At 68.5% G+C, this 57671-nt stretch carries 46 protein-coding genes, 1 tRNA gene and 1 rRNA gene (1 of these 48 running past the window's edge); 35 read left to right on the top strand and 13 right to left on the bottom strand.

Features of this window, described 5'->3' with window-relative positions; translation table 11 throughout:
* From ACFVHY_RS22905 to ACFVHY_RS22890, 4 genes are all read right to left on the bottom strand, one after another.
* A protein-coding gene (locus tag ACFVHY_RS22905; protein ID WP_390275643.1) for a multifunctional oxoglutarate decarboxylase/oxoglutarate dehydrogenase thiamine pyrophosphate-binding subunit/dihydrolipoyllysine-residue succinyltransferase subunit crosses the window boundary here: on the bottom strand, positions 1–3737 show its 5' portion. Its footprint begins 106 nt before the window's first position; 3737 of the gene's 3843 nt are visible here — the first part of the coding sequence; the start codon lies at positions 3735–3737; its stop codon lies off the left edge, out of view.
* Positions 3738–3920: 183 nt separating this feature from the next.
* The gene (locus ACFVHY_RS22900; protein ID WP_390275639.1) at positions 3921–7856 is read right to left on the bottom strand and encodes an ABC transporter transmembrane domain-containing protein; all 3936 of its coding nucleotides are present in this window, start codon (positions 7854–7856) and stop codon (positions 3921–3923) included.
* On the bottom strand, positions 7853–8611 hold the full coding sequence (locus tag ACFVHY_RS22895; RefSeq protein ID WP_058252736.1) for a hypothetical protein: 759 nt from the start codon (positions 8609–8611) through the stop codon (positions 7853–7855). The genes ACFVHY_RS22900 and ACFVHY_RS22895 overlap by 4 nt, the downstream gene beginning before the upstream one ends.
* Positions 8608–9678: a glutathione S-transferase family protein gene (locus ACFVHY_RS22890; protein ID WP_390275638.1), complete on the bottom strand. Its 1071-nt coding sequence runs from the start codon at positions 9676–9678 to the stop codon at positions 8608–8610. The genes ACFVHY_RS22895 and ACFVHY_RS22890 overlap by 4 nt, the downstream gene beginning before the upstream one ends.
* Before the next feature lie 103 nt (positions 9679–9781).
* Here ACFVHY_RS22890 and ACFVHY_RS22885 point away from each other — a divergent pair, with 103 nt between their 5' ends.
* From ACFVHY_RS22885 to ACFVHY_RS22870, 4 genes are all read left to right on the top strand, one after another.
* Positions 9782–11338 (top strand): MFS transporter, encoded by a 1557-nt coding sequence (locus tag ACFVHY_RS22885; RefSeq protein WP_137810070.1) that lies wholly within the window; start codon positions 9782–9784, stop codon positions 11336–11338.
* A gap of 50 nt (positions 11339–11388) precedes the next feature.
* Positions 11389–12579 carry an exonuclease SbcCD subunit D gene (locus ACFVHY_RS22880; RefSeq protein WP_226512999.1) on the top strand — a complete coding sequence of 397 codons (1191 nt, stop codon included), beginning with the start codon at positions 11389–11391 and terminating at the stop codon, positions 12577–12579.
* A complete protein-coding gene (locus tag ACFVHY_RS22875) occupies positions 12576–15566 on the top strand; it encodes an AAA family ATPase (protein WP_390275637.1) in 2991 nt (996 codons plus the stop codon). The genes ACFVHY_RS22880 and ACFVHY_RS22875 overlap by 4 nt, the downstream gene beginning before the upstream one ends.
* 55 nt (positions 15567–15621) lie before the next feature.
* Positions 15622–15697, top strand: a tRNA-Arg gene (locus ACFVHY_RS22870).
* 205 nt (positions 15698–15902) lie between these two features.
* Here ACFVHY_RS22870 and ACFVHY_RS22865 read toward each other — a convergent pair.
* Both ACFVHY_RS22865 and ACFVHY_RS22860 read right to left on the bottom strand, forming a co-directional pair.
* A complete protein-coding gene (locus ACFVHY_RS22865; RefSeq protein WP_390275636.1) occupies positions 15903–16448 on the bottom strand; it encodes a hypothetical protein in 546 nt (181 codons plus the stop codon).
* Positions 16449–16698: 250 nt separating this feature from the next.
* Complete coding sequence (locus tag ACFVHY_RS22860; protein WP_390275634.1) at positions 16699–17067, bottom strand: VOC family protein; 369 nt, start codon at positions 17065–17067, stop codon at positions 16699–16701.
* 157 nt (positions 17068–17224) lie between these two features.
* On the opposite strand from ACFVHY_RS22860, the gene ACFVHY_RS22855 reads away from it, so the two are divergent.
* A complete protein-coding gene (locus tag ACFVHY_RS22855; protein ID WP_390275641.1) occupies positions 17225–18097 on the top strand; it encodes an alpha/beta hydrolase in 873 nt (290 codons plus the stop codon).
* Between the two features lie 14 nt (positions 18098–18111).
* On the opposite strand, the gene ACFVHY_RS22850 is transcribed toward ACFVHY_RS22855, so the two are convergent.
* The 3 genes from ACFVHY_RS22850 to ACFVHY_RS22840 form a co-directional block, all read right to left on the bottom strand.
* Complete coding sequence (locus ACFVHY_RS22850; RefSeq protein ID WP_390275633.1) at positions 18112–18540, bottom strand: methyltransferase domain-containing protein; 429 nt, start codon at positions 18538–18540, stop codon at positions 18112–18114.
* Positions 18541–18617: 77 nt separating this feature from the next.
* Positions 18618–19511: a DUF305 domain-containing protein gene (locus ACFVHY_RS22845; RefSeq protein ID WP_390275631.1), complete on the bottom strand. Its 894-nt coding sequence runs from the start codon at positions 19509–19511 to the stop codon at positions 18618–18620.
* Positions 19512–19586: 75 nt separating this feature from the next.
* The gene (locus tag ACFVHY_RS22840) at positions 19587–20411 is read right to left on the bottom strand and encodes a DUF3105 domain-containing protein (protein ID WP_259936356.1); all 825 of its coding nucleotides are present in this window, start codon (positions 20409–20411) and stop codon (positions 19587–19589) included.
* 150 nt (positions 20412–20561) lie between these two features.
* Between ACFVHY_RS22840 and argS the strand changes: the two genes are divergently transcribed.
* The 6 genes from argS (at position 20562) to rho (ending at position 29424) form a co-directional block, all read left to right on the top strand.
* A complete protein-coding gene (gene argS, locus ACFVHY_RS22835; protein ID WP_390275630.1) occupies positions 20562–22214 on the top strand; it encodes an arginine--tRNA ligase in 1653 nt (550 codons plus the stop codon).
* Positions 22211–23632: a diaminopimelate decarboxylase gene (gene lysA / locus ACFVHY_RS22830; RefSeq protein ID WP_390275629.1), complete on the top strand. Its 1422-nt coding sequence runs from the start codon at positions 22211–22213 to the stop codon at positions 23630–23632. The genes argS and lysA overlap by 4 nt, the downstream gene beginning before the upstream one ends.
* Positions 23629–24969, top strand: a complete 1341-nt coding sequence (locus tag ACFVHY_RS22825; RefSeq protein ID WP_226513003.1) for a homoserine dehydrogenase — start codon at positions 23629–23631, stop codon at positions 24967–24969. The genes lysA and ACFVHY_RS22825 overlap by 4 nt, the downstream gene beginning before the upstream one ends.
* Positions 24962–26047, top strand: a complete 1086-nt coding sequence (thrC, locus tag ACFVHY_RS22820) for a threonine synthase (protein ID WP_390275627.1) — start codon at positions 24962–24964, stop codon at positions 26045–26047. The genes ACFVHY_RS22825 and thrC overlap by 8 nt, the downstream gene beginning before the upstream one ends.
* Entirely contained in the window at positions 26028–26999 is a 972-nt protein-coding gene (thrB, locus tag ACFVHY_RS22815; protein ID WP_390275626.1) for a homoserine kinase, read from the top strand. Before thrC ends, thrB begins: the two co-directional genes overlap by 20 nt.
* A gap of 337 nt (positions 27000–27336) precedes the next feature.
* Positions 27337–29424, top strand: a complete 2088-nt coding sequence (rho, locus tag ACFVHY_RS22810; RefSeq protein WP_390275625.1) for a transcription termination factor Rho — start codon at positions 27337–27339, stop codon at positions 29422–29424.
* Between the two features lie 77 nt (positions 29425–29501).
* Here the strand turns inward: rho and ACFVHY_RS22805 are convergent, their stop codons facing one another.
* Positions 29502–30434, bottom strand: coding sequence for a heme transporter (locus tag ACFVHY_RS22805; RefSeq protein ID WP_390275623.1), 933 nt, complete (start codon positions 30432–30434; stop codon positions 29502–29504).
* Between the two features lies 1 nt (position 30435).
* A complete protein-coding gene (locus ACFVHY_RS22800) occupies positions 30436–31644 on the bottom strand; it encodes a sulfite reductase subunit alpha (RefSeq protein ID WP_390275622.1) in 1209 nt (402 codons plus the stop codon).
* Between the two features lie 301 nt (positions 31645–31945).
* Between ACFVHY_RS22800 and rpmE the strand changes: the two genes are divergently transcribed.
* From rpmE to ACFVHY_RS22720, 16 genes are all read left to right on the top strand, one after another.
* Complete coding sequence (rpmE, locus tag ACFVHY_RS22795; protein ID WP_010842972.1) at positions 31946–32158, top strand: 50S ribosomal protein L31; 213 nt, start codon at positions 31946–31948, stop codon at positions 32156–32158.
* A gap of 121 nt (positions 32159–32279) precedes the next feature.
* A complete protein-coding gene (gene prfA / locus ACFVHY_RS22790) occupies positions 32280–33356 on the top strand; it encodes a peptide chain release factor 1 (protein WP_390275620.1) in 1077 nt (358 codons plus the stop codon).
* Between the two features lie 5 nt (positions 33357–33361).
* On the top strand, positions 33362–34270 hold the full coding sequence (locus ACFVHY_RS22785) for a N5-glutamine methyltransferase family protein (RefSeq protein ID WP_390275619.1): 909 nt from the start codon (positions 33362–33364) through the stop codon (positions 34268–34270).
* Positions 34271–34274: 4 nt separating this feature from the next.
* Entirely contained in the window at positions 34275–34934 is a 660-nt protein-coding gene (locus tag ACFVHY_RS22780) for an L-threonylcarbamoyladenylate synthase (protein ID WP_058252755.1), read from the top strand.
* Positions 34931–36190 (top strand): serine hydroxymethyltransferase, encoded by a 1260-nt coding sequence (glyA, locus tag ACFVHY_RS22775; protein ID WP_390275616.1) that lies wholly within the window; start codon positions 34931–34933, stop codon positions 36188–36190. Before ACFVHY_RS22780 ends, glyA begins: the two co-directional genes overlap by 4 nt.
* A 51-nt stretch (positions 36191–36241) precedes the next feature.
* A complete protein-coding gene (locus tag ACFVHY_RS22770) occupies positions 36242–37441 on the top strand; it encodes a glycosyltransferase family 4 protein (protein ID WP_226513009.1) in 1200 nt (399 codons plus the stop codon).
* 284 nt (positions 37442–37725) lie between these two features.
* On the top strand, positions 37726–38139 hold the full coding sequence (locus tag ACFVHY_RS22765) for a hypothetical protein (protein ID WP_004021250.1): 414 nt from the start codon (positions 37726–37728) through the stop codon (positions 38137–38139).
* Positions 38136–38885 (top strand): F0F1 ATP synthase subunit A, encoded by a 750-nt coding sequence (atpB, locus tag ACFVHY_RS22760; RefSeq protein WP_338857340.1) that lies wholly within the window; start codon positions 38136–38138, stop codon positions 38883–38885. Before ACFVHY_RS22765 ends, atpB begins: the two co-directional genes overlap by 4 nt.
* Before the next feature lie 134 nt (positions 38886–39019).
* Complete coding sequence (locus ACFVHY_RS22755) at positions 39020–39271, top strand: F0F1 ATP synthase subunit C (protein WP_004021252.1); 252 nt, start codon at positions 39020–39022, stop codon at positions 39269–39271.
* A 47-nt stretch (positions 39272–39318) separates the two neighbouring features.
* The gene (locus ACFVHY_RS22750) at positions 39319–39807 is read left to right on the top strand and encodes a F0F1 ATP synthase subunit B (protein ID WP_390275614.1); all 489 of its coding nucleotides are present in this window, start codon (positions 39319–39321) and stop codon (positions 39805–39807) included.
* Between the two features lie 2 nt (positions 39808–39809).
* The gene (locus tag ACFVHY_RS22745) at positions 39810–41234 is read left to right on the top strand and encodes a F0F1 ATP synthase subunit B/delta (RefSeq protein ID WP_390275612.1); all 1425 of its coding nucleotides are present in this window, start codon (positions 39810–39812) and stop codon (positions 41232–41234) included.
* Between the two features lie 84 nt (positions 41235–41318).
* The gene (atpA, locus tag ACFVHY_RS22740; RefSeq protein WP_390275610.1) at positions 41319–42947 is read left to right on the top strand and encodes a F0F1 ATP synthase subunit alpha; all 1629 of its coding nucleotides are present in this window, start codon (positions 41319–41321) and stop codon (positions 42945–42947) included.
* A gap of 45 nt (positions 42948–42992) precedes the next feature.
* Entirely contained in the window at positions 42993–43916 is a 924-nt protein-coding gene (locus ACFVHY_RS22735) for a F0F1 ATP synthase subunit gamma (protein ID WP_390275608.1), read from the top strand.
* A gap of 69 nt (positions 43917–43985) precedes the next feature.
* On the top strand, positions 43986–45434 hold the full coding sequence (atpD, locus tag ACFVHY_RS22730) for a F0F1 ATP synthase subunit beta (protein WP_010842985.1): 1449 nt from the start codon (positions 43986–43988) through the stop codon (positions 45432–45434).
* A gap of 9 nt (positions 45435–45443) precedes the next feature.
* On the top strand, positions 45444–45824 hold the full coding sequence (locus ACFVHY_RS22725) for a F0F1 ATP synthase subunit epsilon (protein WP_055474987.1): 381 nt from the start codon (positions 45444–45446) through the stop codon (positions 45822–45824).
* Between the two features lie 214 nt (positions 45825–46038).
* Positions 46039–46479, top strand: coding sequence for a DUF2550 domain-containing protein (locus ACFVHY_RS22720; RefSeq protein ID WP_058252759.1), 441 nt, complete (start codon positions 46039–46041; stop codon positions 46477–46479).
* Here ACFVHY_RS22720 and ACFVHY_RS22715 read toward each other — a convergent pair.
* Positions 46476–47141 carry a cob(I)yrinic acid a,c-diamide adenosyltransferase gene (locus ACFVHY_RS22715; protein WP_390275606.1) on the bottom strand — a complete coding sequence of 222 codons (666 nt, stop codon included), beginning with the start codon at positions 47139–47141 and terminating at the stop codon, positions 46476–46478. The genes ACFVHY_RS22720 and ACFVHY_RS22715 overlap by 4 nt on opposite strands.
* Positions 47142–47239: 98 nt before the next feature.
* Between ACFVHY_RS22715 and murA the strand changes: the two genes are divergently transcribed.
* The 7 genes from murA to ACFVHY_RS22680 all read left to right on the top strand — a co-directional run bounded on the left by murA (position 47240) and on the right by ACFVHY_RS22680 (position 55940).
* Positions 47240–48496, top strand: coding sequence for a UDP-N-acetylglucosamine 1-carboxyvinyltransferase (gene murA / locus ACFVHY_RS22710; protein ID WP_390275605.1), 1257 nt, complete (start codon positions 47240–47242; stop codon positions 48494–48496).
* Between the two features lie 139 nt (positions 48497–48635).
* The gene (gene mdo, locus ACFVHY_RS22705; RefSeq protein WP_004021262.1) at positions 48636–49907 is read left to right on the top strand and encodes an NDMA-dependent methanol dehydrogenase; all 1272 of its coding nucleotides are present in this window, start codon (positions 48636–48638) and stop codon (positions 49905–49907) included.
* A gap of 75 nt (positions 49908–49982) precedes the next feature.
* Positions 49983–51092: an AAA family ATPase gene (locus ACFVHY_RS22700; RefSeq protein ID WP_390275604.1), complete on the top strand. Its 1110-nt coding sequence runs from the start codon at positions 49983–49985 to the stop codon at positions 51090–51092.
* 5 nt (positions 51093–51097) lie between these two features.
* Positions 51098–52654: a VWA domain-containing protein gene (locus ACFVHY_RS22695; RefSeq protein ID WP_390275603.1), complete on the top strand. Its 1557-nt coding sequence runs from the start codon at positions 51098–51100 to the stop codon at positions 52652–52654.
* A gap of 78 nt (positions 52655–52732) precedes the next feature.
* The gene (locus ACFVHY_RS22690; RefSeq protein WP_390275602.1) at positions 52733–53908 is read left to right on the top strand and encodes an iron-containing alcohol dehydrogenase; all 1176 of its coding nucleotides are present in this window, start codon (positions 52733–52735) and stop codon (positions 53906–53908) included.
* Entirely contained in the window at positions 53908–55287 is a 1380-nt protein-coding gene (locus ACFVHY_RS22685) for a histidine kinase (protein ID WP_390275601.1), read from the top strand. Before ACFVHY_RS22690 ends, ACFVHY_RS22685 begins: the two co-directional genes overlap by 1 nt.
* Positions 55284–55940: a response regulator gene (locus tag ACFVHY_RS22680; RefSeq protein ID WP_390275600.1), complete on the top strand. Its 657-nt coding sequence runs from the start codon at positions 55284–55286 to the stop codon at positions 55938–55940. The genes ACFVHY_RS22685 and ACFVHY_RS22680 overlap by 4 nt, the downstream gene beginning before the upstream one ends.
* A gap of 36 nt (positions 55941–55976) precedes the next feature.
* Here the strand turns inward: ACFVHY_RS22680 and mftM are convergent, their stop codons facing one another.
* Complete coding sequence (mftM, locus tag ACFVHY_RS22675) at positions 55977–56840, bottom strand: mycofactocin oligosaccharide methyltransferase MftM (RefSeq protein ID WP_390275598.1); 864 nt, start codon at positions 56838–56840, stop codon at positions 55977–55979.
* Between the two features lie 742 nt (positions 56841–57582).
* On the opposite strand from mftM, the gene ACFVHY_RS22670 reads away from it, so the two are divergent.
* Positions 57583–57671 (top strand): 16S ribosomal RNA (locus ACFVHY_RS22670); the annotation flags it as partial.

The raw sequence follows: 57671 nt of genomic DNA, 5'->3' as shown, positions 1-57671 counted from the left end.
CGGCCGAGCAGCTCCGGCAGCACCTCGGGCAGCCAGAGGCCGAGGAACGGCCACGGACCCTGGTTCGCGGGCTCCTCCTGGACCCACCGGAACTCGGTGGCGTTCTCGTACTTCTCGAGCGTGTCGCGGAGACGACGGTGCGGCACCGGGTAAAGCTGCTCGATCCGGACGACCGCGATGTCGTCGCGCTTCTCCTTGTCGCGACGCGCGGCGAGTTCGTAGTACAGCTTGCCGCTCACCAGCAACACCCGCTTGACCTTGCTGCGGTCCGCGCCGTCCTTGAGGAAGTGCGGGTCGTCGATCACCGAACGGAACTTGTCCTCGGTGAAGTCCTCCACCGGGCTCACCGCGGCCTTGTTGCGCAGCATCGACTTCGGGGTGAAGACGATGAGCGGACGGCTGATGCCGTCGAGCACGTGGCGGCGCAGCAGGTGGAAGTAGCTCGCCGGCGTCGACGGCAGCGCCACCGTCATCGAACCCTCGGCGCACAACTGCAGGAACCGCTCGATGCGGCCCGAGGTGTGGTCGGGTCCCTGTCCCTCGTGACCGTGCGGCAGCAGCAGCACGACGTCGGAGAGCTGACCCCACTTGGCCTCGCCCGAGGAGATGAACTCGTCGATGATCGACTGCGCGCCGTTGACGAAGTCACCGAACTGCGCTTCCCAGACCACGAGGGCGTCCGGGTTGCCGACGGAGTAGCCGTACTCGAAGCCGACGACCGCGAACTCCGAGAGCGGGGAGTCGAAGACCATGAACCGGCCGCCGTTGCTCTCCTCGTCTGCGGGCTGCAGGTGGTTGAGGGGGGTGTACTCCGAGCCGGTGCTGCGGTCGATGAGCACCGAGTGGCGCTGGGTGAAGGTGCCACGACGCGAGTCCTGGCCGGACAGACGCACGGTGCGCCCCTCCATGACCAGCGACCCGAACGCCAGCAGTTCGGCGAACGCCCAGTCGATGTTGCCCTTGCGGGCGGCCTCGGCGCGGCGCTCCAGGACCGGCTTCACACGCGGGTGCGGGGTGAAACCGTCGGGCACGTTGACGAACGCGTCGCCGATGAGCTCGAGCGTCTTGCTGTCGACCGCGGTCACCAGCTTCGTCGGCAGCGTCTGGTCGGCCTCGACGGAGGGCGACGGCTCGACACTGAACTTCTCGAGTTCCTTGACCTCGTTGAAGACGCGCTCGAGCTGTCCCTGGTAGTCGCGCAGAGCGTCCTCGGCCTCCTTGGTCGAGATGTCACCGCGGCCGATGAGGGCCTCGGTGTAGCTCTTGCGGACGCCGCGCTTGGTGTCGATCACCTCGTACATCGCCGGTTGCGTCATCGAGGGGTCGTCGCCCTCGTTGTGTCCGCGACGGCGGAAGCACACGAGGTCGATGACGACGTCCTTGTGGAACGCCTGGCGGTAGTCGACGGCGAGCTTCGCGGCCCAGACGCAGGCCTCGGGGTCGTCGCTGTTGACGTGGAAGATCGGTGCGCCGATCATCTTCGCCACGTCGGTGCAGTACTCGGTCGAGCGCGAGTGTTCCGGTGCGGTGGTGAAGCCGACCTGGTTGTTCACCACGATGTGCACGGTGCCGCCGGTGCGGTAACCGGGAAGCATCGCCATGTTGAGCGTCTCGGCGACCACACCCTGACCGGCGAACGCCGCGTCGCCGTGCAGCATGAGCGGGAGGATCGGGAAGCGATCGTCCTCGTCCATGAGGTCCTGCTTGGCGCGCACCAGGCCCTCCAGCACCGGGTCGACTGCCTCGAGGTGGCTGGGGTTGGCGGTCAGCGACACGTTGATCTCGTTGTCGCCGAACATCTGGTAGTACTTGCCCTCGGCGCCGAGGTGGTACTTCACGTCGCCCGATCCGTGCGCCTGCGACGGGTTCAGGTTGCCCTCGAACTCGGTGAAGATCTTCGAGTACGGCTTGCCGACGATGTTGGCGAGCACGTTCAGACGGCCGCGGTGCGGCATGCCGATGACCACCTCGGAGAGGCTGTGCTCGGCGCTCTGGTCGATCACCGCGTCCATCATCGGGATGACCGACTCGGCGCCCTCGAGCGAGAAGCGCTTCTGCCCCACGTACTTGGTCTGCAGGAACGTCTCGAACGCCTCGGCGGCGTTCAGCTTGCTCAGGATGTACTTCTGCTCACCGACCGGCGGCTTGACGTGCTTGATCTCGACGCGCTCCTGCAGCCACTTCTGCTGCTCGGGCTCGAGGATGTGGGTGTACTCGACACCGACGTGCCGGCAGTACGCGTCGCGCAGGATCGACAACACGTCCCGCAGCTTCATCTTCTCCTGGCCGTGGAAGCCGCCGACCTTGAAGCTGCGGTCGAGATCCCACAGGGTCAGCCCGTAGTTCTGGATGTCCAGATCCGGATGGCTGCTGCGCGCATCGCTGTCCATCATGAGGGGATCGATGTCGGCCATCAGGTGGCCGCGGCTGCGGTAGGCCGCGATCAGCTCGAGGACGCGGGTGCTCTTGTCGACGAGGCCGGCGGGCAGGTCGCGACGCCAGCGGATCGGCTCGTAGGGCACGTGGAACGCGGTGAAGATCTCGTCGTAGAAGGCGTCGTCGATCAGCAGCTCGTGGATGGTGCGGAGGAAATCGCCCGACTCCGCGCCCTGGATGATCCGGTGATCGTAGGTCGACGTCAGCGTCATGAGCTTGCCGACGCCGAGTTCGGCGATCTGCTCGTCGCTCGCGCCCTGGAACTCCGCCGGGTACTCCATCGCGCCGGCGCCGATGATGGCGCCCTGGCCCTTCATCAGGCGCGGCACCGAGTGCACGGTGCCGATCGTGCCCGGGTTGGTGAGCGAGATGGTGACGCCGGAGAAGTCGGCCGCGCCGAGCTTGCCGTCGCGGGCGCGACGGACGATGTCCTGGTACGCCGTGTAGAACTCGGCGAAGCCCATCGTCTCGCATTCCTTGATCGCGGCGACGACCAAGGTGCGGTTGCCATCCTTGCCGACCAGGTCGATGGCCAGGCCGAGGTTGGTGTGCGCGGGTGTGACGACGTTCGGCTTGCCGTCGATCTCGGCGAAGTGCCGGTTCATGTTCGGGAACGCCTTGATGGCCTGCACGATCGCGTAACCCAGGATGTGGGTGAAGCTGATCTTGCCGCCTCGGGTCCGCGCGAGGTGGTTGTTGACGACGATCCGGTTGTCGATCATCGCCTTGGCGGGCACCGCACGGACGCTGGTGGCCGTCGGGATCTCCAACGACAGCGCCATGTTCTTCGCGATGGCCGCGGCGGGACCGCGCAGGACCTTGTTGCCGTCGGCGCTCTCGGACTTCTGTGCGTCCGACTTCGCGGACCCGGACTTCTGGGCCTCGGGCGCGGCGGCCTTGCCCGCCTCGGGCTTGGGCTGCGAGCGGGCCGACCCGTCACGGCTGGCGACGCTGTGCCCCGACGCCGCCTTCGTGGCGGTCGACTCCTTGGCGGGGGTGGGTTTGCGCGGTGCCGTGCGCGCCGGGGTCTGATCCAGGGTGACCTGCTTGCGCGGCGTGGTCTCGGTGGCCGGCGCGGAGGTGTTGCGTGCCGACCCGTTGGTCGACGCACTCGGGGTCGAGGAGGAGGACGAGGTGGCCGCTGTGGTGGCCGAAGTCTTTGCGGCAGTGGGCTTTGCGGAATTCGAGGGCGGAGCGGCGGCCGGGGCGGAGCCACCGTTGTCGCCGGGTTCGTAGTTCTTCAGTAGTTCGTGCCAACTCGGGTCGACCGAGTTCGGGTCTTCTTTGTATTGCTGGTACATTTCCTCGACCAGCCACGTGTTCTGTCCGAAGTCTGAAATCGAACTGCTGCTCACAGCGGTATCTCGCCTCAATTCCCTGAAGGTGCCGGGTTCTCTGCCACGCGTCGTCTCTTGTGGAGACTATCGGTGAACCACCTGACGATGCTACGCGTCGTCGACTCGCTCACACCTACCGACCTGTTACTACGGAGTCAGTTCCGAGGTGGCCCGCGTGACCGTCGTGGCGGCCCTCCGTGCGCTGGTCGGAGCGGGTGAGTCGGGGCGGGGCACCGCCGGCTCGTCGGGATCGACACCGGCATCCCAGAAGCCGCGGTACCTCTGTCCCAACGCGAGCAGCTCCTCGTGTGTTCCGAGTTCGACGATCCGTCCGCCGTCGACCACCGCGATGGTGTCGGCGCGGGCGGCCGTGGCCAGTCGGTGGGCGACGATCACCGACGTGCGGTGCCGGGTCACCGCCCGACCGGCGGCGAGGACCTGCGCCTCGGTGGCCTGGTCGAGGGTCGCGGTCGCCTCGTCGAGCAGCAGCAGATCGGGCTCGACGAGTTCGGCCCGGGCCAGCGCGATGAGCTGGCGCTGGCCCGAGCTCAGCCCCTGGCCGCGTTCCCCGATGGGATGGTTCATCCGACCGGGCAGGGCGGTGATCATGCGCAGTGCGCCGACCGCGGCGGCGGCGTCGACGATCGCGGCCCGATCGGCGTCGGGCCGGCCGTAGGCGATGTTCTCGGCGACGGTGCCGGTGAACAGGTGCGGCTCCTGCGGGACGAGGCCGAGCCGCCGCCGGTATCCAGCGAGTTCGTAGTCGCCGATGTCGGTACCGTCGACCAGGACGCGTCCGGTGGTCGGATCGTAGAAGCGCGCCAGCAGCTTGACGATCGTCGACTTGCCGGCGCCCGTCCGGCCGACGAGGGCAAGCGACGACCCGGCCGGGATGTGCAGGTCGACGGCAGACAACGCATCCGTCGTCGAACCCTGGTAGCGGAATCCGACCCGGTCGAAGTCGACGACGCCGTCGAACCCGCCGTGTGGCGGGGACTCGGCTGTCGCCGAGGTGCGCAGCGAACTCGGCGTGCGCAGCAGGTCGCCGATCCGGCGGAGCCCCACGGCCGCCTGCTGGTAGCCGTCGAAGACCTGCGAGAGCTGTTGCACCGGACCGAACAGCATCGTCAGGTAGAGGACGAAGGCGACGAGTGTGCCCGCCGAGAGCGAACCCGACGCCACCTGCCCGGCGCCGACGCCGAGCGCGATCGCGGTCGCGATGTCGGACATGAGCTGGATGAGCGGGAAGTACGAGGCGATCGCCCGCTGCGAGACCATCCGGGCCTCGACCCATTCTCCGGAGCGACGCGCGAACCGGGCCTGGGCGTCGTCGGTGCGCAGGTAGGTCTGCGTGGTCTTGATGCCGGCGATGTTCTCCTGGAAGTCCGCATTGACGACGCTGATCAGCTCGCGCGAGCGCGTGTAGGCGCGGCTCGCGACGCGGCGGAAGACGATCGTCGCGGCGATCAGGAGGGGGAAGACGGGCAGCACCAGGAGTCCGAGCAGCGGGCCGGTGATCAGGAGCGCGACACCGACGCCGACGAGCGTCAGCACCGCCACGATCGCCGAGGTCAGTCCGGTTTGCAGGAACGTCGACAAGGCATCGATGTCGGTCGTCATCCGGGTCATGATCCGGCCCGACAGCTCGCGCTCGTAGTAGTCGAGTCCGAGGCGCTGGATGTGGGCATAACTGCGGATCCGCAGTCCGAACAGCACCCGTTCGCCGGCCCTGGTCGAGGTGATCGCCATCGACGACGCGGCGACCCAGCCGACTCCGACCAGTACGACGCCGCCGACCGCGGCCCACATCAGGGTCGACCCCTCGGTGTGTCCGGTCGAGTCGATGACCGCCCGGGCGATGCTCGGGAAGGCCAGGCCGACGAGCGTGTCGACGGCGATCGCGAGCAGTGCGGCGGCGAGCAGCCACCGGACCGGTGCGAGGAGTCCGCGCAGGGTGAAGACCGGGTTCTCGCGTCGGGCGGCGGCGACGTCGACCTCTGGCCGCTCGACCGCAGGGGGGAGCGCGTCCACCGAGGCCTGGAGCTGGGGGGTGGCCGGCATCGAACCGAGCGCGCTGGCCACGCCGCCGCCGCGACCGGTCCGTGAGCCCGCCCCCATCGCCGGAGAGGTCCGGGCCGCGACGTCGATCGAGTCGGAAGCGACGCTGGGCCACAGGCTCTCGATCTCGGTCGGGCCCGGTCCGCGCAGCGGTGGCGCGGTGTCGGCGACCGCGGCCGCGCCGGGGATGTCGTCGTGGACGCCGTCGGTTGCCGGTTGCGTGGTGCTCGACATCAGCTCTCGGAAGCGCGGTGAGGTCGCCTCGAGTTCGGCGAGTGTCCCCAGCGCGGTGATCCGGCCGTCGTCGAGCACCGCGATGCGATCGGCGAGGACGAGCGTCGAACGTCGATGGGCGAGGACCAGCATCGTGGCGCGGCGATCGCGGAGCCCGCCCAGGATGCGCGCCTCGGTGGTGGCGTCCACCGCGGACGTGGCGTCGTCGAGCACGAGGATGCGGGGGTCGGCGAACAGGGCGCGTGCCAGGGCGATGCGCTGACGCTGCCCGCCCGACAGGGTGAGCCCGCGTTCGCCGATGACGGTGTCGTATCCGTCGGGGAGCGCCTCGACGAATTCGGCGGCGTCGGCCGCGGCGGCTGCCGCCCGAACCCGGTCGGCGGTGTCGGCCCCGGCGGCTGCCGGGCCCATCGCGATGTTCGCGGTGATCGTGTCGGAGAACAGGAACGGCTCGTCGAACACGACGGCGACGGCACGGTGGAGCGCCTCGGGCGCGAGGTCGTCGATCCGGTGCCGGGTCCGGGACGGCTCGTCGCCGGTGCTCTCGCCGAGCAGCGAGATCGACCCGGAGTCGGGTCGTTCGAACCGGCTGACCAGGTCGGCGATGGTCGACTTGCCGGAACCGGGCGGACCCACGATCGCCACACATTCACCCGGCTCGATCCGCAGGTCGATACCGGACAACACGGCGGGCGGATCGTCGGCGTCGTGGGTGTGATGGGCGAACCCCACACCATCCAGTTCGACGCCCAGGGGGCCGTCGGGCAGCGTGCCGGTCGCGGTGTCGCCCGAATCGTGGGGATGGTCGATGACGTCGTAGACGCGTTCGACGGCCGCTCGCGCCAACTGGGCGTTGACGATCAGGTTCGTCAGCAGTCGGGCGATGCCGGTCATGGTGGCGACGTACGTGCTGAACGCGACGAAGGTGCCGGCCGTGATCGCGCCTGTCATCGTGAGGTAGCCGCCCACGACGATCACCCCGACCATGCCCAGTTGCGGGATGGCGGCCAGGGTGGGGGCGAACCGCGCATTGATCCGCGCGGCGCGGAGTCGGCGAGCGAACACCGTCCGGCAACGGGTGACGAGGTCGTCGACCGCGCGTTCCTCCTGGCCGAAACCCTTCACGACCCGCACGCCGGTGACGGTCTCCTCCACGTGCTGGGCGACGTCGGCGGCGGCCTGCTGCGCCGACCACGTCGCCGCGAACAGCCGGCGCCGGGTACGCCACACTTCGAGGGCGATGAGCGGGGCGATCAGCAACGCCACCCCGGTCAGGAGCGGCGACAGGTACGCCATGATGGCCAGGGCGACTACCATCTGCACCGCGGCGCCCAACGACAGTGGCGCCATGGCCAGCAGACTCTGGACGACCTGGATGTCGGAGATCGACCGGGACACGATCTGTCCGGTGCGGATCTGGTGCTGGCTGCGGCCGTCGAGGTGCAGCAGGGTGTCGAGGAGTCGGAGTCGCAGCGTGTTCTGCACGTTCACCGCGAGCCGTCCCGCGAACACTCGCCGGCCGAGATGGCAGGCGTAACGGACGACAGCGAAGACGACCAGCGCGATGATCACGGTGCGTAGCGAGAGGCCGTCGTCGACGACGCCGGTGGCGTGGTCGATCGCGGCCTTGGTCAGCAGCGGCATCAGCACGTCCACCCCGACGGCGACCAGGGTGAAGATCATCGTGACGACGACGACGCGTCGGTATCGCCACGACTCACCGAGGAGCCGGCGGATCCAGCCGGGCGTGGCTGCCGACGACTGCGGGGACGGTGCGGCCGCCGCGGTCACCACGAACCGGGCGGGAGCGGATCCGGGGTGGGTGCCTCACTGAAGTCGACGTCGATGACCCACGTCCGGGGTGCCGGCCCGAACGCCTCGCGCGCGTTGTGGACGACCTTGCGGCCGAGGGCGCGACTCCCCACACCACCGATGACCGCACCGATACCGGCCGGCATGAGCTTGCCGAAGATCAGCGGCGCCCGGCGGATCGCGTACTTCTTGACGAGTTTGTTCACCAGCGTCTTGTTCAGTTTGGTGATCGCACCGGATGGCAGGGCGGCTCCACCGAGCCGGCGCAGCGCACCGCCTCCGGTGCCGACCACGCGACCGAGGGCCAGCACACCCTCTTCGCCCAGCGCGACGGTCATGACCAGGGCCTTGCGACGCTCGGACTCGTGCACCGGGATGCCGTGCACCTCGGCGATCGACAGCGCGAGCAGGGCCGACGCCTCGAGGAAGAACGCCGTGTCCCCGGTCATCGCCCCGAACGCGGTCATCGTGCCGACACCGGGCACCGCGGCCGCCGCTCCGACGGCGCCGCCGGAACCGGTGACCGCGTTCAGATAACGCTTCTCGAGCCGCTCGATGATCTGCGCGGGTGAGTCGTCGGGGTACTTCCGCCGCAATGAATCGACGTACTTCTTCACCGCGGGTGCCTGCAGTCGCTGTGCCCGGTCCAGGATGCCGCCGGTCACCTCGACGGCCTTGCCGGGGGGCGTGCGGCCGTGGTCTGCCGAAAGTCCCTGTGACGCTTTGTCTTTCATTCCGCCGCCGCTCGTTCCGTCGGTACCCAGTGCGCTGCGGGCACGACCTCGGCCGGTGGTGGGGGACCGGGGGGTGTGCCGTCACCGAACGGGCGACCGCCCAGGTCGTCGCGATGGTGCGCGGTGAGCCAGCCGCGGAGGTCCGGGCCCTTCGGCACGATCTGCGTGGGATTCACGTCGGTGTGGACGATGTAGTAGTGCTGTTTGATCTGGGTGAAGTCGGTGGTGTCGCCGAAGCCGGGCGTCTGGAACAGGTCCCGGGCGTAGGCCCACAGCACCGGCATCTCGCTCAACTTGCTCCGGTTGCACTTGAAGTGGCCGTGATACACCGCGTCGAATCGCGCCAGGGTGGTGAAGAGCCGGACGTCGGCCTCGGTGATGGTGTCGCCGACCAGGTAGCGCTGCGTCGACAACCGCTCGGACAACTCGTCGAGTTTGGTGAACAACCGGTCGTACGCCGCGTCGTAGGCTTCCTGGCTGCCGGCGAATCCGCAGCGGTAGACGCCGTTGTTGACCTCCGTGTAGATGCCGTGGCTGACCTCGTCGATCTCGTCGCGCAGATGCTTCGGGTAGAGCTCCGGCGCGCCGTCCCGGTGGAAGGCGGTCCATTCCAGCGAGAAGTCGATGGTGATCTGCGGGAAGTCGTTGGTGACGACCTCGCCGGTCGGCACGTCGACCATCGCCGGGACGGTGATTCCTTTGGGATAGCCGGGGATCCGCTTCTCGTAGGCGTCCTTGAGTCGCGGGATCTGCAGGACCGGGTCCACTCCGCCGGGGTCGAGGTCGAAGGTCCACGAGTTCTTGTCGTGCGTGGGACCGCACAGCCCGAGCGAGATGGCGTCCTCGAGGCCGAGTAGCCGCCGCACGATGAGGGTCCGGTTGGCCCACGGGCAGGCCCTGGCTGCGACGAGCCGATACCGGCCGGCCTCCACCGGATAGCCGTCCCGGCCGTCGGCGGTGATGCGGGTCTCGATGTACTTCGTGTCCCGGACGAACTCCTCGCCGGTCATCACGTACGAACCCTGTTCGCCCTCGGACGCGGTGCTCTGCTCGGACTCTGTGCTCATGGGCTCCACAGTAATGATCCGGAGCGACATCCCGCCCCGAGCTGCCGCGAATCCCGTGATCGCGCGGGCCATTCATGAATCGGACAGGGCTAGCATCGGGGAAATGCAGTCGAGCGACGCCGCCCGCGGCCAGAACGCGGGCACCGACGAGATGGTCACCGCCCGCCCGTGGGCCGCGATGCTGGCGCTCTGCGTGGGCTTCTTCATGATCCTCGTCGACATGACGATCGTGGCCGTGGCCCAGCCGCGTATCCAGGCCGACCTCGACACGAACGTCAACGGCGTCGTCTGGGTCACCAGTGCGTACCTGCTCACCTACGCGGTGCCGCTGCTGATCACCGGTCGCCTGGGCGACAAGTTCGGCCCCAAGACGATGTACCAGCTCGGTCTGGCGGTCTTCACCGCGGCCAGTCTCTGGTGCGGCCTGTCGTCGTCGATCGGTGAGCTGATCGCGGCACGCGGTCTGCAGGGTGTCGGCGCCGCCCTCATCACCCCGCAGACGATGGCGCTGATCACCCGCATCTTCCCGGCCGAGAAGCGCGGCGCCGCAATGGGGGTGTGGGGCACGGTCGCCGGCGTGGCGACCCTCGTCGGTCCGTTGCTCGGCGGCGTGCTGACCGACGCGTTCGGCTGGGAGTGGATCTTCTTCATCAACCTGCCCGTCGGCCTCGCCGGTCTCGTCCTCGCGGCCGTTCTCGTCCCGCGGGTCAGCACCAACGACCACCAGTTCGACTGGATCGGGGTCGGCTTGTCCGCGGTCGGTCTGTCCGCATTGGTATTCGGCATCCAGGAGGGGGAGACCTTCGACTGGGACACCTGGATCTGGCTGCTCATCGTCGGCGGAGTCGTGGTCCTGGGGGTCTTCGTCTACTGGCAGTCCCGCATCCGCACCGAGCCCCTGGTCCCGTTGTCGCTGTTCCGCGACCGCAACTTCTCGCTGTCGACCATCGGCATCGCGTCGATGGGCTTCGCCGTGTCGGCGATGATGATCCCCTTGACGTTCTTCCTCCAGCTCGTCGGCGGGATGTCGCCGACGGAGTCGGCGGTCGTCCTGGTGCCGATGGCGGTGCTGACCGGTGTCCTGGCTCCGATCGTGGGCCGGGTGGTCGATCGCGTCCACCCACGCACGATCGTGTCCTCGGCACTGCTGCTGAACGCGATCGCCATCGCGTGGCTGGGCTTCGTCGCCCGCCCGGAGACCCCGGTCTGGCTGATCGTCGTCCCGTTGTGCCTGATGGGTGTGGCCTCGGCCGGTATCTGGGCGCCGCTGGCCGCGACCGCCACCCGCAATCTGCCGTGGCATCAGGCCGGGGCCGGTGCCGGTGTCTACAACACACTGCGGGTCATCGGTTCGGTCCTCGGCTCCGCCATGATCGGAGCGCTCCTGCAGACCCGGCTGGCGGCCGAGCTGCCCGGCGTCGACGCCGAGAACGCCCAGGACGGTGCGGCCGGGCAACTGCCGGAGTTCCTGCGCGAGGGGTTCGCGACCGCCATGGGGCAGTCGCTCTACCTGCCCGCGGCCGCGCTGCTGATCGGCGTCGTGGCGACCTTCTTCTTCGTCCGGCCCGCGCATCAGACGGTCCCACCGCAGGTCGTCGACCCGCACGCGGTGGGCGCCGACGCCGGTCGGTCCGACTCGGTGCCGGGGTCGACGGCGTAGGCGAGCGCGCGTCCCACGATCTGTCGGCACCCGACCGTAAGGTTGCGCCCATGCGGATCGTGCACACCTCCGACTGGCACCTGGGCCGGACGTTCCACGGGGTCGAGCTGCTCGCCGACCAGCGTCGCGCACTGTCGCATCTGGCCGCACTGGTCGCCGCGGAGTCGGCCGACGCCGTCATCGTCGCCGGTGACGTGTACGACCGGTCCGTCCCGTCCGCCGACGCGGTCCGCGTGTACGACGAGGGCCTGGCCGAGATCGCGGCTGCGGGAGCGCAGATCGTCGTCACCTCGGGCAATCACGACTCGCCCACCCGCCTCGGCGCGGGGTCGGGATTCGCGGCCGCCGGTGGCCTGCATCTGCGGACCTCGATCGCCGACATCGACCGCCCGGTCATCCTGTCGGACGCCCACGGAGACGTCGCGTTCTACGGCATCCCCTATCTAGAACCCGACACCGCGCGACGCCACCTCGGCGTCGAGTCGATCGGCGGGCACACCGCTGTCCTCGACGCCGCCATGACTCGCGTCCGCACCGATCTGGCTGCGCGCCGGGTTCGGTCCGTGGTCGTCGCCCACGCCTTCGTCAGCGGGGCCGCGGCCTCCGGTTCGGAGCGCTCGATCAGTGTCGGCGGGGTGGAAACGGTTCCCGCCGAGACGTTCTCGGGCGCCGACTACGTCGCCCTCGGGCATCTGCACTCGCCGCAACGTGTCACCGACACGGTCCGCTACAGCGGTTCGCTCCTGCCGTACTCCTTCGGTGAGCGAACCCACCGGAAGGCGGCGCTGGTGGTGGATCTCGACGCCGACGGCGTCGCCGAGGTCCGCGCACACGAGCTGCCCGTCGTCCGCGAACTGAGCTCTCTCACCGGCGTTCTCGGCGACCTGCTGACCGACGAACGGTACGCCGCGGCGCAGGACCACTACGTCGAGGTGACGCTGACCGACCCGGTCCGCCCGACCGACGCGATGCGTCGGCTACGTGAGCGGTTTCCGTTCGCGGTCCATGTGCAGTGGGAGCGGCCGCATTCCGGCTCCGGCGTCGACTACCGTTCCCGCGTGCGCGGCCGGACCGACGCCGAAATCGTCGCGTCGTTCATCGAAGACGTACGCGACGAGCCGACGAAGGGGGAGCGGGTGCTCCTCGAACGCGCACTGCGCGCCGTGGTCGGTGAACCCGAGTCGGATGCGGCCGAACTGACCCTGTTCGACATCGAGGCGATCGTCGCGGAGTCCGCATGAGGCTGCACCGTCTGCGCGTCCGGGCCTTCGGTCCGTTCGCCGACGAGATCACGGTCGACTTCGACGACCTCGGCGGTGACGGACTGTTTCTGCTGCACGGTCAGACCGGTGCCGGCAAGACCACGGTCCTCGACGCGGTGGCCTTCGCGCTGTTCGGCCGGGTGCCGGGCGTGCGCGACACCAACCGGCGCCTGCACTCGGATCACGCTGCGGCCGAGGACATCCCGGAGGTCGAGCTCGAGGCGACCATCGCGTCCCGCCGACTCCGGATCACGCGGTCGCCCGAACACGAACGACCCAAGAAGCGCGGCGACGGCACCCGCAAGGTGAACGCCCGGGCGACCCTCGTGTGGATCGACGGATCCGGACCCGACCTGACCCGCATACCCGAGATCGGCGACGCCGTGGTCCGGCTGCTGGGGATGAGTGCCGATCAGTTCTTCCAGGTGGTGCTGCTGCCACAGGGCGACTTCGCCCGATTCCTGCGCGCGCACTCCGATGAGCGGGAAGCATTGCTGGAGCGGTTGTTCGACACCGAGCGGTTCGGTGACCTCGAGGAGTGGTTGCGTGACCGGGCGCGGGAGAGCGCGGCGAAGCTGACCGAACAGACCGCCGTGCTCGACCGGGTCGCCGGTCAGATCGTCGCAGTGGGCGGGGTCGAACCGACCGCCGAACCCGACTTCGACTGGGCGCAGGAATGTCTCGAGCGTGCGCGCACCGCCGCGGAGCGCACGCGCCTCGAGTCAGGTGCGGCGCACGCAGCGGCCGACCAGACGCAGGCCGCGTACGAGAGCGGGAGCCGGCTCGCCGAGCTGCGTCGCCGGGGGCGTGCGGCCACCGAGCGACTCGCACGGCTCGCGGACGGCGAAGCCGCTCTGAGCGCGGCGGCACAGGCTCGTCGGCAGGCCCTGCAGGCGGCGCCCATCGTGCCGCTCGCCGACGACGCCGACCGTGTCACCCGCGAACTCACGGTCGCCGAGCAGGCCGTCACGCGTGCGCACGCAGAGCTGTGCGCGCTGCCGGAGGGTGAGTCGCTGTGCGCCGGCGGGTCAGACGAGGATCTCGACGCACGCCTGGATGCGGCGATCGATCGCTGGACCGAGGAGTCGGGGCGGTGGGAGCCCCTCGCCGAACGCGTCGCGCAGCGGCCGGCTCTGGTCGCCGAGATCCAGACCCTGGACTCGGCGATCGTCGAGGCGGACCGCCGCACTGCCCAGACCCGGACCCTGCTCGACGCCGCGCCGGAACGTCGCGCCGAGGCCCTCGCCGCACTGGCGGAAGCGGGGGAGTTGCGGATGCAGGCCCCGAAACTCCGGGCCGAGCGCGACGCACTCCGCCGCGTACGCGAGGCACACACCGACCGGGACGAGGTGCTGGTCCGGCTCTCGACCGCCGAGAAGGAGTTGCTCGACGCCCGCGACGCCCATGCCGCTGCGCGGGAGCGCGTGCTCGACGCCCGCGAGCGTCGCCTTGCCGGGATGGCAGTGGAACTGGCGGGCGGGCTCGTCGAGGGTGAACCCTGCGTCGTGTGTGGTTCGGTGACGCACCCTCGACCGGCCACCGACGACGGCGGCTCCCCGGCGTCCGAGGTCGCGGTCGACGAAGACGCGGCAGCGGCCGCCGAGGAGCGGGCGAGCGCGATCAAGGCCATCGCGCAATCCGCGGTGGCGGCGCTCGTGGAACGTCGTACGCACCTCGATGCCGTCATCGGTGGTGCTCGGGCCGACGCCGTCGACGCCGACCTCGCCCGGGTGGGCGCCGAACTGGCTGCCGCGGAACGTGCCGCGTCGCGACTGCCCGCGCTGCAGACGGCGGTCGATCGGATCGACGCCGAGGTCGACGCGTGGCGCACCACCCTCGCCGACGACGAGTCGGCCCAGTCCGCCCGTCGCGAGCGGGTGACCGCGTTGCGGCAGAACCTCACCGAGCTCGATGAGGCCGTCCGGGAGGCAACCGGCGGCCGTGGCGGGGTCGCCGAGCGGCGCCGTGAACTCGCCGAGCTGGTCCGCCGCACCCGTCGTCAGCGGAACGCCCGGCAAGAAGCCGCGCGAGCGCGGGACCGGGTCGCCGAGGCGACCGATCGATTGTCCGCGGCGTGTGCCGACGCCGGGTTCGACGACGTCGCCGCGGTCCGAGCGGCATTCGCCCCGGACAAGCAGATCGCGGCGTGGGACACGCTGCTGCAGGAGGCCGCCAGTCTGCGGGCCGCCGCGGAGGAGACCCTCGCCGACGAGGACGTGCGCGCCGCGATGTCGACTCCGGAGCCGGATGTCGAACAGCTCACCGCAGACCGTGACGCCGCCCGCCGCCGCCTCGACACCGCCGCGAAGGAACACGCCGTGGCCGGCCGGCAGGCGGCCGACCTCCAGGAGTACGTCACCCACTTCTGGGAGGCCCTCGACGCCCTGGCGCCTCTGCAGGAACGTCACGCCGAACTCCAGGGACTCGCCGAATTGGTCAGCGGGCGCGGACAGAACGCACGCCGGATGTCGCTGCGGTCCTACGTGCTGGCCGCACGTCTCGACGAGGTCCTCGTCGCCGCGTCGGGTCGTCTCCGCGAGATGTCCTCGGGGCGTTACGAATTCGTGCACACCGACGCCGCGGGTGTGCGCGGCCGGCGTGGCGGCCTCGGTATCGAGGTCCGCGACGAGTACACCGGGGCGCTCCGCCCGACGACGACGCTGTCCGGCGGCGAGACCTTCTTCGCATCGCTGGCCCTCGCACTGGGACTCGCCGACGTGGTGTCCGCGGAGTCGGGCGGGCGCGTGCTCGACACCATCTTCATCGACGAGGGATTCGGCACCCTCGATCCCGAGGCGCTCGACCTCGTCATGGGGGTCCTGGACGACCTGCGGGCCGGCGGGCGTGTCGTCGGCGTGGTGAGTCACGTCGACGAACTCCGGGCCCGAATCCCGGCCCAGCTGCACGTCCTCCGCGGCGAGCACGGGTCGTCGGTTCGGGTGCAGAGCCCGCTCGGCGTGTCCTGAGCTGCCGATTGGGTTGTCGGCGGATCGGTGCGCTAGGCTGAGTCCCGCCCGATGAGCCCCCGTAGCTCAGGGGATAGAGCGTCTGCCTCCGGAGCAGAAGGCCATAGGTTCGAATCCTATCGGGGGCACCATTGCCGCAGAAGCGCCACTCGAGATCAGAAGTGCCGGATACAACCGGCGCAGGTGTCCTCGAGTGGCGCTTGTTGTTGGTAGTGCAAGAATCGTGCCTGTCGACCCGTCGGTGAGGCCTGCTGGGGTTGGTCCGATGCACTGGCGCAGCGGAGTTGTAAGCCCGCGGAGTCTGCACATCACGATCAGCACGTGAGTTCATATGAACTAGCGATAGTCGTCGACTCGCGGGTGAAACCGTGGGCGTGCAAGTTGAAACAGCACGCAGAACGGGACATAAAGTGGACAAAATCCGACGACAATTATCTCGCGGTCGCTTTGAGCCAGACCGGCTAACAGTCCGACGGTTGCCATGAGCCCAGCTGACGCGACGAATCCCCACGGCCCGAGAACATCAGTAACCCCTCCAGCCGCAAATGTTGCGACGTATGTTCCCCAGCTCAATGAGGGCGCTAGGACCCCGTCGTGCCAATGAATTGCGGTGGCAACTCCGAATGTGGCGCCCACCAATACTGCCAGTGAAAAGCCGAGGAGGTACCAGCCCCAGGCATCTCCGGTGAGTTCCGCGTGAGTGGCGGACGTCCAGCTCTCAGCAATGCCGATTCGCCCGACTCCGGTCCCGATCATTTCCAAAATCGACGAAGATATATCACGGTCGATACTGATGAACATCATCACGACTACTGCGGCGGCGACGCCGTTGACGCCGACCTTTAGCGGGATGTAGCCGAGCAACTTCGACACCGATTCCATGCGTTTGAAGGTATCGGGGAGGTCTGACAGCGGCGGCGCACTCGTTTGGCGGCATACCTGCTGCTTGACGGCAGCGGGCTGTCGGCACGCAGGTACCCTGCGGCCGGACCGGGGAGCAGTGTGCAGCGTAGCCTCACCAACTGATTCTGCCTGGTTTGCGAGGGTCAAAGCGGCGCACGGAAGCCGAGGTGCTGTTCAGCAATAGGTATCGAATAGCGACACCTATTGCTGAACAGAGCGGACGAGCAACTCACACGTACGGCTCGGTGAGCATCTCGAGTAGTTGTCCCGACGGGTCCTTGAAGTACACCCGCCGGCCTTCTTCGGTCGAGATCTTGTTCGGGTGACGCATCTGCGGATCGGCCCAGTGGTCGACGCCTCGACGACGAAGTGCGTCGTAACCGCGGTCGAACTCGATGTCGTCCATCAGGAACGCCATGTGGATGGGCTCGGCGACCGGCGCCGGTGCGAACTGCAGCAGCGTGTCGTCGTCGAGGAGGATGTTGACGAACGGGCCCCAGCCGGGGGCGGGCCGAGCCCCGAGTACGTCGAGGTAGAAGTCGGCGGATTCCTGCGGATCGTGCGCACCGACGATGATGTGATTGAAACTGACTGGCATGACGAAACTTTCGTCCCGGCGCCTCCATGCCTGACGCGGTCCGCCACCGGCACGCGACGCTGGGCAGAAGCATGCCACAGTCGTGAGCGAATCGCGACAATCCCGCGCGTGGGTGACATCGGGCGAATAGTCTCCACCTGTGTTGAACCGCTGGAGAATCCGGAACGACTTCGCGCCCGACCTGCGCCGGGTGGCGCTGATCGCGCCCGCACAACTCGTGTCCCGGCGCACGCTCCCCGTCGTCCGTCGGCTCTACCGGGTACGCAACGGACGGGCGCCGGTCACCACCGCGACGACACCCAGCGGCGTCGAGGTGCGGGTGTTCCGTCCGGCGCACTCCTCGGGTCGCCTGCCCGCGCTGTTGTGGATCCATGGGGGCGGTTACATCACGGGCAGTGCCGCCCAGGACGATCGCTGGGCGCGGGCGATGGCCGAACGTGTCGGCATCGAGGTGGTCTCCGTGGACTACCGCCTGGCCCCGGAACATCCGTACCCGGCGGCCATCGAGGACTGTTTCGACGCGCTGCGGTGGATGACCGACCAGCCGGACATCGACACGACCCGCGTCGCGATCGGCGGCAACAGCGCCGGCGGGGGACTCGCTGCGGCACTTGCCTTTCGCGCACGCGATGAAGAGGTGGAGTTGCGATTGCAACTGTTGACCTACCCGATGCTCGACGACCGCACGCGCGAGCCCGATCCGCACCACCGCCTCTGGAACGCCTCGGCCAACGCCTTCGGGTGGTCCAGTTATCTCGGTGGTGCGGACACCCAGGAGGCCGTCCCGGCGCGGCGTACCGACCTCGCGGGATTGCCGGCCGCGTGGATCGGGGTCGGCACCCTGGACCTGTTCGCCACCGAAGACCGCGACTACGCCGAGCGGCTGCGCGCGGCAGGGGTCGACTGCCAGGTGCACGTGGTGCCCGGCGCTTTTCACGGATTCGACATCGTCGCGCCCCGAACGTCGATCGCGCAGGATTTCTTCGGCCGTCAGTGTGAGGCCGTCAGACGCGCTCTCGCGCACGACTGAGCCGAACGGTGACCTCAACCCACCAGAAACTCGATGCGCCGCAACGGATCACCGCCGTCGACGAACAGCACCCCGTCCGGTCGGAGGGCCCGGGCCACGGCCCGCACGGCCGCGTCGTAGAGATCGGGGTGTCGCCCGTCGACTGCGCCGACGCGCAGCGCGAACGCCACGTCGAACGGGATGCGCGCGCCGAGGTCGAAGTCCTCGATGGCGCTGCAGTCGAAGTCGAGTCGGTCCGGACCGAAGCCGCCGGCGATCGCGGCCCGGCGGGCGGCGTTCACGGCTTGCGGCGACCGATCGATGCCGAGTACGAAGCCGTCGGGTCCCACCCGCCGCGCCACCTCGCGTGCTGCTGGCCCGGGTCCGCAGCCGATCTCGAGGACTCGCAGACCAGGGACCAGTGGCAACGCGTCGACCGCGGCCGCGAGGCGTGGTGAGAGCATGCCGTCATCATCCCCGTTGGGGGTGCCGCGTGGCCCTACCGAACTTGCTCACCTCGCCACGGCGCTTCCGTGGGGCGTCAGTTCAGCGGGAGCGGTTGTGCGCCACGCAGGGCCAGCATCTGGGTGATGATGGCGATCTCCTTGTCCTGGGTCCGCTTCATGCTCGACGCCAGGTCGCGGACGTAGGCCTGCTCGACGTTGGCCGGGTCGGCCGCGTACTCCATCATGTGCAGACCGCCCTCGTGGTGACGCAGCATCAGCTGGAGGAACCGGATGTCGACCTCGGGACCCCGCATCGCGCGGAACTGTTCCATCTCCGCCGACGTCGCCATCCCGGGCATCGGCGGCTGTTCGGCGTCGGATTCCGCGGCACCCGCCGCTGGTGCGCCGGAGGAGGGTGCCGACATGTCGCCGTGGTCCATGTCTCCGTGGTCCATGTCCCCGTGGTCCGAACTTCCGTCACCACCGTGGCCGTGATCGTGACCGCCGGCGGAGTGATCCGCGGGATCGGAGTGGTCGTGTCCGTCGGCCTCGGAACCGCCGTGGCCCATCCACGCCATGGTCGCGCCGGGGTTGGTGACGGGCTGACCCCACCGCGTCAGCCACGACTGCATCTGGCCGATCTCATTGCTCTGGGCGGTGAGGATGTCGAACGCCATGCTCCGCACCTCGGGGTCGGTGCCGTGTTCGAGTTCGATGGCGGCCAGTTCCACACCCTGCTCGTGGTGGCGGGTCATGTCCTGCGCAAAGCCGACGGCCGCCGAGTTCGCAGCCGGGGAATCGTCGCCGGTGGAGTCGTCGGCGAGGCTCGCCTGGATCAGCAGTCCCAGGCCGAGACCGAACAGGAGGAGTGCGGCGCCGCCCAGGGCGAGCAGGATCCGTGGGCGCGACGACGGCTCGGCCGTGTCGTCCGGACCCTCGGGAGTCGTTGTCCCGTCCCGCGATTCGGGCCGGTCGCTGTTGTCGGTCATCGCTGGTCCTCACCGATCTCGTCGGGGCGTGCGGCCCGGTCCGTTACCTGGTCTGCTGCTCGGAGGGAACCCGCGTCAGCCCGCGGGCTGCGGGTTGCCGCTGCCGCCATCCATCGGGACGGCGTCGGGGCCGGGCTCACCCTCGTCGGCCGGCGGGGGGTTCGACGGATCGAACCCGGGGATGGCGGTACAGGTGGCCTGGGTCTCGGGGTACGCGGCGGTCTGCGGGTTCTCCGGGTAGACCCCGGGCATCATGTTGCGGCGTAGCGCGGTGATGAACTGGTTGACGCGCGGATCGCGGGCGGATTCGAGCTTGAGCTGGTGTCCCCAGCTCTGCAGCGACACCGGCTGGTCGAGTCCGGGGTAGGGCGAGAGGAACAGGTACTGCTCACCGCGGACGAGCTGCTTGAGGTAGTCGAGGTCCTCCGGTGAGATCGTGTCCGGGTTGTAAGTGATCCAGACCGCGCCGTGTTCGAGGGCGTGGACGGCGTTCTCCGACCGCAGCGGGTTCGGGTAGACGACGCCGGTGCAGGTCGCCCAGATCTCATCGTGCGGTCCGCCGAACGGAGGCGACTGGTCGTAGGCGACACGCTGGGTCGCGGTGACGTGCCGCGCGGCCTCGTAGTAGCGCTTCGTCACACCCGGGATGTTCGCCGACGGATCGGGATTCTGCGGTGAGGGTACGAACTCGGACACCGTTTCCACGGCGAAGTCGTCCTTCTGTTCGGCCCGCCGCTCGTTGAACTTGGGGACGAGGTAGATCGCGAGTCCGGCGATGAGGCCGATGACCACCACGACGGCGCCGATCAGCATCCAGTCGACCTGACGTCCCGTCGCCGAGGGAACGGATCCTGCTCGCTTGCGGGACTTGGGGACGTTGGCCCCTGGTTTGCGCGCCATTGACTTCTTTCCTCATCCGACTGCGGGGGCCGAGCGGACCCGCGGGAGACCCGGCCCGCGCTCGGCGCACACGAGTGTACTGGTGGGCCCGATGGGTGGAGCAGGGTGCGATTGTCGGTGTAGTGGCCGCGGCCAATAGGATGGTGTCCTGTGACTCCCGCCGACCTGGCCGCGCTGCTGCGCGACGTGACCCTGACCGTGGTCCGCGACCGCGGACTGGACGAGAACCTGGTGCCCGATTCCATCGTCGTCGAGCGCCCCCGTCACGCTGACCACGGCGACTATTCCACCAACGTCGCCCTGCAGATGGGCAAGCGGCTCGGCGTGAACCCGCGGGAGCTCGCCGGCTGGCTCGCGGAGGCGTTCGCCGCGGCCGAGGGTGTCGCGAAAGCCGAGATCGCCGGTCCCGGGTTCGTGAACCTCTGGCTCGGGGCCGCCGCGCAGAACACCGTCGTCGCGGCGGTGCTGGCCCGGGGTGCGGACTACGGCCGCGGAAACGAACTCGCCGGCTCGGTCATCAACCTCGAGTTCGTGTCGGCCAATCCGACCGGGCCGATCCACCTGGGCGGTACCCGCTGGGCGGCCGTCGGCGACGCGCTCGGTCGCGTGCTGGCCGCTCGCGGTGGTGCGGTCACGCGCGAGTACTACTTCAACGACCACGGTGCCCAGATCGACCGGTTCGCCCGGTCGCTGGAGGCCGCGGCACTGAGCAACCCGACCCCGGAGGACGGCTACGCGGGCGATTACATCGCCGACATCGCCGCGAAGGTCGTCGAAACGGTCCCCGAGGTGCTGTCGCAGCCCGACGCCGACCGCCTCGAGACGTTCCGTTCGGTCGGGGTGGACCTGATGTTCACCCACATCAAGCAGAGCCTCCACGACTTCGGCACCGACTTCGACGTCTTCACCCATGAGGACAAGATGTTCGCCACCGGCCTCGTCGACGAGTGCATCGGCGAGCTCAAGGCCAATGGCAACCTGTACGAGAAGGACGGCGCGTGGTGGCTGCGGTCCACCGAGTTCGGTGACGACAAGGACCGTGTGGTCCTCAAGAGCGACGGCAACGCCGCCTACATCGCGGGCGACATCGCCTACTACCGTGACAAGCGCAACCGCGGCTTCAACCTCTGCATCTACATGCTCGGCGCCGATCACCACGGGTACATCAGCCGGCTCAAGGCCGCGGCGGCGGCGCTCGGCGACGACCCGGCCACCGTCGAGGTGCTGATCGGCCAGATGGTCAACCTCGTGCGCGACGGCACGCCGGTCCGCATGAGCAAGCGCGCCGGCACGGTCATCACGCTCGACGACCTCGTCGACGCGGTCGGCGTCGACGGCGCGCGCTATTCGCTGATCCGCTCGTCGGTCGACGTCAACATCGACATCGATCTCGACCTGCTCACCAAACAGTCCAACGACAACCCGGTGTACTACGTGCAGTACGCCCACGCGCGGATGTCCGCACTGGCCCGCAACGCCGCTGACCTCGGGGTCGTGTCGTCGCTGGACCATCTGGACCTGCTCGACGATCCCGCCGAGGGCGAATTAATCCGCACAATCGGCGATTTCGACGATGTCGTCGCGACCGCCGCCACGTTGCGCGAGCCGCACCGGGTCTGTCGCTACCTCGAGGTCCTCGCCGGCACCTACCACCGGTTCTATGCCAAGTGCCGTGTCCTGCCGCAGGGTGACGAGAAACCGGCGGACATCCACCGGGCCCGGCTCGCCCTGTGCGAGGCCACCCGTCAGGTCCTGGCCAACGGCCTGGGGCTCGTCGGCGTCACCGCGCCGGAGCAGATGTGAACGCCCACCCCGCCGGCCCCCGGCACGCCGAACTGTTGGCCGCACCCCATCTCGCCGAGCGTCCGAACGACCCGGCGGTGCTCGCCGCCATCCCCGCACAGGTGTGGCCGCGCAACGCATCCCGCGACGAATCGGGCGAGCTGCGGTTGGCCGGCGTGCCGGTGAGCCGGCTCGCCGAAGAGTTCGGGACGCCGGCGTTCGTCGTGGACGAGGCCGACTTCCGGGCGCGCTGCCGGGACATGATGGCGGCGTTCGGCCCGTACGGGCGAGTGCACTACGCGTCGAAGGCGTTCCTGAGCACCGAGATCGCGCGCTGGGTCGACGACGAGGGGCTGTCCCTGGACGTCTGCAGCGGTGGTGAACTCGCCATCGCACTGCGCGCCGGTTTCCCGCCGGAGCGAATCGCATTGCACGGCAACAACAAGAGCGTCGACGAGCTGCGTGCTGCGGTCGATGCCGGAATCGGGCACGTCGTCCTCGACTCGATGATCGAGATCGATCGGCTCGACGCGATCGCTGGCGAACGCGGTGTCGTCGCCGACGTGCTGGTGCGCGTGACCGTCGGTGTCGAGGCGCACACCCACGAGTTCATCTCGACCGCACACGAGGACCAGAAGTTCGGATTCTCGCTCGCCGGTGGGATCGCGATGGAAGCCATCCGGCGGGTCTTCGCGACCGACAACCTCAGGCTCGTGGGTCTGCACAGCCACATCGGGTCGCAGATCTTCGACATGGACGGATTCGAGCTGGCCGCCCACCGGGTGCTCGGACTGCTCCGCGACGTCGTCGGCGAGTTCGGTGTCGAGAAGACCGCGCAGATGTCGGTCGTCGATCTCGGTGGCGGACTGGGGATCTCGTACCTCCCCGACGAGCGTCCGCTGCCGGTGCAGAAGGTGGCGGAGACGCTCGCGGCGATCGTCGAGCGGGAGTCGGCAGCACTCGGGCTGCCCATGCCGACCATCGCCGTCGAACCGGGCCGCGCCATCGCCGGTCCCGGCACGATCACGCTGTATCGCGTCGGCACCGTGAAGGACGTCGCACTGGGCGGCGGCGCCGTACGACGCTACGTCTCCGTCGACGGTGGCATGAGCGACAACATCCGCACCGTTCTCTACGACGCCGAATACGACGTGCGGCTCGTGTCCCGGGTGTCGGAGGCCCGTGCGGTGGTGTGCCGGGTCGTCGGAAAGCACTGCGAGAGCGGCGACATCGTGATCAAGGACTGTTGGCTGCCGGAGGATCTCGGACCCGGCGACCTGATCGCGGTGGCGGCCACCGGTGCCTACTGCTACTCGATGTCGAGCCGATACAACATGACCATGAGACCGCCCGTGGTGGCGGTGGCCGACGGGAACGCCCGGCTGCTGCTGCGCCGGGAGACCATCGACGACTTCCTCAGCCTGGAGGTGGACCTGTGACCGGATCCGTGCAGAACACAAGTGGCGCAACCGATGCGGACTCGCGCACCATCGGTGTCGCGGTGCTCGGCATGGGCAATGTCGGTGCCGAGGTGGTGCGCATCATCACCGACAACGCCGACGACCTCCGGGCGCGCGTCGGGGCTCCCGTGGAGATCCGCGGCGTCGCGGTGCGGGATCTCGGCCGTCCCCGCAAGATCGCGCAGGATCTCCTGACCGACGACCCGGCGGCACTCGTCGCGCGCGACGACGTCGACATCGTCGTGGAGTTGATGGGCGGCATCGACCCGGCCCGCGGTCTGATCCGGTCGGCGCTCGAGAGCGGCAAGTCGGTGGTGACGGCGAACAAGGCGCTCCTCGCCGAATACACCGGCGAACTCGCGACCGCCGCGGCAGATGCCAAGGTGGACCTCTACTTCGAGGCCGCGGTCGCCGGCGCCATCCCGGTCATCCGTCCGCTGATGCAGTCGCTGGCCGGCGACACCGTCGAGCGGGTCAACGGAATCGTCAACGGCACCACCAACTTCATCCTCTCCGCGATGGACGAGACGGGCGCCGACTATGCCGACACGCTCGCCGAGGCCGGCCGCCTCGGATATGCCGAAGCCGATCCGACGGCCGACGTCGAGGGCTACGACGCCGCGGCCAAGGCGGCGATCCTCGCCTCGATCGCCTTCCACACGCGGGTCACGGCGGCCGATGTGCACCGCGAGGGCATCTCCTCGGTCACGTCCGCGGACCTGGTCGCGGCCAAGAAGTTCGACTGCACGATCAAACTGCTCTCGATCTGCGAGCGCGTCCGCGACGCCAATGGCGCGCAACGGATCTCGGCGCGCGTGTACCCCGCGCTGATTCCGCTGACCCACCCGCTGGCAACCGTGAACGGCGCGTTCAACGCCGTCGTAGTGGAAGCCGAAAACGCCGGGCGGCTGATGTTCTACGGGCAGGGTGCCGGGGGATCACCGACGGCATCGGCGGTTCTCGGCGACATGGTCATGGCCGCCCGCAACCGCGTGCACGGCGGGCGCGGACCGCTCGAGTCGACCTACGCCTCCCTGCCCGTCGCCCCGATCGACGACGTGTTCACGCGGTATTACGTCTCGATGCGGGTGGCCGACAAGCCCGGCGTGCTGGCGCAGGTCGCGGGGGAGTTCTCGAAGCGGTCGGTCAGCATCGCCGCGGTGCGCCAGGAGGGCGCGGGCGACGACGCCCGCCTGATCCTGGTCACCCACCGCGCCCCCGACCGAGCTCAATCGGATTGTGTTGCGGCGCTTGAAGACATGGACGCCGTCATCAAGGTGTCGAGTGTGTTGCGATTGGAAGGTACCGATGACTGAAGCGACTTCTACGCCTGTGCACCGCGCGTGGCCGGGCCTCATCGAGGCCTACCGGTCGCGGTTGCCCGTCGCCGACGACTGGAAGGTCGTCACGCTGCTCGAGGGTGGCACCCCGCTGATCAGTGCGCCGCATCTGTCGTCGCTGACCGGTTGCGAGGTCTACCTCAAGGTGGAGGGCCTCAACCCCACCGGTTCGTTCAAGGACCGCGGCATGACGATGGCCGTCAGCAACGCGGTCAACAACGGCAAGACCGCGGTCCTGTGCGCATCCACGGGCAACACCTCGGCATCGGCCGCCGCATACGCCACCCGGGCCGGGATTACCTGCGCCGTCCTGATCCCGCAGGGCAAGATCGCGATGGGCAAGCTCGCTCAGGCGGTCATGCACGGCGCCAAGATCATCCAGGTCGAGGGCAACTTCGACGACTGTCTCGAACTCGCGCGCAAGGCGACCGCCGAGTTCACCGAGATCGAACTCGTGAACTCGGTCAACCCGGCGCGGATCGAGGGTCAGAAGACCGCCGCCTTCGAGATCGTCGACGTGCTGGGCCGTGCCCCCGACGTCCACGCTCTGCCGGTCGGCAACGCGGGCAACATCACCGCGTACTGGAGGGGCTACAAGGAGTATCACGCCGACGGCGTCTCGTCGTCGGTGCCGCGCATGCTTGGTGTCCAGGCCGCGGGCGCCGCGCCGCTGGTGAACGGCGCGCCGGTGAAAGACCCGGAGACCGTCGCCACCGCCATCCGCATCGGTTCCCCGGCCAGCTGGAACCAGGCCGTCGCCGCGAAGGACGAGTCGAACGGGCAGTTCCTGGCGGCCACCGACGAGAAGCTGCTCGAGGCCTACCGACTCGTCGCCGGCAAGGAAGGCGTGTTCGTCGAGCCGGCGTCGGCGGCCAGCGTCGCGGGTCTGCTCGCCGCAAGTGCCGACGGTTGGATCGAGCGGGGCTCGACCGTGGTGTGCACGGTCACCGGCAACGGTCTGAAGGACCCCGACACCGCGCTGGCGGGCATCCCGGCGGTCGAGGCCATTCCGGTGGACCCGGTGGCGGTCGCGAATGCTCTCGGTGTCGGCTGACGGGGCCGGGTCCGCGGCGGCTGCCGCGGGTACGGTGCCGGTAGGGCTGTCGACGAGGGTCCGCGTGCCCGCCTCCAGTGCCAACCTGGGGCCCGGATTCGACTGTCTCGGAATAGCTCTCGGAATCTACGACGAGGTGATCGTCGAGACCGTCCCGGATGGCGTCACCCTCGAGGTCGAGGGTGAGGGCGCCGGTGCCGTGCCCCGCGACGACTCGCACCTCGTGGTGCGGGCGCTCACCCGCGGACTGGCACACGCCGGGCTGCGGGCCCCCGGTCTGACATTGCGCTGCGTCAACCGGATCCCGCATTCCCGGGGTCTGGGTTCGTCCGCCGCCGCCGCGGTCTCGGGTCTCGCCGCCGCATCGGGCCTGATCTCGGCCGCGGGCCTCGGTCCGGGGCTCTCGCCCGACGAACTGGTACAGCTGTCCAGCGAATTCGAGGGCCACCCCGACAACGCGGCGGCGAGCGTGCTCGGCTCGGCGGTCGTCACGTGGACCGAATCGGCCGACGGCGTCGCCTCGTATCACGCGCACCGTCTCCCGGTGCACCCCGACATCTACGCGACGGTTTTCGTGCCCGACACCGAGTCGTCGACGTCGTTCACCCGCGGGCTGCTCCCGGATTCGGTCCCGCGCGCCGACGCCGTGTTCAACCTGAGCCGGTCGGCCCTCGCCGTCGTCGCGCTGACCACCGATCCGCGCAACCTCATGGCCGCGTCCCAGGATCGGCTGCACCAGCCGTATCGTGCGTCGGCGATGGCGCCGACGCACGATCTGGTCAGCGCGCTGCGTGCTCGGGGACATGCCGCGACGGTGTCCGGAGCGGGACCGACCGTGCTTGTGCTCGGTACAGCGCCGGTGCCCGCCGAGATCCGTCAGCTGGCGCAGGGCCTCGGGTTCGACGCCCGGTCGGTCGCCGTCGCCGGCGGCGTCGAGATCACCGTCGGCTGATCGGCGTCGTCCGCACGACCGCCGGAGTGAATGCGCATTCATTTGGCGCTTCCGGCGTGTTGCCCCTATCATGCGAACGGGGTTACCATATTCTGGTCTAGCCGCGCAGGCTTGTCCTGCCGCTTCTCATCCTTCACCGATCGGAGATGACCGGCTGTGTATCCGGGCCGGGGTCATGGATCTCTGTCGACGGTGCCGAAGCGCAGGTGTTTCCGGGCACGCTCGCAGCGGACCACACATTCTCACCGTCCACCGCGGACGGACTCCCTAGCGCACAGAAGCAGGGAAACGTAGACCTCACGCAGTTCTCGTCTGCGGGAGGAACGAAAGGACTTCCGTGACCGATACGGACCTGATCACCGCACCTGCCGAGCAGGAATCCGCGGGTTCGGCCGGCCCCGACTCGGGACGACCGGCCACCAAGACACGTGCACGAACCGGCCTGTCCGGCATGGTGCTCAGCGAACTGCGGACGGTCGCCGGTGAACTCGGCATCAAGGGCACCTCCGGGATGCGCAAGGGCGATCTGATCGCCGCGATCAAGGAGCGCCAGGCGGGTGGCGACGCCCCGGCCGCGAAGAGCGCTCCCGCCCGGTCGAAGGCCGGCACGTCGAAGCCGTCGACGAACGACGACCAACTGAGCATCGGCGACTCCCCGGCAACGGCCGGGGCGGACACGACCGAGAAGAACGACGCCCCCCGGAGCGGCGCGCGCACCCAGCGCGGCGCCGGCCGCAAGGCCGCTGCCGCCGACGCACCGGCCGAGGCGTCGTCCACCGAGACCGCGAACCCCGACGGTTCGGGAGCAACGAACAGCCCGGCAGCCACCCAGGCCGACGGCTCGCGGAACGGCGCCGAAGCGGCGAAGTCCGAGGCCCAGGCCGGGGATGCACCCAAAGGCGGCAGCGCTTCCGAGACCGACTCGTCGGAGACCGGTGCGGGACGGGAGCGACGCCGCGGCCGTGACGGCTCGGGCGAGGCCGCGGGTGAGTCCGACGGCAACGACCAGCGCACTCGGCGCAACCGCAACCAGAACCGCGACAACCAGAATCGTGACGGGGGCCAGAACCGCGACGGGGGCCAGAACCGCGACAAGCAGAACCGCGACGGCAACCAGAACCGCGACGGAAATCAGAATCGTGACGGGGGCCAGAACCGCGACGGTGGTCAGGACGACGACGGCGAGGGCGGCGGTCGCCGTCGGGGTCGCCGGTTCCGTGAGCGTCGTCGCGGCCAGAATCGCGACACCCCGAACGAGCCGCAGGTGTCCGACGATGACGTGTTGCAGCCCGTCGCCGGCATCCTCGACGTGCTCGACAACTACGCCTTCGTGCGCACCTCGGGGTACCTCGCCGGTCCGAACGACGTCTACGTCTCGATGAACCTGGTCCGCAAGAACGGACTTCGACGCGGCGACGCGATCACCGGTGCGGTCAAGGTGCCGCGTGAGGGCGACCAGCAGAACCAGCGCCAGAAGTTCAACCCGCTGGTGCGGCTGGACACCGTCAACGGCGGAGATGTCGAGACGGCCAAGCGCCGCCCCGAGTTCAACAAGCTCACGCCGCTGTACCCGAACCAGCGCCTGCGGTTGGAGACCACCCCCGAACGACTCGACACCCGTGTGATCGATCTGATCATGCCGATCGGCAAGGGGCAGCGCGCCCTGATCGTGTCGCCGCCGAAGGCCGGTAAGACCACGATCCTGCAGGACATCGCCAACGCGATCGCGACCAACAATCCCGAATGCCACCTCATGGTCGTCCTCGTCGACGAGCGTCCCGAGGAGGTCACGGACATGCAGCGTTCGGTCCGGGGTGAGGTCATCGCCTCGACCTTCGATCGGCCGCCGTCAGACCACACCTCGGTGTCCGAGCTCGCGATCGAGCGCGCCAAGCGACTTGTCGAGAGCGGGAAAGACGTTGTCGTGCTGCTGGACTCGATCACCCGTCTGGGTCGTGCGTACAACAACGCGTCGCCCGCGTCGGGTCGAATCCTGTCCGGTGGTGTCGATTCGACCGCGCTGTACCCGCCCAAGCGGTTCCTGGGTGCGGCGCGCAACATCGAGAACGGCGGATCGCTGACGATCATCGCGTCGGCGCTCGTCGAGACCGGCTCCACCGGCGACACGGTGATCTTCGAGGAGTTCAAGGGCACCGGCAACGCCGAGCTCAAGCTCGACCGCAAGATCTCCGAGCGCCGGGTGTTCCCGGCGGTGGACGTGAACCTGTCGAGTACTCGTAAGGACGAGTTGCTGCTGTCGCCGGAGGAGTTCTCCATCGTGCACAAGCTGCGTCGCGTGCTCTCGGGTCTCGACTCGCAGCAGGCCATCGACCTGCTGATCAGTCAGCTCAAGAAGACCAAGACGAACATCGAGTTCCTGATGACGGTGCAGAAGACCGCACCGGGCGGGAACAACGACGACTGAGTTCTGCGACTGCGACGAGCCACGAAGGTCACCTGACCCTTCGTGGCTCGTCGCTTTCGCACCTCGCACCTGCCCTTTCAGTCGGCGAGGTCGGCCGCCAGGTGTTGCCACGCCTGCGCACTCGGCGGTGCGACGGCCCCGGTCTGGGTGACGATCAGCGCGCACTCGCCTCCGCGGCTGTAGATCTCGAGTGATCCCGTGCGGTCCCACACCCCGCGGGGCCACGTCACCCAGCATTCGCCGACGAGATCGAAGTTGATCATCACGCGGGTGCTGCCGGATGCCAGCACCATCTGGCCCCGATGCTCGCGGGCTCCGTCGAGACGGTCCTGGCGCATCTGGATGCATCCCGGCGCCGCCGTCGCGAAGGTCACGGTCATCCCCAGTCCCGCTGCGTGCTCGAGTGCGGCGATCACCGCACGTGTCTCGACGCGAACGGTACGCGCGCAGTCGAGGTGGGGGAGGGCCGCCAGGCGGGCGACACCTCCGTCGGTGAGCACCGCGTCGAATTGTGCGATCTGATCGTCGTCGACCGAGGCGGACGGGTCCACGTATTGTGGCGCAGGCGAATCCACGAAGGGCCCATCGAGGACCGCGGCCGCGCCGCTGCAGGTCATGGCCTCGAACGCCAGCCGGTCTGAGTTCTCCGTCAGGTACGTGGCGTGAGCGGTGTTGCCGCGGTGGTCGAACAGTCGCAGGGTCGGCGGAACGTGGGCGGCGGGATCGCTGAGCAACGTCGACGACAAGCGAGAGGGGTTGAGCCGCAGTGCGATCTGCTGCGAATCGACACGTAGCGGACCGCCCACGGTCGTCGGGAGGTCATGAACGCCGACCGCGTTCATGATCACCGGACCGGCGACGGTGACGCCGACGACCTGGGCCAGGCCGGGCAGGCGGGCGGCGACCGCGGGGACATCGTGATTCACCGAGGAGCCCGCGAATCCGGCTGTCCGCAGCAGGATCTCGAGGTCGCTGCGGGCGTGCGGATGGTCCCCGGCGGAGTGGGTCATCTCAGTAGACGTCGCGTGAGTAGCGATTCTCCGAGCGCAGGCGATCGACGTACGCCACGGCCTGGTCGGGCTCGAGACCACCGTGTTCGGCGACGATCTCGTGCAGCGCGGCGTCGACGTCGTCGGCCATCGTCGTGGCGTCGCCGCACACATACAGATGCGCGCCGGCCTCGAGCCACGCGAACAGTTCGCCGCCTTGTTCGCGCATCCGGTCCTGGACGTAGACCTTGTGTTCCTGATCGCGGGAGAAGGCGAGGTCGAGCCGGTCGAGAAGCCCGTCGGTGACGAACCGGTCGAGCTCCTCGGCATAGAGGTAGTCGTGGCTGCGATGCTGGTCACCGAAGAACAGCCAGTTGCCGCCGGGTGCGGCGGCCGCGGCCCGCTCGTGCAGGAAACCGCGGAACGGGGCGACACCGGTGCCCGGGCCGATCATGATGGCCGAGACGTCGTCGGCGGGCAGGCGGAACTTCTTGTTGGGGGAGATGAAGACGGGCACGGTGGCGCCGAGCGCGCAGCGGTCGGCCAGGTGGGTCGAGCACACACCTCCGCGATCCCGGTCGGCGACGCGGTAGCGCACCGTGGCCATCGTGATGTGCACGGTGTCGCCGTGGACACGCGGGCTCGACGAGATCGAGTACTCGCGGTGCGCGAGGGGACTCAACTCCTCGAGCAGCTCCTCGGGAGTCGGGGTGAAGGTCGGGTCCAGATCCAGTAGATCGAGGACGTCGAGTCCGTGGAGCCACGCGTCGAGTGCCTGCGGGTCACCGGCGTCGAGAAGCCGGGCGAGTTCTGGGTGTCCCGTGCGTTCGGCGACGACCCGGACGAGGTACTTCGACGGCGCGCCGATCTCGTACCTGCTGGTCAGTGCCTCGCGCAGGGTGTAGGTCGCCTTGCGGTCGGCGATGATCTCGTCGCCCACCGCGCGCAGCCGGGCGAGCAGGAGATCGACCAGCGCGACATCGTTCGTCGGAGCGATGCCGATGCCATCGCCGGGCTCGTAGGTGATGCCGCTGTCGCCGAGATCGAGTTCGAGGTGGCGGACCTCCTTGGCCGATCCGGGACCGGAGAGGAGCTCGTTCCGCACGACCGTCGCCGGGTAGGGATTGCGCCGGTTCCACGGCGATCGCGCCGTCCTGTCGGTACGACGGGCGGGGGAGGTCCGTGCGGTGTCGACTGCGAGGCTGCTGCCGGTGGAGGCGGCGTCGTACATCGAGGAATCCTTCGGGGACGGGGTGCAGGGGAGCGTGCGCCGCCGACAGGGCGGGCGACGCCACGGTACTACACTTAGGCAACCCTTACGAGGATCGCGATCTGCGTCACGTGCAGCGGACTGCGGGTGACGGTGCCGGGAATGGATCCGAGCGGCCTGCCGTTGAGGCACCTGAGACCGCGGTGACCGGGATTTTTCCCGGGTGATGCCCCCGTGGCATACTGATCGGTCGAGTCCGGTTCCGGTTCACACCGTCGACAAGCGGCGGTGACCCGGCGACCTCAGAAAGGGACAATCAGACATGAAGCAGGGAATCCACCCCGAGTACGCGACGACCACCGTCGTCTGCGGCTGCGGCAACACCTTCGAGACCCGCAGCACCGCTGCCAACGGTCGGATCAACGTCGAGGTCTGCTCGCAGTGCCACCCGTTCTACACGGGCAAGCAGAAGATCCTCGACACCGGCGGTCGCGTTGCCCGGTTCGAGAAGCGCTACGGCAAGCGCGCCAAGTAGACCACGCTGCGACGCCCGCCCGACGATGTCGGGACGGGCGTCGCTGTGTTTTCCGGTCAGAGTTCTTCCCGGTGTCGCCGATCATCCGTCGTGGCGCCGGTCGACAAGTGAGGTCGCCTTCATGAGTACGCAGAGTCCCTCGGCCATCGACGACATCCTGGCCGAGCACTCGGGTCTCGAACGCCAACTGGCCGATCCTTCCCTGCACGACGATCCCGCCGCGGCCCGTCGCGTCGGCAAGCGATTCGCCGAGCTCGCGCCGGTCATGGCGACCTACACCCGGTTGAAGGCGGCACGCGAGGATCTGGAGGCCGCACGTGAACTCGCCGCCGACGATGCGTCGTTCGCCGCCGAGATCCCCTCTCTCGAAGCGGTCGTCGAGGAACTCGACGCGACGTTGACCGACCTGCTCGCCCCGCGCGACCCCCACGACGCCGACGACGTGGTCCTGGAGATCAAATCCGGTGCGGGCGGGGAGGAATCGGCACTGTTCGCGGCGGACCTGGCCCGGATGTACCTCAAATACTGCGAGCGTCACGGTTGGAAGGCGCAGGTGCTCGGCGTGACCGAGTCCGATCTCGGCGGCTACAAGGAGGCCACCTTCTCGATCAAGTCGAAAGAGGCCGTGCGCGACGGAGTCTGGTCGCGACTGAAGTTCGAGGGCGGCGTGCACCGCGTCCAGCGGGTGCCGGTCACCGAGTCGCAGGGCCGCATCCACACGTCGGCGGCCGGGGTGCTGATCTACCCCGAGCCCGAAGAGGTCGCCGAGGTGACGATCGACGAATCGGAACTGCGCATCGACGTCTACCGCTCATCCGGTAAGGGCGGCCAGGGCGTGAACACCACCGACTCGGCGGTACGGATCACCCACCTGCCCACCGGAATCGTCGTCACATGCCAGAACGAACGTTCGCAGTTGCAGAACAAGGCGCGCGCGATGCAGGTCCTCGCCGCCCGGCTGCAGTCCGCAGCCGAGGAAGAGGCGGAGGCCGCCGCCGCGCAGGGTCGTGCGGCCCAGATCCGCACCGTGGACCGGTCCGAGCGGATCCGGACCTACAACTTCCCCGAGAACCGCATCACCGATCACCGCATCGGTTACAAGGCCAACAATCTCGACGCGGTGCTCGCCGGAGACATGGACAATCTGCTCGACGCGCTCGTCGCCGCGGACCGGCAGGCCCGCATGGAAGCGGAATAGGAGTCGTGACCGGCAGGCCGACCCCGGTGTCGGACGAACTGCGTGCCGCGACCACCCGTCTCGCCGCGTCCGGGATCGACTCCGCACGCCGTGACGCCGAATGGCTGATGGCGCACGTGCTCGGGATCGATGCGGGCCGTCTCGTGCTGGTGGACGCGATCGACGACGCGCCGGCGCGCGCGTTCCGGTCCGCGGTAGACCTGCGGTCGCAGCGGATTCCGTTGCAGCACATCATCGGGACCGCCGCCTTCGGCCCGGTCGAGCTGGCCGTCGGCCCCGGAGTGTTCATCCCCCGGCCGGAGACCGAGTACCTCCTCGAATGGGCGGTCGACCGACTCCGGGCCACCCCCGGACCGCATTCGGCGGCTGATTTCTGCAGCGGCAGTGGGGCACTGGCGATCGGCATCGCCGCGATGAGTCCGGCGACCCGGGTCGTGGCGGTCGAGGCCGACGAGGATGCGCTGGTGTGGTTGCGTCGCAACGTCGCCGCCGCGGCACCGGCCGGCGGGTCACGGGTCGACGTGGTCGCCGCGGACGTCACCGATCCGGATCAGGTCGCGGGAGCCATCCCGGCCGGCAGCGTGTCGGTCCTGGTCACGAACCCGCCCTACGTGCCGCTCGACGCCGTGGTCGGACCCGAGGTCGCCCACGACCCGGCCCGCGCGGTCTTCGGCGGCGCGGACGGGATGTCGGTCATCGTGCCGATGGTGCCGGTCATCGCCCGCACGCTGACGCCGGGTGGCGTCGTCGGGATCGAACACGACGACACGACTGCCGACGCCGTCGTGTCGTGCCTGCACGCGCACGGCGACTTCGAGGAAGTCACCCGGCACACGGATCTCACGGGCCGGCCGAGGTTCGTGACGGCGCGCCGACGGCAGGCCGGGTCCGTCGGACGCGGCATGGCAGGATGATCGCGTGAGCACTGTTTTCGACTGCAACGATCCACAGAACCGCTCGTCGGGGATTCGGGCGGCGGTCGGGGCGGCGAAGGCCGGACGGCTGATCGTGATGCCCACCGACACGCTCTACGGAGTCGGTTGCGACGCCTTCGATTCCGACGCCGTCGGTGCGCTCCTCGCAGCCAAGCACCGGGGACGCGACATGCCCGTGCCGGTCCTGGTCGGTTCCTGGCACTCGATCGACGGCCTGGTCCTGTCCGTCCCGCAGCCCGCACGCGACCTGATCGAGGCCTTCTGGCCGGGCGGTCTGAGTCTGGTTGTCCGACAAGCACCCTCGCTGGCATGGGACCTCGGCGACACCGACGGCACCGTCATGCTGCGGATGCCGCTGCACCCGGTCGCGATCGACGTGCTGCGCGAGGTGGGGCCGATGGCGGTCTCGAGCGCGAACGTCTCGGGGCGTCCGCCGGCGACCACCGCCGACGAGGCGCGCGAACAACTCGGTGACGAGATCGCCGTGTATCTCGACGGTGGCCCGGCGCCGGCCGCGCAGGCGTCGACGATCGTCGATGTCTCCGGGCCGAGTCCGCGCATCCTGCGCGAGGGCGCGGTCTCGACGGACGCCGTCGCCGACGTACTCGACACGGACCCGGCCGCGCTGCTCGCGGAGCGATGAGCCCCGACGCGCCGAGGTCCGGACCACACGGCGTCGAGGCGGGCGGCGCCCCGACCGGTGACGCCGCGGTCGACGCCTTGGTGAGCCGCGAGGTCGGCCGGCGCCGCGACACCGTGCAGCTGCTCGCCAGCGAGACCGAGCCGACGCCCGGGGTGCGGGCCGCGATGGCGTCGGTCTTCGACGCGAAGTATGCGGAGGGGTATCCCGGGGCGCGCTATCACGGCGGTTGTGAGGTGACCGACGAGCTCGAGGAGCTCGCCGTCGGACGGGCCCGCGCGCTGTTCGGCGCCGAGTACGTCAATGTCCAGCCGCTGTCGGGTAGTGCGGCCAACCTCGCCGTCTATGCCGCCTTCGCCCAGCCCGGGGACCCGGTGCTCGCGCTGCGCCTCGAACACGGCGGCCACCAGACGCATGGTTCTCGGGCGAACTTCTCCGGGCGATGGTTCTCGCCGTTGCACTACGACGTCCGCCGCGACGACGAACTCGTCGACTACGACCAGGTCCGGGATCTCGCGCTGGTGCACCGCCCCCGCATCCTCGTCGCCGGCGCCGCGTCCTACTCGCGGACGTTCGACTTCCCGACCCTGCGTCGGATCGCCGACGAGGCCGAGTGCATTCTCTGGGTCGACGCCGCACATCTCGCCGGGCACATCGCGGCGGGCCTGCTGCCCTCGCCGGTGCCGCACGCCGACATCGTCACCCTGTCCACCAACAAGGTGATCCGCGGTCCGCGCGGCGGGGTCATCCTCGCGCGAGCCGAACACGGCGAGGCCCTGCGCAAGGCGGTCTTCCCGTTCGTGCAGGGCGGGCCCGCGATGCACTCCGTCGCCGCGAAGGCGGTCGCCTGCGCGGAATCCGGCACCGACGAGTTCGCCGGTTACGTCCGTCGTGCGGTGGACAACGCCCGCGGTCTCGCCACGGAACTGGCGGCTCGGGGCGCCCGGGTGGTGTCCGGCGGCACCGACATCCACCTCGCGGTCGTCGACGTGAGCGGCTTCGGGATCTCCGGGATGGACGCGCAGCACCGGCTCGGGGCGGCCGGGATCGTCGTCGACAAAGCGGTCCTCCCGTTCGACACCCGCCCCGTCTCCGAGGGATCGGCGATCCGGATCGGTACGCCGGTGGCCACCGAGCGCGGCATGACCGCTGCGATGCATCCGGTCGTCGCCGACGCCATGGCCGCGGCGATGTCGACGCGCGACCGTGAGACACACGAGCGGATCCGTCGCGAGATCGCCGGACTGGCCTACGGGTAGCGTGGTCGCAATGTCGGAGACCCTTACCCGTCTCACGCCGGTGGTGGCGCGATGACCGGTGCCGCACCGGCCTTGCTCGCCGCCGCCGCGGACGGGGGAGGGACGGGGGTTCCCCTGCGCGAGCTCCTGCTCGTGGGTCTGACCGCCGCAGCCATGACCTACCTCCTGACCTCGGCGGTCCGCGTCTTCGCGATCCGCGCCGGTGCCGTCGCCGTGCCACGGGTCCGGGACGTGCACGTGATCCCGACACCTCGCCTCGGCGGGCTCGGGATGTTCGGTGGGGTGGTTGCCGGCATCGCGCTCGCCGCGAACCTCCCCGCGCTGAACCGCGGCTTCGCCTACACCACGGACATGACGGCGGTGATCGCCGCCGGCACCGTGATCGTCCTCGTGGGCGTCGTCGACGACCGGTGGGGTCTGGACGCGCTGACCAAATTCGTCGGTCAGCTCACCGCCGCCGGCGTCCTGGTACTGCTCGGCATCAGCTGGCTGCAGCTCTACATCCCGTTCGCCGACATCGGCACGCTGGTGCTCGACCCGCTGCAGGCCGGTCTCCTCACGGTCGCGATCACGGTCGCGACGATCAACGCGATCAACTTCGTCGACGGCCTCGACGGTCTGGCCGCGGGATTGGGACTCATCGCCGCGGCGGCGATCTGTATGTTCTCGCTCGGTCTGCTGCGCGACCAGGGCGGCGACGTCAGCTACTACCCCCCGGCCCTGATCTCGGTGGCACTCGCCGGCGCGTGCCTAGGATTCCTGCCACACAACTTCTCGCCCGCACGGATCTTCATGGGCGACTCGGGTGCGATGCTGATCGGTCTGCTGCTCGCCGCGGCCTCTACGAGTGCCTCGGGCCGTATCGCTGTGAACGCTTACGGACCGGCCGACATCTTCACGCTGCTGTCCCCGCTGATCCTCGTCGCAGCCGTCGTCTTCATCCCGATGCTCGACATGCTGCTGGCGGTGATCCGGCGGACCCGGGCCGGCGTCGGCTTCTACACTCCGGACAAGATGCACCTGCACCACCGCCTGCTCGAACTCGGGCACTCGCAACGCCGGGTCGCGCTGATCATCTATCTGTGGGTCGGGGTGCTCGCGTTCTCGGCGGCGGCCAGCACGCTGTTCCCGCTGTCGGTGGTCGCCCCGGCCTTCGGTGCGGGCCTCGTCGTCGCGATGCTGGTGACGATGGCGCCGCGCCTGCATCGACGCCTCGCCGAACTGCGAACGTCGACGAAGGCGTACCGCTGACCGGCGTCTGCGACCCTGTCATTTCCGTGAGGGCGATACCTGGGCCTAAGGTAAGGAAACCGTAAATTATCGTGTACTATCGCCCGTAGTAGTCAACATGTGCGCAGACCCGGACACAAAGCCCCGGTTCTGTCTCACACGACGCAATACCCCCCGGTGAGACACCAAGAATGGTGTTGGTAGGGTCACAACGAAACGCGAGCTGACGCCCAGCGGCCATGTGTTGCTGCACGTACGCGGGTGATCCGTGCCATCGGTATGGAGTAGGAGAGCTGAGGAGGGACATGACCGCATCTGCCCCTGATTCGGCCCCCGTCTATCCCCAGGCGCCGACCGGACTCCGCCGCCCCGCGCTCATCGCGGGCGGGTTCATCGTGGTCGTGGCTGCCGTCTCGCTCGCCGTCGGACATCCGCTCTTCGCGGTGTTCTTCCTTCTCGGTGTCGCCGGGATCTTCGTCAACGCGATCCTCGTCCGACGTGCCGTCGACGTCGTGGTTGCCGACGAGAACCCGCGCAAGACCGCCCTTGCTCTCAACTCCGCCATGCGACTCGGTGCCATCACGGCGCTCGCGCTGCTGGCGGCTTTTCTGGTCCAACCCGACGGGTTGGGCGCGATGTTCGGACTCGCCATCGGCCAAGTGGTCTTGGTGCTGAACACGGTCATTCCGGTGATGAAAGGACTTCGTAGCCAACCATGACGACCGCCTTCAACCTTGCCGCAGAGGATGGCGAACCGGCCATCCAGGTGGGTCACTACACCAGGTTCGAGATGTTCGGGCTGACCTTCAACCTGGAGACCATCATCGCGACGGCGCTGGCCGCGGCGATTCTGCTCGCGCTGGCCTTCTATCTGAAGTCGAAGGTCACCTCCACGGGTGTGCCGTCGGGTGTGCAGCTGTTCTGGGAGGCCATCACCATCCAGATGCGTGGACAGGTCGAGAGTGCCATCGGCATGAAGGTCGCCCCCTACGTTCTCCCGCTTGCGGTGTCGCTCTTCACCTTCATCCTGATCTCCAACTGGCTGTCGATCCTGCCGGTCCAGGTCGGTCACCACGAGATCCTCAAGCCGCCGGCCGCGGACGTGAACTTCGCGTATGCGCTCGCTCTGTTCGTCTTCGTCTGGTATCAGATCGCCGGTTTCCGTAAGCGTGGTCTGATCGGCCACCCGAAGCGGATCATCAAGGGCCACGTCGCATTCCTCGCACCGATCAACGTCATCGAGGAGTTCACCAAGCCGATCTCGCTGTCACTGCGACTCTTCGGCAACGTCTTCGCCGGCAGCATGATGATCGCCTTGATCGCCCTCTTCCCGCCGTACATCATGTGGGCGCCCAACGCGATCTGGAAGTCCTTCGAGCTCTTCGTCGGTCTGATCCAGGCGTTCATCTTCGCGCTGCTGACAATCCTCTACTTCTCGCAGTCGATGGAGACCGAGGATCACTGACCCGCCCGAGCCAGGGCACCGCGCGTCGAGATCCACAGGCGCACACAACCGAACATGACGACCTGCTCCGGCACCTGTCGGCGCAACTCCAGACCTGACACACCAGATGTCAGCAACGAAAGGGAAATATCACAATGGATCCAATGATTGGCCTCGGCGCACTCATCGGTGGCGGCCTGATCATGGCCGGTGGCGCCGTCGGTGCCGGTATCGGTAACGGTCTGGCCGGTAGCCAGCTGATCGCCGGTATCGCTCGCCAGCCCGAGGCACAGGGTCGCCTGTTCACCCCGTTCTTCATCACCGTCGGTCTGGTCGAGGCGGCCTACTTCATCAACCTGGCCTTCATGGCGCTCTTCGTGTTCGCCACCCCGATCAGCGCCGGCTGATCGTCGCTCTCCCTTTTGTCGCCGAGTAGAAACGACACCTCACCACAATGACGCTTGCTGCAGAGAACTTCCTGCTCCCGAATGGAACGTTCTTCGTTGTCCTGCTCATCTTCGTGATTTTGCTGCTGGTCATCCGCAAGTTCGTGGTTCCGCCGATCCAGCAGGTCCTCGAGGAGCGGGACGCGATGATCCACCGCACCGTGGAGGACAACCGGACCGCCGCCGCCGAATTCGAGGATGCGGACGTCCAGTTCCGTTCGCTCCTCAAGGAAGCGCGCGGTGAGGCCACCGCCAAGCGCGACGATGCTCGCGCCCAGGGGCGGGAACAGCTGAACGAGATGAAGCAGCGAGCGACCGCCGAGGCCGACGCCGCCCTGCAGTCGACCAGCTCCGAGCTGGCGACGCAGGGTGAGCAGGCCGCCTCGACGGCTGCAGCTGATGTGGACGCACTCGCCAAGACGCTTGCGGCGCGTGTGCTCGGTGTCGACTCGGCCACTCTTTCCGATACCCGATCGACGAGCGGAGTGGTGAACTGATCATGGCTGCCAACACTGAGACCGAATCCGACCAGGGCCCCATCGGCACCTGGCTGCACGACATCGGTGCTGCGTTCGACCCCGCGATCTTCATCGCTCAGCTCTTCGGCTTCGCGGTCATCCTCTTCCTCCTGTGGAAGTACGTCCGGCCGCCGGTGCAGAAGATGATGCGGGATCGACAGGAGACCGTCCGTCAGCAGCTCGCCGAGAGTGCGGCTGCCGCCAAGCGCGTCGACGACGGCAAGCAGGCACGTGAGAAGGCCGTCGCCGAGGCCAAGGCCGAGGCCGAGCAGATGCAGAAGGACGCCGCGGCCGATGCCGAGGCGATCACCTCCGACATCCGCGCCCAGGCCGACCATGAGGTCAAGCGCATCTCCGAGCACGGCCGCAACCAGGTCGCCCTGGTGCGCGCCAACCTCGTTCGTCAGCTGCGCACGGATCTCGGACTCACCGCGGTCGACAAGGCCGGCGAGCTGGTGCGCAACCATCTGGCCGACGACTCGGCCCAGGCGGCGAGCGTCGACCGGGTCATCGACGAACTCCAGGAGATGTCGTCGGGTTCGGCGAACGCGGTTCCCTCGAGCGCCTCGCTCGTCGGTCTGCATGCCATGCGTGCCGCCAGCCGCGACGCCGCTCTCGCCGTGTCGGAGCACTTCGATTCGGCGGCAATCGATCTCGACGGTTCGGCACTGGCCGACGCCTCGGGTGACCTCACCGCGGCCATCAACTTCCTCGGCGAGAACCCGGTGCTGCGCAAGCGCCTGGTCGAGGACGACGAGAACCCCGAGGGCAAGAAGGCCATGGTGCACCGTCTGTTCGACGGCAAGCTCGCCCCGGTCGTCGTCGAGGTGCTCGCGACCGCTTCGAGTCAGCGGTGGTCGTCGTCGAGCGACTTCGTCGTCGGTCTGCGCCGCCAGAACTCCCTGATCGTCCTCACCGCCGCCGAACGCGACGGGGTCATCGAGCAGGTCGAGGACGAGCTCTTCCGGGTGAGCCGAGTCCTCGAGGCCAACCCGCAGCTGTCCTCACTGCTGTCCGACCACGGCAAGGACGCCGACAAGCGCGTCGACCTGCTGAAGAAGCTGGTCGGCGACAAGGTCGGCACCCACACCTGGACGCTGCTGTCCTCGACCGTGCGCCTGCTGCACGGCCAGGCCGCCGACGTCGCGGTCGACCAGCTCGCCGAGCTGGCCGCCGCCCGTCGCGGCGAGTCGGTCGCCCACGTGGTGTCCGCCTCACCGCTGTCCGATGCCCAGATCGATCGACTGTCGGGCGTGCTCGGCGGAATCTACGGTCGGACCATCTCGGTGCAGACCGAGATCGCCCCGGAACTGCTCGGCGGTCTCCGGATCAGTGTCGGCGACGAGGTCATCGACGCCGATGTGGCGACACGGCTGGCCAAGGCCGCCGAGACGCTGCCGCGCTGACGACCACCCCGACACCCGAACCCACGAAGCCCAGAGCTCAGAGCCTTCGAGACTCAGAGCCACATCAAGGAAAGACGAGAACCCATGGCGGAGTTGACGATCTCACCAGACGAGATCAAGGGAGCGATCGAGCAGTACGTCTCGTCGTTCGAAGCCGAAGCGTCGCGTGACGAGGTCGGCATCATCACCGATACCTCGGACGGCATCGCCCACGTCAGCGGCCTTCCGAGCGCAATGGCCAACGAGCTCCTCGAGTTCCCCGGCGGCGTCCTCGGCGTCGCACTGAACCTCGACGAGGACGAGATCGGCGCCGTCATCCTGGGTGACTACGAGTCCCTGGAAGAAGGCCAGCAGGTCAGCCGCACCGGCGACGTGCTCTCCGTCCCCGTCGGTGATGCGTTCCTGGGACGCGTCATCAACCCGCTGGGTGCCCCGATCGACGGTCAGGGCGACATCGAGGCCGACGAGCAGCGCGTCCTCGAGCTGCAGGCCGCCACCGTGCTCGAGCGCCAGCCGGTCGAGGAGTCTCTCGCCACCGGCATCAAGGCCATCGACGCCATGACCGCCATCGGCCGCGGACAGCGTCAGCTCGTCATCGGCGACCGCAAGACCGGCAAGACCGCGGTCTGCATCGACGCCATCTTGAACCAGAAGGCCAACTGGGAGACCGGCGACCCCACCAAGCAGGTTCGCTGCATCTACGTCGCGATCGGTCAGAAGGGTTCGACCATCGCAGGCGTCAAGTCCGCGCTCGAAGAGGCCGGCGCGATGGAGTACACCACCATCGTCGCGGCCCCCGCCTCGGACTCGGCCGGCTTCAAGTGGCTGGCCCCGTACACCGGCTCGGCCATCGGTCAGCACTGGATGTACCAGGGCAAGCACGTCCTCATCGTGTTCGACGACCTGACCAAGCAGGCCGAGGCCTACCGCGCCATCTCGCTGCTGCTGCGTCGCCCGCCGGGCCGCGAGGCATACCCCGGTGACGTCTTCTACTTGCACTCCCGTCTGCTGGAGCGTTGTGCGAAGCTGTCCGACGAGCTCGGCGGCGGCTCGATGACCGGTCTGCCGATCATCGAGACCAAGGCCAACGACGTCTCGGCATTCATCCCGACCAACGTCATCTCGATCACCGACGGCCAGGTCTTCCTGGAGTCGGACCTCTTCAACAAGGGTGTCCGGCCGGCCATCAACGTCGGTACCTCGGTGTCGCGCGTCGGTGGCGCCGCCCAGACCAAGGGCCTCAAGAAGGTCTCGGGCTCGCTGCGTCTGGAGCTGGCCCAGTTCCGTGAGCTGGAGGCCTTCTCGGCCTTCGCCTCCGACCTCGACGACGCCTCGAAGGCGCAGCTCGAGCGCGGTGCCCGCTGGGTCGAGATGCTCAAGCAGGACCAGTACACCCCCTTCTCTGTTGAGGACCAGATCGTCTCGATCTACCTCTGCGGTGAGGGCCACTACGACTCGGTTCCGGTCGACGACGTGCGCAACTTCGAGACCCAACTGCTGAGCCACCTGCACCACAACGCGACCGGTGTCTACGACTCGATCGCCGGCGGCAAGGTGCTCAGCGACGACCAGGCCGAGGCCCTGATCGCCGAGACCAACAAGTTCAAGAACGGCTACCTCACCCACGACGGCCGTCGCGTCGTCAACGAGGCCGAGGCCGAGGCGATGGATGCCGACAACGTCGAGAACGAAGAGATCAAGATCCGCAAGTGATCTCAGACGTCAACGGACATCGCGAAAAGGAAGGGGTGAGGGCTCATGGCCAGCATTCGTGAGCTGCGCTCACGCATCCGGTCGGTCCAGTCGACCAAGAAGATCACCAAGGCTCAGGAACTGATCGCGACCTCGCGTATCACCAAGGCCCAGGGACGGGTGGCCGAGGCCAAGCCGTACTCGCAGGAGATGACCGCTGTGCTCTCCGAGCTGGCGAGCAACTCGGGATCGCTGGACAACCCGCTGCTCAACGAGCGGGAGAACCCGAAGCGCGCGGCCATCCTGGTCGTCACCAGCGACCGCGGTATGTGCGGCGGCTACAACGCCAACGTGCTCAAGGCGACCCGCGAACTCATCGCGCTCCTGCGCGAGGAGGGCAAGGAAGCCGTCCTGTTCGTCATGGGCCGGAAGGGCGTGGGCTTCTTCGGGTTCCGCGGTCTCGAGGTCTCCGATTCCTGGACGGGCTTCTCGGAGTCACCCCAGTACTCCGACGCCGCGACCGCGACGAGCTTCCTCGTGGATCTCTTCGTGGCCGGGTCGGGTACCGAGGTCGAGCGCCCGGCCGGCGACGGCACCCTCGAGGGTGTCGACGAGCTGCACCTGGTCTACACGCGGTTCCAGTCGATGCTGGCGCAGGTGCCCGAGGTCCGGCGGATCGCCCCGCTGGTCGTGTCGCACGACGAGGATTCGTCCGACGACACGCCGTCGCGCAACTACACCTTCGAACCCGGGGCCGACGCGCTGCTCGACGCGCTGCTGCCGAAGTACGTGGCGACGCGGGTCTACGCGGCGCTGCTGGATTCGTCGGCATCGGAGTCGGCCGCGCGCCGCACCGCGATGAAGGCGGCGACGGACAACGCCGAAGAACTGTCCAAGTCGTTGTCGCGCGAGGCCAACCAGCTCCGCCAGGCCCAGATCACCCAGGAAATCAGCGAGATCGTCGGCGGCTCGAGCGCACTGGCGAACTAGCTTGCGCGCCAGGCGAGTCCGGATCGACGAGAACCCATACTTCGATAAAGAGGAAGTGACCCAAGCACCATGACCGCAGCAGTAGAAACCCCCTCCGCGCAGTCGGCGGGTTCCGCCGACGGGCGGGTCGTCCGCATCATCGGCCCCGTGGTCGACGTCGAGTTCCCGCGGGGCTCGATTCCTGAACTGTTCAACGCCCTGCACGCCGAGGTCGCTCTCTCCTCGGTCGCCAAGACCCTGACCCTCGAGGTCGCGCAGCACCTCGGTGACAACCTGGTGCGCACGATCTCGATGCAGCCGACCGACGGCCTGGTCCGCGGCGCGGCCGTGTCCGACACCGGCAAGTCGATCGTCGTGCCGGTCGGCGACGTCGTCAAGGGCCACGTGTTCAACGCCCTCGGTGACTGCCTCGACAGCCCGGGCCTGGGCCGCGACGGCGAGCAGTGGAGCATTCACCGCAAGCCGCCGGCCTTCGACGAGCTCGAGGGCAAGACCGAGATCCTCGAGACCGGTATCAAGGTCATCGACCTGCTGACCCCGTACGTCAAGGGCGGCAAGATCGGTCTGTTCGGTGGTGCGGGCGTCGGCAAGACCGTCCTCATCCAGGAGATGATCACGCGTATCGCGCGTGAGTTCTCCGGCACCTCGGTGTTCGCCGGCGTCGGTGAGCGCACCCGTGAGGGCACCGACCTCCACCTCGAGATGGAGGAGATGGGCGTTCTCCAGGACACCGCGTTGGTGTTCGGTCAGATGGACGAGCCGCCGGGCACGCGTATGCGCGTGGCGCTGTCGGCGCTGACCATGGCGGAGTACTTCCGCGATGTGAAGCACCAGGACGTGCTGCTCTTCATCGACAACATCTTCCGCTTCACGCAGGCGGGCTCGGAGGTCTCGACCCTCCTCGGCCGTATGCCGTCCGCGGTGGGCTACCAGCCGACCCTCGCCGACGAGATGGGTGAGCTCCAGGAGCGCATCACCTCGACCAAGGGCCGTTCGATCACCTCGCTGCAGGCGATCTACGTCCCCGCCGACGACTACACCGACCCGGCACCGGCCACGACCTTCGCGCACCTCGACGCGACCACCGAGCTCTCGCGTCCGATCTCGCAGCTGGGTATCTACCCCGCCGTGGACCCGCTGACCTCGACCTCGCGCATCCTCGAGGCGTCGATCGTCGGCGACGAGCACTTCCGCGTCGCGAACGAGGTCAAGCGCATCCTGCAGAAGTACAAGGAACTGCAGGACATCATCGCCATCCTCGGTATGGACGAGCTCTCCGAGGAGGACAAGGTCACGGTGCAGCGTGCGCGCCGTATCCAGAAGTTCCTCGGCCAGAACTTCCTCGTCGCCGAGAAGTTCACCGGCCAGAAGGGCTCGGTCGTCCCGCTCGCCGACACCATCGAGGCCTTCGACCGTGTCGCCAAGGGCGAGTTCGACCACCTGCCCGAGCAGGCGTTCAACAGCTGCGGTGGACTCGACGACGTGGAGGCCGCCGCCGCCAAGATCAGCGGAAAGTAGCGGTTCGCCATGGCTGAGAAGTCCTTCCACGTCGAGGTTGTCTCCGCGGATTCGAGCCTGTACTCGGGAGAGGCCACGTTCGTGATCGCGCAGACCACCGTCGGTGAGCTGGGTGTCCTGGCCAACCACGAGCCGCTCCTGGGCCAGCTGGTCCCGGGTGGCTTCGTGGTCATCGTCGAGGAGAACGGCAACCGTCGTGCGGCAGCGGTCGAGGGCGGGTTCCTCTCCGTCACCGGCGAGGCCGTCACGGTGCTGGCGGAGTCGGCCGACTGGGCCGACGACGTCGACGTCAACGCGGAGAAGACCGCGCTCGACGAGGCGGAGCCGGATTCGCCCGAGTACCACCGTGCTCACGCGCGTCTGACTGCGGCACAACACCTTTCACGGTAGAGCGAGCCGCGCGAGCGGTTCGGGTCAACGACCGACCTCGGCCGGCCATCGGAATTCTCCGATGGCCGGCCGAGGTCGTTTGGCATCACATGTGCACGTTCTGGCATGCTTGTTCCACAGCCCCCTGTCCCGCGTGTATGCAGCCCAAGCCGTCTGGAGCCCTACCGGGTTCGACGCTTCGCCTATCCGCGGTGACTGCACGAAGGAGTAGGTGATGTCGCTGGCGGTCGTGATGCTCAGTGTGCTGCTGGCGGTGGCGCTCCTGTTGTGTGGCTTCCTGGCGCTGCGTCTGGCGCAACTCCGTCGCGCGGGCACTCCGGTCCTGCTGCGCACGGTGCCGGCCGGCGTCGACCAGGGATGGCGTCACGGCACCGTGCACTACAGCGACGACTCACTGCGCTACTACCGGCTCACGTCGCTGAAACCGGGGCCGAACGTGACGTTCGCACGACAGGGCATGGAGATCTCCGGTCGTCGCGCCCCTGAGGGCACCGAGACGGAGATCCTCGACGGCATGCTCATCCTGCAGGTGCAGACCGCCGGGCGGGCCGAGGACGACTACGAACTGGCGATGGGCCCGGGTGCGGTGACCGCGTTCCAGTCCTGGCTCGAATCCCGGCAGTCCGCGAGATCGCAGCGGCGCCGCAGCGCCTAGGAATCCGGCTGCGCCGGGGCTTTCCCGCCCGTCTTCGCCGGGTCTTGATGGACCGGCTTCGCCGGGGGCCGTTGCCGGTCGCCGCCCGGAACCCACTTGACGTCGCCAAGCGAGTTCGCGGTCGTGCGGTTCGCCACCCGCGACAGGATGAACAGCAGATCCGACAACCGGTTCAGGTATTTCGCGGGCAGCACGCTGGTGTCGTCGGGGTGGGCGGCGACCGCGGCCCACGCCGAGCGCTCGGCCCGTCTGGTCACCGTTCGTGCCTGGTGCAACAGGGCAGCCAGCGGTGTGCCGCCCGGCAGGATGAACGAGTCCAGTGCGGGCAGATCGGCACCGAAGGAGTCGCACCAGCGCTCGAGGGCATCGATGTAATCCTGCGCGATGCGCAGCGGCGGGTACTCGGGGTCGTCGACGACCGGCGTGGAGAGGTCGGCGCCGGCGTCGAAGAGGTCGTTCTGGACGGTCGTGAGCACTGCCCGGAGGTCGTCGGGGACGTCACCCCCGAGTGCCAGGGCGAGACCGATGACGGCGTTCGCCTCGTCGCAGTCGGCGTAGGCGACGACACGCGGATCGGTCTTGGGTACCCGGGAGAAGTCGCTCAGCCCGGTGGAGCCGTCGTCGCCGGTTCGGGTGTAGATCCTCGTCAGGTGTACCGCCATGGGTCGAATGTACTGCGCCGGACGCACGAGATCGGAAGCGCGGTCGGAGGACGTACTGGCCGGTGGGCCGGTGACCCCGGACGGTTAAGGTGGCAGTCGTGAGCGATCGGTTTCTGGTGTCCGGGGGAGCGCGTCTGTCCGGCGAGGTGGCAGTGGGGGGCGCGAAGAACAGCGTCCTGAAACTCATGGCCGCGGCCCTGCTCGCCGAGGGGACGACCGTGCTGACCAACGCACCCGAGATCGCCGATGTCCCGCTGATGGCGGACGTTCTCCGCGGTCTCGGTGCGGTCGTCGACATGGACGGCGAGACGGTCACCATCACGGCGCCGGCGGAGCCGAAGTTCCATGCCGACTTCGCGGCGGTCCGGCAGTTCCGCGCCTCGGTCTGTGTCCTCGGCCCGCTGATGGCGCGTTGTCACCGGGCCGTCGTGGCGCTGCCCGGCGGAGACGCGATCGGGTCGCGGCCGCTCGACATGCACCAGGCGGGTCTGCGCGCCCTCGGCGCCACCAGCTCGATCGAGCACGGCTGCGTGGTGGCCGAGGCCGACACGTTGGTCGGCGCACCGATCGCGCTGGAGTTCCCGTCGGTGGGGGCGACCGAGAACATCCTCATGGCCGCCGTGCTCGCCGAGGGACAGACCACCATCGACAACGCCGCCCGCGAGCCGGAGATCGTCGACCTGTGCGTGATGCTGCAGCAGATGGGGGCACAGATCGACGGTGCCGGCACCTCGACGTTGACCGTCGTCGGTGTGGACCGGCTGCATCCGACGACGCACCGGGTGGTCGGAGACCGCATCGTCGGTGCCACCTGGGGGATCGCGGCCGCCATGACGCGCGGTGACGTCACCGTGCGCGGCGTGAAACCCGAACACCTGCAGCTGGTTCTGAACAAACTGGGCGACACCGGCGCGGTGGTCGAGACCTTCGACGACGGCTTCCGGGTCCGGCATGACCGCCGGCCCACCGCCGTCAACGTCTCGACGCTGCCGTTTCCCGGATTCCCCACGGATCTCCAGCCGATGGCGATCGGCCTCGCCGCCATCTCCGACGGCATGTCGGTGATCACGGAGAACGTCTTCGAGGCACGGTTCCGCTTCGTCGAGGAGATGGTCCGTCTCGGTGCGGATGCGCGGACCGACGGCCACCACGCCGTCATCCGCGGGATCGACCGCCTGTCGAGTGCGCCGGTCTGGTGCTCGGACATCCGGGCGGGCGCCGGCCTCGTGCTGGCCGGGCTCGTCGCCGACGGCGTGACCGAGGTCCACGACGTCGAGCACATCGACCGCGGGTACCCGCACTTCGTGGAGATCCTGCGCAGTCTCGGCGGTGAGATCGAGCGCGTGCGCGACTGAACCCTGTCCGATCGGACAGGTACCGGCCCGTCCGGCCGGGTGCACTGTGGTCGAGGACGGGCAGGACCCCTTGTCCCGGTTGTGATCTGGACGACATTCTCGTTGTGACAGACCCAACCGTCACAAGGAGTTCACCACCATGGCCATTGAGCTGAACCAGATCTGGGATTTCCCGATCAAGGAGTTCCACCCGTTCCCGAAGGCGAAGCTGGGTGTCGGGGCGCACGACATGCTCGGTGTCGAGGCCAAGGACCTGGGCATGACCCGTGCGCTCCTGATGACGACGGGTCTACGCGGCTCCGGGATCATCGAGGAGCTGATCGGCAAGATCGAGTACCAGGGCGTCGACGTGGTGCTCTACGACCAGGTGGAGTCCAACCCCAAGGACTACAACTGCATGGACGCCGCGGCCCTCTACCAGTCGGAGAAGTGCGACGGCATCATCTCGGTCGGTGGCGGCTCCAGCCACGACGCCGCCAAGGGTGCACGTATGGTCATCGCCCACGACGGCCGCAACATCAACGAGTTCGAGGGCTTCTCCAAGGCCACCAACAAGGAGAATCCGAAGCACATCGCGGTCTCGACGACGGCCGGCACCGGCTCGGAGACCTCCTGGGCCTACGTCATCACCGACACCTCGGACATGAACAAGCCGCACAAATGGGTGGCCTTCGACGACACCTGCCTCGTCGACCTGGCGATGGACGACCCGCTGCTCTACTACACGTGCCCCGAACACTTCACCGCGTTCTGCGGCTTTGACGTGCTGGCCCACGCGAGCGAGCCCTACGTGTCGCGTCTGGACTTCGCACCGTCACTGGGCAATGCCAAGTACTCGATCGAGCTGATCCGCGACCATCTGCGCACCGCCGTGTACGACCCGCGAAACCTGGCGGCCCGCACCGGGATGATGTACGCGCAGTACATCTCCGCGCAGGCGTTCAACTCCGGCGGCCTCGGTCTCGTGCACTCGCTGTCGCATGCGGTGAGCGCGTTCTACGACAGCCATCACGGGCTGAACAACGCCATCGCCCTGCCCCGCGTCTGGGAGTACAACCTGCCGTCTCGCTACGAGCGTTACGCCGAGATCGCCGCGCTGCTCGGTGTCGACACATCGAAGATGACGACGGTCCAGGCCGCCGACGCCGCCGTCGAGGAGGCCATCCGGTTGGGCAAAGACCTCGGTATCCCGGACAACTTCGGTCAGCTGTCGACGAGCAGCTACGACAAGAACCGGATGAACACCGGCAAGTACGAGGGCCGAGGCGAGACCATGGACACCTCGGACAAGCAGATCCGCGCCATCGCCGAGCACATGATGGACGACTGGTGCACGCCGGGCAACCCGCGGGAGAGCACCGTCGAGTCGCTGATCCCGATGGTGGCGCACGCCTTCACCGGCAGCTACTGATCCGCCCGCTCGCCCGCCTGATCCGAGATCCCGACTGTTCCGAGAACCGTAGGCCGACAAGGAGTCCGACATCCGATGACGCACGTGTGCGCACCTCGGGAAACCGCCGAGGACATCACCCGGGACATCAGCCCGGACAGCCGTTCCTTCCCGTCCGTGGAGGAGCTGACCGACGCGTTGGGTGAGCAGGGCTACCTGATCGGTCCGGAACTGGCGGTCGTCGTCCATCTCGCGACGCTCCTCGACCGGCCCCTCCTGCTGGAGGGGCCGGCCGGGGTCGGCAAGACGGAGCTGGCGAAGGCGCTGGCGGCGGCATCGGGGCGCGAGCTGGTACGGCTGCAGTGCTACGAGGGTCTCGACGAGTCGCGTGCCCTCTACGAATGGGATTACGCACGACAGCTTCTCCATGTGCAGATGCTGCGCGATCGCATCAGTGCCGAACTCGCCGCCGAGACGACCCTCTCGGCCGCGAGTTCGGCGCTGGCGCGCGCCGAGGTCGGCGTCTACACCGAGGACTTCCTGGTGGCCCGGCCACTGATGGCGGCCATCACGTCGCCCTCGCCGACGGTCCTGCTCGTCGACGAGATCGACCGCACGGACGAGGCGATGGAAGCGGTGATGCTCGAGGTCCTCGCCGAGCGCCAGGTGACGGTCCCCGAACTCGGGACGTTCACGGCGCGGTCGTCGCCGTGGGTCATCCTGACCTCCAACGACACCCGCGAACTCTCGCCCGCGCTCAAACGTCGCTGCCTGCACTTCCAGGTCGACTACCCGGATCCGCAGACCGAGCGGGACATCGTCGCGGTCCGCGCCCCCGACGTCGAGGAGACGATCATCGGCGAGGTCGTCGACCTCGCCCGGCAGCTTCGCGATCTCCCGTTGCGCAAGAGCCCGTCCATCGCGGAGGTGATCGACGCCGCGCGGGCCGCCTCGTACCTCGGGTCCCGGGCCGGAGGGCCGGGAAGGCCGATCGGCGCAGACGACCACAATGCGCTGATGGCGCTGCTCGTGAAGTTCGGTTCGGACGGCGAGATCGCCCGTCGCGCTCTGTCTTCCGAACACGGAGGACCGTCGGCGGAAGGCTCGCCGATCGGCGTGGACGGGACCACGCCCGGCGGATCGGTGACCGCGCGCGCCTTCGGTGCCGGACGCGCCCGCAGTGCGGGTGTCCGACCGGGACGATGACGCCGATGACTGCGGCGTCGGCCACCCCGGTACCCGTCGCGGATGCGAGGCGGGCGGACCCGCTCGACCTGCTCGCGGTCGCGTTCGGAAGGGTTTTGCGGAGCTCCGGGATCGCGGCCTCGCCCGCCGAGGTCATCGAGATCCGGCGGACCCTGTCGATCGTCGGCTGCGCCGAGCCGGCGGTCCTGCGTGCGGCGCTACAGAGCGTGTGCGTCAAATACGGCTACGAGGCAGCGGGTTTCGAGCGGGCCTTCGAACTCTTCTTCCTCGGCGCCGGACCCGATCGGGCCGACGAGGACGACCTTCCCCGGGCCCGCGGCGTCGCGGCCGATCTGCCCGATGACGTGGTCTGGGACGAGGAATTCGAGGGCGCGGCCCGCCAGATCGGCGCCGACGAGCACACCGACGAGATCGGCCACCTGATGGCCGACGATCCCGACGCCGCGCACCGGGACGCCGAGAGCGCTCACCGGGAGGAGAACGACTTCAGCGTGTCGGCCGGCGCCGAGCAGCTCGGCGTCGACCCGGACGGCGGCACGACCGGTGGGGGAGTGACGTATACGGTCGAGGTCGACACCGCCGACTCGTCGACCGTCGGCGAACTGACCGGATCGGCGGCCCGGGTCACGAGCCGGCCGCTCGGGCTGACCGGGGCCCACGCCATCCTCGCCGCACTCGACGCCTACGATCCGCGCAAGGCATACGGCACCGACGGCAACGACGACCTCGGCGACGCCCGGAGGGCCGAACTGGAACGGGCACTGGGTGCATTCGTCGACGCGCTGGTCGCACGCTTAAACGCCGACGGCGGCGCCGAGGCGGTGTCCGGCGCCGACCGGCCGGCCGAGGGGTACGTCGACCAGGCTGAGATCGATCGCGCCTGCCACCGGCTGATCCAGCGCATGCGCGGCGCCCCGCGCCGGGTGGTCCGCCCGGTCGACCGGGGCGTCCTCGACATCCGGGCGACGATGCGCGCGTCGATCGCGACCGACGGTGTGCCCGCCGAACTGTGGCGGCGCCGCAGGCGGCCCGGCCCGGTCCGGCTGCTGGTCCTCGTCGACGTGTCGTTGTCGGTCCGGCCGGTCACCGGGTTCATCCTGCGTCTCGCGCAGACACTGCATCGCTTCGGCGACCGTTGCGAGGTCGTCGCGTTCGTCGATCGCCCGGTGCGCGTCACCACCGCACTGCGGTCCGCGGCGGCCGACTCGGCTCTCGCGGCGGTGCTCGCCGCCGACGGTCTGGATCTCGCCGCGACGAGCGACTACGGGCGCATGTTCGGCGAACTGCTGGGCGGCTGCGGGGACCTGATCAGCAGGCGGACATCGGTGCTCGTCGTCGGGGATGCGCGCAGCAACGGTCTCGATCCGCGTGTCGACCTGGTGGCCGAGGTCGGTCGCCGATCGCACCGAATCGCCTGGATCACACCGGAACCCGAGCGCTATTGGGCGCAATCCGGGTGCGCGATGGCCGACTACGCCGAGTACTGCAGCGGAGTCGTCAGCGTGCGTGACGGTGCCGAGATGCTCGCGCGTTGTGACGAGCTGGGTGCGGCGCTGAGGTGACCTGGGTAGCGTCGGGGTACCGCCGGGGCGAGGTGGTCGGACGGTGCGGTCGGAGTGGATGGAACGGAGGCGGGACGAATGGTGGGTGACGTCCGTCGGCGCGCATCGGGCCAGGTCGCCAAGTTCCACACCCCGGAGATCGTGCTGGGCCCGGGCGCCTTCGGGGAGGTGCCGGTCGCGACGGCGGGACTCGGGATGCGCCGACCGTTCGTGGTCAGCGATCGTTGTCTGGAACGCACCCCCTGGTACGCACAGCTGATGGCCGGGCTGCGTGCCGGCGGCCTCGACGCGGCGTCGTACCTGGATGTCTCGCCCAACCCGCGGTCCGGCGAGGTCGCGGCGGCGTTCCTCGCCTACAAGGCACACGATGCCGACGGCCTCGTCGCCCTGGGCGGCGGTTCGGTGATCGACGCCGCCAAGGGTGTCGCGGTGTTGGCGGCCAACGGCGGTCACATCCTCGAGTACGAGGGGATCGACCGTGCCCGACGACCGCTCCCGCCACTCATCGCGGTGCCGACGACGGCCGGCAGCGGCGCCGACGTCTCCCAGTTCTGCATCATCAACGACGCCGAGCGGCGCACCAAGGTGACCATCATCGGGCGTTCACTCGTGCCGGACGTGACGGTGAGTGACCCGACCCTGCTGATGACCGCGCCCGCCGCGGTCACCGCCCAGGTCGGCATGGATGTGCTCACCCACTGCGTCGAGGCCTACGTCTCACTCGCGCACGGACGACTCACCGATTCGCTTGCGCTGGAATCCATTCGCGGCGTGTGGACGCATCTCGAACGCCTCGTCGACGATCCGCGGGACCGGATCGCGGCCGAGGAGATGTCGCTCGCGGCGCTACGGGCGGGGATGGCGTTCACCAACGCGATCCTCGGCGCCACGCACGCGATGAGTCACCCGGTCGGCGGGCACTGCGACGCCCCGCACGGCGCGATCAACGCCGTCCTGCTGCCGCACGTGATCCGCTACAACGCCCATGTGTGTGCCGACGGCTTCGTCGACCTGGCCGACGCCATCGGGGTCGAGACATCCGGCGACGCCCGGACCGTCGCCGACCGACTGGCCGATGCGATCGCCGCGCTCGGCGCCCGGGTCGGCATGCCGGCGTCGCTCGAACCGCTGGGCGTGCGCAGCGCCGACCTCGACCGCCTCACCACCCACGCGCTGGCCGATTCGTGCATGACCACGAACCCGCGGCGACCGCAGGCCGCGGGCATCCGGGACCTCTACGCCGAAGCCCTGTGATGACCGGTCCGTCGCCCGAGCGAAGTGCCCTCCCCGAACAGGCCGACCTCGACAGCCTGGTCGGACTCCGCAGCGTCAAGGGCAGCCACTACGCGGCGCTGCGCGGGGTCGAGGCGCGGCTGAGTCGGGTGGTCGGTGCGCTGGAGCGGATCTCGCGTGCACTCGTCCGTACCGCCGAAGGGCCCGAGGCATTGGTCATCGCGGTCGTCGAGGCGGCGCGCGACCATCTGGGCGCGGACTGGGTCGTCTTCGCGCTCGCGGACGGCCGGCTCGAGCAGTCGGCCCCGCGCCACCTGATCAGCGCGAGCGGTGGTCGGCTCTACGCCTTCGAAGGGTCCGAGCGGGCCGCCACACCCGACGACCTGCCCGACGAGGTGCTCAACCGGCTCAACGACATCCTCCGCGGACACGAGACCGTCCTGCACGGCGCGATCCTCCAGGAGGACCACGTCCACGTCCCCGTCGAACTCGACGGCAACGTCGTCGGGGGACTGTCGGCCTGGACACCGGTCGGTCGCATGGTCGATCCCACCGATCTCGTCGTGCTGCGCATCCTGGCCAGCCAGGCGATCGTCGCACTGCTCAACGCCGAGCTGTTCTCCGAGACCGACCGCCACGCAATGGAACTCGCCGAGCGCAACACCGAACTGGAACGTACCCAGCGCGAACTGTCGGCGGCGATGCGGGCGACCGTGCTCAACGAGGAGCGCGGACGGATCGCCCGCGAGCTCCACGACTCGGTCACCCAGTCGGTGCTGTCGGCGGGGGTGCAGATCGAACTGTGTCGCGGCCTCGTCGAAGGTCCCGCACTCGATCGCCTGGAGATGGCGGGCCGGCTGACCAAGGAGGCCGTGAAGCAGTTGCGGTCGTTCATCTACGCGCTCAACAACGCCACGAACGCGCCGTCGCCGAGTGTGCGCGACGTCCTGACCGAGCTGTGCTCGTTGCACATGCCGCCGGACCTGCGCACGGCGGTCCACATGCGCGGCCGGGAGCGCGATCTAGCCGATGAGGTCCAGCACGCCCTGCTGCGGATCGCCGGCGAGGCTCTCTTCAACACCGCCGTCCACTCGCGTGCCCACCAGGTCACGGTGACCCTCACCTACGCCATGGACACCGTCGCACTGTCGGTCGACGACGACGGCGTCGGTGATCCCGAACATCTGCGCCGGGTGATGCGCACCGCGTCGCTCGGCGATCTCACGGCCGGACGGCACCGCGGCCTGGCCAACATGTCCTCGCGCGCCGCCGAGCTCGGAGGCGAACTGCGGATCCGCCGGTCGCGCATCGGCGGTATCCGCGTCGCGGTGGTGCTGCCGATCGGCACGGCCGGCACCGCGACGCCCGACGACCCGCTCAGAACGAAGGAGTTCGGTTGAGCGACAACGACATCAGGCGCCCCATCCGGACCCTTCTCGTCGACGACCACGCCCTCCTGCGCCAGGGGATGCGCTCGCTGCTGGAGCGCGAGGACGTCGTGGACGTGGTCGGCGAGGCGGGATCGGCCGACGCCGCGCTGGCCGAGGTGAACGCCCGTCATCCCGATGTCGTCGTGGTCGACCTCAAGCTGTCGGCGGGCACCGAATACGAGGGGCTGCGGCTCATCGAGCAGATCGCGCAGCGCCACCCGGAGGTCGCCGCGCTGGTGCTGACCACGTTCCTCGACGACGATCTGGTCGTTCGCGCCGTGCGGGCGGGAGCCCGGGGGTATGTGGTCAAGGACGTCGACACGACCGAACTCGTGCGTGCGATCCAGGCGGTGTCCGGCGGTGGCAGCGCCTTCGACCCGCGCAGCGCGGCCGTCGTCCTCCGCGCGGTGTCCGGCGAGAACGACAAGTCCGAGGCACTCAGCGACCGGGAACGCGAGGTTCTGCGGCTCCTTGCCGACGGACTGTCGAACAAGCGGATCGGCGAGACCCTCTACATCTCGGAATCGACCGTGAAATTCCACATTCGCAACATCATTCGCAAACTCGGGGTGTCCAAACGGACCGATGCGGTGTACATCGCCAGCAAACGCGGGTTGATCTGAGGCGGAGCTCAATATCCGGGCACTGGACTCGAGGAATCAGGACCGGGGGGTGAGGACGAGCCATCCGCCGTGATCGACGACGACTTCGGCACCGGCATGCGGGACGGCTCGGGCCCAGTCGTACAGGTCGTTCTCGGTGAGCCGGACGACGTGGCCGAAGTGCGGGCTCGGCTCGTCTTCGAACGGCACGCCGATGACCACACGCTGCCGGGCGACCCGGAGCGCCTCGCCGATCGCAGCGCGCGCCCCCGCAGGATCGAGATGCTCGAGGAGATGGATGAGCGTGACGGTGTCGGCCGAGTCGTCGGCGTAGGGGAGAGCGGTCGCGTTCCCGACGGTTGCGACGACGGGCAGTCGGAGTCGGCGAGCGGCGCGGGAGAACAACGACACCGCTCCGGGCGAGATGTCGCAGGCCGTGACCTGAAGACCGTCCAGGGCGCAGGTGAGAGCGAAGAAGCCGAAGCACGATCCCACCTCGAGGACGGCCCCGCCCGCGACAAGGCTCCGCGCGCGTGTGTGGACGGGAGCGAATGCCGATGCGCCCGTGCGTAGTTCGCGAAGCGAGTTGTCGTAGAAAGCCGCCCATGCATCGGTGGACCCACCCGCCGAGGTGCGGATGATCCCCATCGCGGCGGATTCGAACTGCGACTGGCCGGCCAGCACGCCGGCCTCGACCAGTGCAACGAGTCCGTCGACGACCACGGCGTCGGAGATGTCGCGCTCGTCGAAGGGATGGGCGATGTGCAGGACGCCCGCCTGTCGGCGCCAGGAGAGGAGACCGCAACGCGTGAAGCCTTCTGGGACAAGTGCGGAAGAGACAACCCGCGGTGGGAGTCCGGGTACCGGCGATGAGCCGATGGGCGCACTCGTCGGGGTCGTGGCCAGTTCGGTCGCGGTCATGTTTCGACCGTATGAGCGCTCTGACCTGCACATAACTGACCGACCGGGGGTGATGACCTGTCCGAAAGGACGGTCTGCGACGCACGTCACATCGATGTGATTCACGGAAATCTGCGCGCAGCAGCGGGTTTCGCCGCCGATGGGAAAACGATGACCTGCGACGATGGCTGTACTGGCGGGCGACGAGCAGGCGATTTGACCCCGGCGATCCGCTTGCGTAACTTTCTTCAAGTCAGCGAGCCACGGCGCCGCCCCGGAAGGGCCTGAGAGGGTCTGATGGTGGGGAGTGGAGACCGGGTTTCTTGGCTGGCCGCCCCTGAATGTTTTGGCTTGAGTCGTTGTGGCTCGGGTAGAGTGTTTGGGGTTGCTGGGTCTCTCAGTGGTTCGGAATTCTTCGGGGTTGCGGGCTGCGGGATGGGTCTGGTAGGCTGGAAGAGTTGCCCCGGAGACGGGGTGGCTGGCAAGGTTGAATACGAAGTCTGCTGGTGAGAGCCCTGTTTTGGGGTGGGTAGCTGGTGGGTGTGTGTTCTTTGAGAACTCGATAGTGTGATGATGAATTGTCTGATGCCAATTGGCATCGTGCATCTTTTGTGGATGTAGATGTTTGTTTTTTGTGTGGCGCTCGGGCCCCGTCCTGGGTGTCACATTTTGCTAGGTTTATTTTGGTCAGGTTGTGCTTTCCTGGTTGAAGATTTTGTGTTGAAACGCCGGCCCCTTGGGGTTGGTTTGGTTTCTACATTTTTTCATGGAGAGTTTGATCCTGGCTCAGGACGAACGCTGGCGGCGTGCTTAACACATGCAAGTCGAACGGAAAGGCCCAGCTTGCTGGGT

Origin of the sequence: Gordonia sp. NPDC127522 (assembly GCF_042672305.1) — a bacterium.
GTDB classification, from domain to species: Bacteria; Actinomycetota; Actinomycetes; order Mycobacteriales; family Mycobacteriaceae; genus Gordonia; species Gordonia hongkongensis.
This window is presented reverse-complemented; position numbering and strand designations above follow the sequence as displayed.

What these genes read in the sequence shown, in the direction of transcription:
- ACFVHY_RS22800 (WP_390275622.1), bottom strand. Translation starts at nt 31,644, where the DNA reads ATGTACGACGCCGCCTCCACCGGCAGCAGCCTCGCAGTCGACACCGCA.
- rpmE (WP_010842972.1), top strand. Translation starts at nt 31,946, where the DNA reads ATGAAGCAGGGAATCCACCCCGAGTACGCGACGACCACCGTCGTCTGC.
- ACFVHY_RS22875 (WP_390275637.1), top strand. Translation starts at nt 12,576, where the DNA reads ATGAGGCTGCACCGTCTGCGCGTCCGGGCCTTCGGTCCGTTCGCCGAC.
- ACFVHY_RS22860 (WP_390275634.1), bottom strand. Translation starts at nt 17,067, where the DNA reads ATGCCAGTCAGTTTCAATCACATCATCGTCGGTGCGCACGATCCGCAG.
- ACFVHY_RS22755 (WP_004021252.1), top strand. Translation starts at nt 39,020, where the DNA reads ATGGATCCAATGATTGGCCTCGGCGCACTCATCGGTGGCGGCCTGATC.
- ACFVHY_RS22690 (WP_390275602.1), top strand. Translation starts at nt 52,733, where the DNA reads ATGGTGGGTGACGTCCGTCGGCGCGCATCGGGCCAGGTCGCCAAGTTC.
- mdo (WP_004021262.1), top strand. Translation starts at nt 48,636, where the DNA reads ATGGCCATTGAGCTGAACCAGATCTGGGATTTCCCGATCAAGGAGTTC.
- ACFVHY_RS22715 (WP_390275606.1), bottom strand. Translation starts at nt 47,141, where the DNA reads ATGGCGGTACACCTGACGAGGATCTACACCCGAACCGGCGACGACGGC.
- atpB (WP_338857340.1), top strand. Translation starts at nt 38,136, where the DNA reads ATGACGACCGCCTTCAACCTTGCCGCAGAGGATGGCGAACCGGCCATC.
- ACFVHY_RS22880 (WP_226512999.1), top strand. Translation starts at nt 11,389, where the DNA reads ATGCGGATCGTGCACACCTCCGACTGGCACCTGGGCCGGACGTTCCAC.
- ACFVHY_RS22845 (WP_390275631.1), bottom strand. Translation starts at nt 19,511, where the DNA reads ATGACCGACAACAGCGACCGGCCCGAATCGCGGGACGGGACAACGACT.
- ACFVHY_RS22895 (WP_058252736.1), bottom strand. Translation starts at nt 8,611, where the DNA reads ATGAAAGACAAAGCGTCACAGGGACTTTCGGCAGACCACGGCCGCACG.
- ACFVHY_RS22695 (WP_390275603.1), top strand. Translation starts at nt 51,098, where the DNA reads ATGACTGCGGCGTCGGCCACCCCGGTACCCGTCGCGGATGCGAGGCGG.
- atpD (WP_010842985.1), top strand. Translation starts at nt 43,986, where the DNA reads ATGACCGCAGCAGTAGAAACCCCCTCCGCGCAGTCGGCGGGTTCCGCC.
- ACFVHY_RS22840 (WP_259936356.1), bottom strand. Translation starts at nt 20,411, where the DNA reads ATGGCGCGCAAACCAGGGGCCAACGTCCCCAAGTCCCGCAAGCGAGCA.
- thrC (WP_390275627.1), top strand. Translation starts at nt 24,962, where the DNA reads ATGACTGAAGCGACTTCTACGCCTGTGCACCGCGCGTGGCCGGGCCTC.
- ACFVHY_RS22770 (WP_226513009.1), top strand. Translation starts at nt 36,242, where the DNA reads ATGACCGGTGCCGCACCGGCCTTGCTCGCCGCCGCCGCGGACGGGGGA.
- atpA (WP_390275610.1), top strand. Translation starts at nt 41,319, where the DNA reads ATGGCGGAGTTGACGATCTCACCAGACGAGATCAAGGGAGCGATCGAG.
- thrB (WP_390275626.1), top strand. Translation starts at nt 26,028, where the DNA reads ATGCTCTCGGTGTCGGCTGACGGGGCCGGGTCCGCGGCGGCTGCCGCG.
- ACFVHY_RS22735 (WP_390275608.1), top strand. Translation starts at nt 42,993, where the DNA reads ATGGCCAGCATTCGTGAGCTGCGCTCACGCATCCGGTCGGTCCAGTCG.
- ACFVHY_RS22685 (WP_390275601.1), top strand. Translation starts at nt 53,908, where the DNA reads ATGACCGGTCCGTCGCCCGAGCGAAGTGCCCTCCCCGAACAGGCCGAC.
- ACFVHY_RS22850 (WP_390275633.1), bottom strand. Translation starts at nt 18,540, where the DNA reads ATGCTCTCACCACGCCTCGCGGCCGCGGTCGACGCGTTGCCACTGGTC.
- ACFVHY_RS22700 (WP_390275604.1), top strand. Translation starts at nt 49,983, where the DNA reads ATGACGCACGTGTGCGCACCTCGGGAAACCGCCGAGGACATCACCCGG.
- glyA (WP_390275616.1), top strand. Translation starts at nt 34,931, where the DNA reads ATGAGCCCCGACGCGCCGAGGTCCGGACCACACGGCGTCGAGGCGGGC.
- ACFVHY_RS22805 (WP_390275623.1), bottom strand. Translation starts at nt 30,434, where the DNA reads ATGACCCACTCCGCCGGGGACCATCCGCACGCCCGCAGCGACCTCGAG.
- ACFVHY_RS22765 (WP_004021250.1), top strand. Translation starts at nt 37,726, where the DNA reads ATGACCGCATCTGCCCCTGATTCGGCCCCCGTCTATCCCCAGGCGCCG.
- mftM (WP_390275598.1), bottom strand. Translation starts at nt 56,840, where the DNA reads ATGACCGCGACCGAACTGGCCACGACCCCGACGAGTGCGCCCATCGGC.
- ACFVHY_RS22885 (WP_137810070.1), top strand. Translation starts at nt 9,782, where the DNA reads ATGCAGTCGAGCGACGCCGCCCGCGGCCAGAACGCGGGCACCGACGAG.
- prfA (WP_390275620.1), top strand. Translation starts at nt 32,280, where the DNA reads ATGAGTACGCAGAGTCCCTCGGCCATCGACGACATCCTGGCCGAGCAC.
- ACFVHY_RS22720 (WP_058252759.1), top strand. Translation starts at nt 46,039, where the DNA reads ATGTCGCTGGCGGTCGTGATGCTCAGTGTGCTGCTGGCGGTGGCGCTC.
- ACFVHY_RS22750 (WP_390275614.1), top strand. Translation starts at nt 39,319, where the DNA reads ATGACGCTTGCTGCAGAGAACTTCCTGCTCCCGAATGGAACGTTCTTC.
- ACFVHY_RS22725 (WP_055474987.1), top strand. Translation starts at nt 45,444, where the DNA reads ATGGCTGAGAAGTCCTTCCACGTCGAGGTTGTCTCCGCGGATTCGAGC.
- ACFVHY_RS22890 (WP_390275638.1), bottom strand. Translation starts at nt 9,678, where the DNA reads ATGAGCACAGAGTCCGAGCAGAGCACCGCGTCCGAGGGCGAACAGGGT.
- ACFVHY_RS22745 (WP_390275612.1), top strand. Translation starts at nt 39,810, where the DNA reads ATGGCTGCCAACACTGAGACCGAATCCGACCAGGGCCCCATCGGCACC.
- ACFVHY_RS22865 (WP_390275636.1), bottom strand. Translation starts at nt 16,448, where the DNA reads ATGGAATCGGTGTCGAAGTTGCTCGGCTACATCCCGCTAAAGGTCGGC.